Consider the following 57,671-nt stretch of genomic DNA (forward strand, 5'->3'; position numbering starts at 1 on the left):
CAACGTATCCGTGAAGCAGAGCGCGGTCTGATCTACAATGCATTCATCGATAAAGAAGAAGACATTGTGAACGGGATCGTTCAGCGTCAAGACGTACGCAACCTGTTCATCGACCTTGGTAAAGTAGAAGCGGTTCTGCCGCTGACTGAACTTATGCCAACTGACAAGTTCAAACACGGTGATCGTGTGAAATCGTTCATTACCAAGGTTGAGAATACGACGAAGGGCCCGCAAATTTTCCTTTCCCGTACGCATCCAGGCTTGCTTAAACGTCTGTTTGAGCTCGAAGTGCCTGAAATTTACGATGGCGTCGTTGAGATTCGTTCCGTCGCGCGTGAAGCGGGCTTCCGTTCGAAGATCGCCGTACATTCCCGCAATCCTGAAGTAGATCCGGTTGGATCCTGCGTCGGCCAGAAGGGGATGCGTGTACAAACGATCGTTACTGAGCTCAAAGGCGAGAAGATCGACATCGTACGCTGGTCCGAGAGTGTTGAGGAATATGTGGCGAATGCGCTTAGCCCTTCGAAAGTAATCGAAGTTATCGTATACGAGCAAGAGAAGATGGCGCGCGTTATCGTGCCGGATTATCAATTGTCGCTTGCGATCGGCATCAAAGGCCAGAACGCTCGCCTCGCTGCGAAGCTGACAGGCTGGAAGATTGATATCAAGAGCGAGACACAGGCGGAGCAAGAATTTGGCCGTCCAAAATCGCAGGTGGGCACGATGCACCAGGATTCCGTTTCCATCGACTAATTTTGGGATAGCCGTGTTCAGGGGGGATGCAGGGTGAGACCGAGAAAAATACCACTGCGCAAATGTGTGGCCTGCCAGGAGATGAAGCCGAAGAAGGAATTGATTCGTGTCGTTCGAACGCCGGACGAAGCGGTATTGATTGACTTGACTGGCAAAAAAGCCGGCCGTGGCGCATATATGTGCGGCAAAGTGTCCTGCTTCAAGCTTGCAAAGAAGAGCAAAGCGCTGGACCGTGCACTGAAACAGTCCGTCGGCACCGAAATCTATGATCAGCTGGAACAAGATTTTATAGCAGTCGAGGATGAATTTAACGCGAATAAGGATGCGATGGATGACGATGACGAAGAAGCATAAAGCACTTTCCTTACTCGGCATGGCGATGCGGGCAGGCAAGCTCGTAACCGGGGACGAAACCGTACTGAAGGCGGTTCGGCAAGGAAAAGCTAAAATCGTCATAGTTGCCGCGGATGCATCAGATAATACAAAGAAGAAGTTTCGGGACAAATGCGCCACCTATAATGTCAAGCTAATTGAAGCATTTGACCGGATTACGATCGGGGAAGCGATTGGCAAGTCGGAGCGAGTGCTGCTCGGCGTAACCGATGCAGGCTTCTCGAAGAGCATCGCACAGAGCTTAACTGAACCTTCGGAGGTGGAGTATATTGACTAAACAGAATGAGAGCAAGGACAATAAAGATAAAACACGCGTCTATGAATACGCCAAGTCGCTCAATATGAGCAGTAAAGAAATCATTACCATTCTCAAGCGGCTCAATCTTCCTGTAAATAATCATATGAGCGTTATGGAGAATGAAATGGTCTCGAAAGTGGAAGGATTCTTCCGTGACATTAAAGCCAATGCAGCTGCGAAACGTGCGCAGGAGAGCGCAACGGTATCAGGAGCGGCAGGAGCTTCAAATAATAATAATCGTTCTTCTCAGCAAGGACAGCCAGAACGGAAGCCGCAGCAGTCTCATCATACGAATGCATCGCAGCAATCTGGACAGGTTAACAAAAATACACAAGAAGCGCAGGGGAATATGAACACAACAAATACACAACCACCAGCAGCGAATAACGCTGCCAAACCAGCCGCAAGTCCATCATCCAATTCAGATTTAGCTGCTAATGCAGCACCAACTTCTACTACGAACACTCAACCTTCGGCGGATGCATCCAATCATTCATCTCATCAGCAGCGCCAGCAAGGTCAAGGCCAAGGCCAAGGCCAAGGCGGCGGCTATCAAGGCAACCGTCAAGGCGGTCAAGGTGGCGGTCAGCGTCAAGGCGGCTACCAAGGCAATCGTCCGCAAGGTCAAGGCGGCGGCTACCAAGGTAACCGTCCGCAAGGTCAAGGCGGTCAAGGCGGCGGCTATCAAGGCAACCGTCCGCAAGGCCAAGGCGGTCAAGGCGGCGGCTACCAAGGAAACCGTCCGCAAGGTCAAGGCGGTCAAGGCGGCGGCTATCAAGGCAACCGTCCACAAGGTCAAGGCGGTCAAGGCGGAGGCGGCTATCAAGGTAACCGTCCACAAGGTCAAGGCGGCCAAGGCGGAGGCGGCTATCAAGGCAACCGTCCGCAAGGTCAAGGCGGCGGCTATCAAGGCAATCGTCCGCAAGGTCAAGGCGGCCAAGGCGGCAGTCAAGGTGGAGGCGGCGGTTTCAATCGCAGCTCAGCGCCACGCCAAGATCAATCGTCGGCACCAAGAAGCAGCGGCGGCAGCAGTGCACCTGCACCACGTACGTTCGATTCAAGACCGTCCGAGGACAGACGCAGAAGCAATCCGAAAGCTGCGAACAATTCGTTCAATAGCGTAAACAAACGTTTTGACGATAACCGTACGGGCAGCAACTTCAAAAACAATCGCGGCGGCAGGAATAATAAAGGCGGCAGAGGCCAACAGCAAGAGCGCAGAGAGAAAATCGACAACACGCCGAAGAAAATTATTGTACGCGGTACAATGACGGTTGGCGATTTGGCGAAACTGCTGCATAAGGACGCTTCCGAAGTCATTAAGAAGCTCATTATGCTTGGCGTTATGGCGACAATTAACCAAGAGGTCGATCTCGATACGGTTCAACTGATCGCATCCGAATATGGTGTTGAAGTTGAAGTGAAGATCCCGGTTGAAGAGGATGCATTCGAGACGTTCGAGGAGAAGGACGAAGATGAAGAGCTCGAAGCTCGTCCGCCAGTTGTTACGATCATGGGTCACGTTGACCACGGTAAAACAACGCTTCTTGATGCGATCCGCCATACGAGTGTAACAAGCGGCGAAGCCGGCGGCATTACGCAGCATATCGGTGCGTACCAAGTTGAGATTAACCATAAGAAGATTACATTCCTTGATACACCAGGTCACGAAGCGTTTACGCTCATGCGTGCACGTGGTGCACAAGTTACGGATATTACGATTATCGTAGTTGCAGCGGACGACGGCGTTATGCCACAGACGGTTGAAGCCATCAACCATGCGAAAGCAGCTGGCGTGCCAATCATCGTAGCTGTGAACAAAATCGATAAGCCGGATGCAGATCCAGACCGTATCAAGCAAAGCTTGACCGAGTATGAGCTGGTACCTGAAGAGTGGGGCGGCGATACGATCTTCGTGAACGTGTCTGCGAAGCAGCGTATCAACCTCGAAGAGCTTCTCGAGATGATTCTTCTCGTTGCTGAAGTGAACGACTACAAAGCGAACCCGAACAAACGTGCTCGCGGTACGGTCATTGAAGCCGAGCTCGACAAAGGTAAAGGTCCGGTTGCGCGCGTTCTCGTGCAGCACGGTACGCTTAAGATCGGCGACGCATTCGTTGCAGGTAACTGCTTCGGCCGTGTTCGTGCGATGGTCAACGACAAGGGCCGCAGGCTGAAAGAAGCGGGTCCAAGCACGCCAATCGAGATCACCGGTCTGACTGAGGTGCCTCAAGCGGGCGATCCGTTCCTCGTGTTCGAAGATGAGCGCAAAGCGCGTGCAATTGCTGAGCGTCGTGCAATCAAGCAGCGTCAAGCTGATCTTGGCGCGAACACGCGAGTAACGCTCGAAGATTTGTACAATCATATTAAAGAAGGCGAGATCAAAGATCTCAACGTTATCATCAAGGCGGACGTTCAAGGCTCCACTGAGGCGCTCAAAGGATCGCTTGCCAAGATTGATGTTGAAGGCGTACGCGTGAAGATCATTCACAGCGGTGCTGGTGCGATCACGGAGTCCGACATCAACCTTGCTGCTGCATCAAGCGCAATCGTTATCGGCTTCAACGTTCGTCCTGAGCCGCAAGCACTCGCAACGGCTGAGCAAGAGAAAGTCGATATCCGTCTGCACAGCATCATTTACAACGTCATTGACGAGATCGAGCACGCAATGAAAGGCATGCTGGATCCTGTGTTCAAAGAAGTTGTTATTGGTCAAGCAGAAGTGCGGAACTTGTTCAAAGTTACGAAGGTCGGCGTTATCGCAGGCTGTATGGTAACATCCGGCAAAATTACACGTTCGGCAAAAGCTCGCTTGATCCGCGGCGGAGTTGTGACGTTCGAAGGCGAGATCGAGTCGCTCAAACGCTACAAGGACGATGCGAAAGAAGTGGCACAAGGCTACGAGTGCGGTATCACGCTGGATAAGTTCAATGACCTCAAAGAAGGCGACATCATCGAAGCCTACATCTTGGAGTCAGTAGAGAGGTGATTAACCTATGGCGAAAGTCCGCGTAGGACGTGTAGGTGAACAAATTAAGAAAGAATTGAGCCAGATTATCCAGACGGAGCTTAAAGATCCGCGGATTGGCTTTATTACCGTAACTGGCGTCGACTTGACGAACGATATGTCTCAGGCTCGGATTTACCTGAGCGTCCTCGGAAGCGACGAGCAGAAGGAGGAGACGCTGAAAGCACTTGCCCGCGGCAAAGGCTTCCTGCGCTCCGAGCTCGGCAAACGGATTCGGTTCCGTCACACACCTGACCTGCTGTTCAAGTTTGACAGCAGCATCGAGTACGGCAGCCGAATTGAATCGCTGCTTACCGACATTAACGGCGGGAGTGTTCAGCAATGACCGCCGGTAATGGTGCGGCGTTCTCAGCTGCGTACCTGGAACAGTTACAAGGGGCTTTGGAGTTCATTCGAGGCGGCAATCGGTTTCTTGTCGTCTCGCATGTTCAGCCTGATGGCGATGCCATCAGCTCCACAATCGTTGTTGGCTGGCTGCTTGAACAGCTTGGCAAACAAGCGGTGTTGATGAATGAAGGCAAAGTACCTGTGCGGCTTCAGTTTATGGACAGGTCGGCTTCCATCATCAATTACAGCACGATGCAGCCAACTGAAAAGTTCGACCGCATTATCGCGATCGATTGCGCCGATTTTCGCCGGATAGGGCTTGTGAGCTCGTTATTCACCGAGGATGCACAGCTTCTTAATATCGATCATCATCCTACTAATGATGCGTTCGGAGCGGCAAATCTGATTCGAGTCGATGCGGCAGCAACGGTTGAGATTTTATATGATCTGATTGAGTACGGCGCGGTACCGCTCGATAAAGAAGTGGCAACCGCGATCTATACCGGTTTATTAACGGATACAGGCGGTTTCCGCTATTCCAACACAACGCCGCGAGTGATGCATATCGCTTCACGGATGTTGGAACAAGGCGCGCCGGCTCATTTTATAGCGAACCTTCTGCTGGAGATGATGACGAAGGCACAGCTGCTTATTTTGCAGCGGGGCCTCAGCCGTCTCTTGTTCTCGGAAGATAACAAAATCGCTTCACTCTACGTGACGCACGCAGATATGGCGGAAACAGGCGCTGTCGGCGATGATCTCGAAGGTCTCGTCAATTACGCGCTTAATGTGGAAGGCGTAGAAGTGGGCATTTTGCTCAAAGAAACCGAGAATGGCGAAGTGAAAGTGAGCATGCGTTCCGCCGGCAAGGTGGACGTTTCCGCAATTGCGCAATCATTCGGAGGTGGAGGGCATGTACGTGCGGCAGGCTGCAGAGTCGTGCACGGCATTCCTGAAACCGCCACATTAGTTGTAAATGCAGTAAGAGAGGCGCTGGATAAATGATGGATGGCATCTTGGCGGTCTGGAAGCCAGCTGGCTGGACCTCTCATGACGTCGTTGCGAAGGTAAGACGATTAATAAAGGTGAAGCGGATTGGTCATACCGGTACGCTTGATCCAGAAGTGACGGGCGTGCTTCCGCTCTGCATCGGCAGAGCGACACGTGTCGTCGAATATGTGCAAGAGCGGCCAAAGAGCTACGAAGCGGAAATGAAATTCGGTATCGCTACGGATACGGAAGATATGTCAGGCACTGTACTGACGGAACTTCCTTCTGTAAGCCTAACGGAAGAAGAAATCCGCCGCGTGCTCGAGGCCTTCATTGGCGAGATCGAACAGGTACCGCCGATGTATTCCGCAGTAAAGGTCGATGGCAAGAGGCTTTATGAGCTTGCGCGAGAAGGACAAGTCGTTGAACGGAAGTCGAGAGTGGTTACCATCCACAAGCTCGAGCTTCTGGAGATGAAGCTGGATCAGCCTCATCCGACGATTCGTTTCTCCGTAGAATGCTCGAAAGGTACATACATTCGCACACTTTGCGTCGATATCGGACAAGCGCTTCATGTTCCAGCGGTAATGGTGAAATTGACGCGAACGATGTCAGGCGGCTTCACAGAAGCAGACTGCTACACGCTCGAAGACATTGCCAAGCTGATGGAGTCAGGAGAGCTCTCATCCAAGCTGACACCGGCCGATCAGGCGATTGATCACTTCCCGCGCGCGACGGTCAGCGATCATAATGTGCAGCGTGCTTTTCAAGGCAAACGGATCGGATTAAGCTATTTGCTTGAGAATGAGCCGTTCGAAGCTGATTCAATCATTCGCGTATATGGGGAAGACGGCACGTTCGCCGGCTTGTTCGAGCAAGATCAAGAAACAGCTTCGCTCAAAGGTGTGAAAGTTTTCACGCCCACCGCGTAAGCTTGATAGTGAACATCATAAAGCAGGTGTGACTGCAGATGGAAATCATCTCATTACAATACCCGATTGATCAGGCGCGTGCAACACAGCATTCTGTGCCGAAAGCACTGGCGATCGGTCATTTCGACGGCGTGCATCGCGGGCATCAGAACGTCATCCGCCGCGCGGTGGAATCGGCGAAGGCAAGCGGTCTTCAAAGCGCCGTTATGACTTTTCACCCACATCCGAAGGAAGTGCTCGGCCAGAGCGGTCAGTACGCAGTCTGCTTGACGCCGCTTGAAGACAAGGTCGAGCGTTTCCGCAGGCTGGGGGTCAATGTGGTCTATATCGTTACGTTCGATTTAACCTTTGCAGGCGTATCTCCGGAAGACTTCGTGAACGAAGTGCTTCGCCCGCTCCGTGTGAAGAAAGCCATCGTTGGCTTTGATTTTACATTCGGTGCGAAGGGCGCAGGGAAGCCGGAAACGTTATGGGCTCTTGGAGAGCCGGACATCGAGGTGGATATTGTGGATCCTTATATGCAAAATGGCGATAAAGTAAGCAGCACGCTCATTCGAGAGGCGCTGCAGGATGGCCGTCCGGAAGCAGCGGAGCAGCTGCTCGGCGAGCCTTATCAAGTTCGCGGTACTGTCATTCATGGGGAAGGCAGAGGGCGGACAATCGGATTCCCGACTGCCAATGTACAGCCGGAAGCAGGATTCCTCGTTCCAAGGCAAGGCGTTTACGCGATCATGGTTCACGTCGATGGCAAATGGATGCCAGGCGTGCTCAATATCGGCGTGAAGCCGACATTCCATGAGAAGCTGCCGGAGCCGGTCATGGAAGCGCATTTGTTTGATTACAGCGGAGATCTGTACGGCAAGACGATCACGATCGAATTCATCGCATTTCTGCGTACCGAGAAGAAATTCGGTTCGATCGATGAGCTCATTAGCCAGATCAAGGCAGATTCAGATAAAGCACGGTCTGTACTGACAGCCTATAATAAGTAAACAAGATCGGCATTTACTTTTGGTAGGCGGTTATGCTATACTCTTAATGGTTGCGTACTGATACTCGTTATGGTACGGTACAACCAATAGAACCTTAGCTTGGCCAGCTCGAGTTTCACCGACGGCGGCGAGGCTAATGGCGATTATGATAGAAGGAGGTGAATACGGATGGCAATTTCTCAAGAGGTTAAACACCAATTGATCGACGAGCACAAAACCCACGCGAACGATACTGGTTCTCCAGAAGTTCAAATCGCTATCCTGACGAAAAACATCGTCAACTTGACAGATCACCTACGGACGCACAAGAAAGATCACCACTCGCGCCGCGGTCTGCTTAAGATGGTTGGTCAACGTCGTAAACTGTTGGCTTACCTGAAAAACAAAGATGTTAAACGTTACAGCGCATTGATCGAAAAACTCGGCCTTCGCCGTTAATAGATGCGGGGATAAAAGCAACCTGGTTGTCAAGCCGCCTGGGATTCCGGGCCGGCTGCACTGGGTTGCTTTTTATAAATGCTTGATACATAACGATTTATGAACTGCTCCATCTTGAAAGAGGGGCTTTTCTTATAGATTTTTTTACAGCAAGAAATGGCAAGTAAGTTCACGAATGGAAACCTAAGAAGACTGACAACCGGGTACCTTGAGTGAGGTATAGCGGTTGCGGTGAGGAGGATAATTATGCTGCAGCGTGTAGAAACAACTTTGGGCGGCCGCCCGCTCGTTCTGGAGACAGGCCGTCTCGCCAAGCAAGCTAATGCAGCGGTTACCGTGAAATACGGTGAGACTGTTGTACTTTGTACGGTCGTTGCATCAAACGAACCGAAGAACCTAGACTTTTTCCCGCTGACGGTTAACTACGAAGAGCGTCTGTACGCGGTTGGTAAAATTCCAGGCGGTTTCATTAAACGTGAAGGTCGTCCGAGCGAGAAAGCGATTCTTGCAAGCCGTTTGACAGACCGTCCGATTCGTCCTTTGTTCCCGGAAGGCTTCCGGAACGAAGTGCAAATCGCGAACATCGTCATGAGCGTAGACCAAGATTGCACGCCGGAAATCGCTGCGATGATCGGTACTTCCGCAGCATTGAGCATTTCTGATCTTCCGTTTAACGGTCCGATCGGTGGTGTTATTGTTGGCCGTATCGACGGTCAATTCATCATCAATCCGACGGTTGAGCAAGGGGCGAAGAGCGACATTTATGTTGTAGTTTCCGGGACGAAGGACGCCATTATGATGGTGGAAGCGGAAGCAAACGAAGTGTCGGAAGACGTGATGCTTGAAGCGATTATGTTCGGCCATGACGAAATCAAGCGTATCGTGGCTACGATTGAAGAACTGCAAGGTCTTGCTGCTAAGCCGAAGCTTCAAGTGAATCTGCATGCGGTTGACGCTGCGGTTAACGAAGCGGTTCGTGCTTTCGCGCAAGGACGCCTTGTTGAAGCCGTTCGTGTCGTTGAGAAACATGCAAGGCAAGAAGCGATTGACGCAGTTAATGCAGATGCCGTTGTTCACTTCGAAGCGGAGTATGCTGAAACACCTGAGCTTCTCGGCGACGTAAAAGAAGTGCTTTACGATATCGTCAAAGAAGAAGTTCGCCGCTTGATCACGCATGATAAAGTTCGTCCAGATGGACGGGCATTGTCCGAAATTCGTCCAATCGAATGTGACGTTGCTTTGCTGCCGAGAACGCACGGCACTGGCTTGTTCACGCGTGGACAAACCCAAGCACTCAGCATTTGTACGCTTGGCGCATTGGGCGACGTGCAAATTCTGGACGGTATCGACCTGACAGAAACGAAACGCTTCATGCACCACTACAACTTCCCGCCGTTCAGCGTAGGCGAAGCGAGACCGCTTCGTCCTCCAGGCCGTCGTGAGATCGGTCACGGTGCCCTTGGCGAGCGCGCGTTGTCGAAGGTTATCCCAAGTGAAACTGAATTCCCTTACACAATCCGTCTCGTATCGGAGGTTCTTGAATCGAACGGTTCGACGAGCCAAGCAAGTATTTGCGCAAGCACACTTGCGATGATGGATGCAGGCGTTCCAATTAAAGCGCCGGTTGCTGGTATCGCAATGGGTCTGATCAAAGACGGCGATCACTTCTCCATCCTGTCCGATATTCAAGGCATGGAAGATCACCTTGGCGATATGGACTTTAAAGTTGCAGGTACTCCAGCAGGTGTAACTGCAATCCAAATGGACATCAAGATCAATGGTATCGATCGTGCGATTCTTTCGCAAGCGCTGGAGCAAGCGCGCGAAGGCCGTATGCACATTCTGGGCAAAATGAATGAAGTGATGCAAACTCCGCGTGCAAGCTTGTCGCAATACGCGCCGAAGATTGTGATCATGAAGATCCATCCGGACAAAATCCGTGACGTTATCGGCTCCGGCGGTAAGATCATCAACAAAATCATTGATGAGACCGGCGTGAAAATCGATATCGAGCAAGACGGTACCGTGTTCATCGCGTCCTCCAACGCGGAGGCGAATGAACGCGCGAAGCAAATTATCGAAGGCATCGTCCGCGAGGTCATTGTCGGAGAGGTTTACCTCGGTACAGTTAAGCGGATCGAGAAATTCGGCTGCTTCGTTGAGATTCTGCCGGGCAAAGACGGGTTGGTTCACATCTCGCAGCTGTCGACTGAGCGCGTAGCGAAGGTCGAAGACGTGGTGAAGATCGGCGATCAAATTACAGTTAAAGTTACTGAAATTGATGCTCAAGGCCGTGTCAACCTTTCCCGCAAAGCCGTCTTGACACCTGAAGTGCCAGCACAACAATCTTAAGCCGTACACATATAGCTCGAGAGGAGACAGATGCGAATCTGTCTCTTTTTTTTGTGTTTTTTGCTTACTCATAATGTTGTCCGAGCCATAATAAGATGTAGGAGAAAGGTGGGACAACATATGAAGCTGAAAAAAACACTAGCGATGGCACTCGTCATGTGTGCGCTGCTGTTTACGGTGCGGTTCAACGAGCCGCTTTCCTTATATGTCGCGGCGATGAAGCATGGTGGAAGCACTTCGAACATCGAGGCGTTCGATTCAGCATCCGGACAAACGTCACTGCTCGAAACGATTAAATCCGAAGCGCAGAAGAAGCGGGTTGCGCCGATCGACGCGACGGTAGACCGGGTATGGGAAGCCATTCCGGGCTATAACGGCCTTGAGGTTGATGTGGAGAAGACGTATCTTCTCATGAAGAATGCACCGGAAAATGTACCGATCCGCTATGTGTATAAGGAAATTGAACCGAAGGTAAGCCTGGATTCACTCGGACGTCATCCGATCTACAAGGGCAACCCGAGCAAGCCGATGGTCGCGCTGATGATTAACGTGGCATGGGGCAATGAGTACATCCCATCGATGCTCGCGACGCTGAAGAAAGAGAATGTGAAGGCGACATTTTTTCTTGACGGATCATGGCTGAAGAAGAATACGGATATTGCCAAGCTTATACAGGCGGATGGCCACGAAATGTCCAATCACGCGTATACACATCCAAATATGAGTCAGTTAGACCGTCGTTCTGCATATAATCAAATTGCAAAGACTGAAGCGTTGTTGCAATCCACTTTACATGTGCAAAACAAATGGTTCGCGCCGCCTTCCGGTGATTTCAACCAGATGACCGTGGATGTTGCGGCAGAGCAGGGATTGAAGACGGTTCTGTGGACGCTCGATACGGTTGATTGGAAGCATCCGCCAGCCTATTCCATCATCCGTAAAGTGCGGTCGCGCGTGGAGCCGGGCTCGCTAATCCTTATGCATCCGACAGACTCCTCAAGCAGCGCACTCGAGGGCATTATTGCAGCGATCAAACAGAGAGGATTGAGACTCGGGACGGTTAGCGAGACGCTTTCCTCCAAAAGAGTCGCTTTAGTTGAGGCAGCACCATAATTTTGATATAGTGGAGACATTGTATTTCTGCTTCTGGGCAGCACCAAAAAACAACAACTGCTCGAACGATCAAGTGGACAGCAGAAACGTGTAGGAGGAATTGCACTTGAATACTTATAAATTAAGCAACGGACTGCGCGTTGTTGTGGAATATATCCCGACTTGCCGCTCCGTTTCGTTCGGCATTTGGGTAAAGACCGGTTCCCGCAACGAAACACCGGAGAATAACGGAGTATCCCATTTCATCGAGCATATGCTGTTCAAAGGAACAGAGCGTCACAGCGCCAAGGATATTGCGGATCTGTTTGACGGCATCGGCGGTAACGTAAACGCTTTTACTGCGAAAGAGTACACTTGTTATTTTGCCAAAGTGCTTGACCAGCACTTGCCGATCGCAGTGGATGCGCTTGCCGACATGTTCTTCAATTCACAGATGGATGCTGGCGAACTCGCAAAAGAAAAAAATGTCATTCTCGAAGAAATTTCGATGTACGAGGATACGCCGGATGATAAGGTGCATGATGAGGCATCGCGTGCTGCTTATGGCGATCATCCGCTTGCTTACTCGATTCTTGGTCTGGAAGAGCGCCTGAGCGCAATGGATGGCGATTCGCTTCGTGCTTACATGAAGAGCAACTACCGCATTGATAATACAGTGATCGCAGTTGCGGGCAATGTGGAAGAGTCTTCGCTGATTGAGCTGCTGGAGAAACATTTTGGGGCATTCCGCAACACTGGCAGCGAAATTGAAGTGACGACACCGACTTTCAGCGGGCAGTACCTATTCCATAAGAAGAAAACGGAACAAAATCATATATGTATCTCCTTCCCAGGCTGTTCGATCGCTGATCCGCAGCTGTATGCGATGATTCTGCTCAACAACGCTGTCGGCGGAGGCATGAGCTCGAGATTGTTCCAAGAAATCCGCGAGAAGCGGGGACTTGCTTACTCTGTTTATTCGTACCATACTTCCTATGCAGACAGCGGCCTGTTCACGGTTTATGCGGGTACGGCGCCGAAGCAGACGAAAGAAGTGCTTGATCTGACGCTTGAACAAATGCATGATCTAGCTGTAAAAGGCTTGACTGATGCTGAGCTTCACCGCGGAAAGGAGCAGCTCAAGGGAAGCCTTATCCTTAGCTTGGAAAGCACAAGCAGCCGGATGAACCGCCTTGGCAAGAACGAGCTGATGCTTGGCCGTCATTACACGCTGGATGAAATGCTGGAGCGTATCGATTCTGTGCAGATGGGCGATATTCAAGCCGTTACGAAGAGAATGCTGTCCGTTCCTTTCGCAGTCGCTATGGTTGGCAGCAACGATAAAGCAGCAGCAGCACTCGGGAGGGACTCACTTGTTTCAAGTATCATTTAAGCGGTTGCCTGGCAACGAAGATTTGAAATTGCCACGCAAAATGTCAGAGCTTGCAGCCGGATTCGATCTGCAAGCAGCTGTAACCGAATCAGTTACATTGCAGCCTGGCGAGCGACAGCTTATTCCGACAGGCTTCTCCATGGCGATGCCGGGCGAATTGGAAGCACAAATTCGCCCGCGGAGCGGGCTTGCATTCAAGCATGGCATCACATGCTTAAATTCACCAGGCACCATCGACGCCGATTATCGCGGCGAGGTGAAGGTGCTGCTCATCAATCACGGGCAAGAGCCATTCGTAATCGAACGCGGCGAGCGCATCGCGCAGATGGTGATCCAGCTCGTCCCGGCGGTTGAAATCATCGAAGTCGACGAACTTCCGGATACCGTCCGCGGCGCAGGCGGTTTTGGTCATACAGGCGTTTAAGCAGCAATGATGAGATGAATAGGTCTTTATGAAAACGAAAGCGGAACAGAGGTTACACTCTGTTCCGCTTTTTTTGTTCTACCTATCGTTAAACCAGAGGCGGAGCAGGTTGAATGAATCTGGAGGAGCGAAAGCGTTCGCCTTTGTACTTGGATTCCCACCTTGGTGGATTGTTCATGGAATCCAAGTACAACAGCGACCGAAAGATCATTCAACATGCGCAGCGATCACGGTTTAACGCATAATTCCTTTCACCCTGCTCTGGGCGCATGCATAAGATGGTCTATAACCAAGAGCGCATGCTGACAATCAAGCCAGTGCGCTTACTAGCGCCATCGGCTGCAGCTCGCTGTGGGCCGGGACGCTGCTTAAGTCTGCGCCAAACGGTAGCAGTGGAAAGGAAGTGATACCCTATGCTGACAGGAGTTCAGGTCTTACTTCTCGGAGGTGACGCCCGGGGACTGGAGGTCATCCGGAAGCTGACCGAGCTCGACGCGCTCGTTACCGTAGCCGGCTTTGATCAGCTGCATTCCTCACTCGATGGTGCGGTCCGGGCTGAGATGAGCGATGATTTGTTTACAAGTGCGGATGCGCTTGTACTGCCTGCGGTTGGTACAGATGATGACGGCAAGATCGTGGCCGTGTTCAGCGACAAGGAGCTTGTGCTGGCCGACGACCATGTGGCGAAGCTGCCGAAGCATTGTACCGTGTATACAGGAATGGCGAAGCCTTACTTGCGCAATTTATGCGCGAAGCATGGCATCCGTCTCGTGGAATTGTTCGACCGGGATGATGTGGCGATTTATAACTCGATTCCGACAGCTGAAGGAGCCGTCATGATGGCGATCCAGAACACGGACATCACGATTCATGGGTCTTCATGTATGGTGCTCGGCATCGGCAGAACCGGGTTTACGCTGGCAAGAACACTGCAAGGATTAGGGGCGAAAGTGAAGGTCGGCGTACGCCGCGAGGAGCATTTTGCAAGGGCATATGAGATGGGCTTCGAGCCCTTTTATCTCAAGGATCTGTTACATCATGTAAGCAATATTGACTTGCTTTTTAATACAATTCCGACTATGATAGTCACAGCGCAAATTATAGCAAATTTGCCATCGCGAGTGGTCATTATCGACCTCGCTTCCAAGCCTGGCGGAACGGATTTTCGCTTTGCTGAGAAGCGTGGAATTAAAGCCTTGCTCGCCCCCGGTCTACCTGGCATCGTCGCACCTAAAACCGCTGGACGTATCATCGCGGATTGTTTAAGTCGATTGATTATGGAAGATTCTTTGCAACGGGGGAATGGGCAATGAAATGGCAAGGCAAAACCGTGGGCTACGCGCTCTCCGGTTCACATTGTACGTTTGCAGAAGTAATGCCAGTTATCCAGCGTTTTGTCGATGAAGGCGCGAATGTCGTACCAATCGTGTCGCAGACGCTCATCACGACAGATACGCGTTTCGGAACAGCAGCGGAATGGCAGCGTCAATTGAGGTCGATTACAGGCAACGAAATTATATCCACGATCGTCGATGCGGAGCCCCTGGGGCCATCTAAGCTGCTCGACGTCCTTGTTATAGCGCCTTGCACAGGCAATACAACAAGCAAACTTGCTAACGCGATGACAGACGGTCCGGTTCTGATGGCAGCGAAATCGCAGATGCGTAATCAGCGTCCGCTCGTGCTGGCAATCTCGACGAATGACGGTCTGGGCTTGAATGCCGCGAATATTGCGAAATTACTAGTAACGAAGAATGTATATTTTGTACCATTTGGCCAAGACAATCCGATTCAGAAGCCGAACTCGCTTGTCGCGAAGATGGAGCTCGTTCCTGAAGCTTGTGAAGCGGCGCTGCAAGGCAAGCAGCTGCAGCCACTCCTTATAGAGCGTACTTAACGTCTAAAGAACAAAGTGCGCGCTTATGCTAGATGAAATTGTTTGAATTCATATGCAATTGGAGCAATCCTTGACATAAGATTTCTAAGGAGGAAACAGCAGCCAGTGTCGCAGAAATTGTTTAACGTCGCCGTAGTTGGGGCGACAGGCGCAGTAGGAGAACAAGTTATTGGCCTGCTCGAGAAACGGAACTTTCCGATCAATGAGCTAAAGTTGCTTTCTTCCTCACGTTCGGCCGGTACAAAAATCATGTTTAAAGGTAAAGAGCATACAGTCGAAGAAGCTACGCCAGACAGTTTCAAAGGGATCGAAATCGCCTTATTCAGTGCGGGCGGCGAGGTGTCGAAGGCACTTGCCCCCCACGCTGTCCGGCATGGGGCGGTATGCATCGATAACACGAATGCGTTCCGCATGGATCCCGAAACTCCGCTTGTCGTACCAGAAGTCAATATCGATAAAGTCTCTGAGCATAACGGGATCATCGCGAACCCGAACTGCTCGACGATCCAGATGGTAGCAGCGCTTAAGCCGCTTCAGGATCGGTATGGCATCTCCCGTATCATCGTTTCTACGTATCAAGCGGTTTCCGGAGCCGGTACTCGTGCAATCGACGAGATGCTGCGCCAAACTCGCGAAGCGCTTGATGGCGATGTCGTGAAACCTGACATTTTGCCCGTTGGCTCCTTGCCTGTGAAGCATCAAATTGCATTCAATGCGATCCCGCAAATTGATAAGTTCCAGGATAATGGCTACACGCTCGAAGAAATGAAGATGGTTCGCGAGACGAAGAAGATTTTGGGTGATGATTCCATTGAAGTGACAGCGACTTGCGTGCGAATCCCGGTCGTTTACGGTCACTCGGAATCGGTATACGTAGAGCTTAAGAATGATTATGAATTAGAAGATGTGAAGAAGCTCATTGCAGAAGCGCCAGGCGTTGTGCTCGTCGACGACCCGATTAATCAGCAGTACCCGCTTGCTATTGATGCAGCAGGTAAACCTGATGTGTTCGTCGGACGCGTGCGCCGCGATTTGGGCCATGCAAGGGGTCTCAACCTTTGGATCGTTTCCGATAATCTGCTTAAAGGTGCAGCATGGAATGCAGTACAGATCGCAGAATATATCGCAATTGAGATGGAATAAAGGTTCATAGCTAGAGCAGGTTGTCATCCGACGGCGATTCATTCGGTAAAATCCGATCGAATACGGAGGTTTGACAATGCGAATCCTTGTGCAAAAGTTCGGAGGCACTTCACTGTCTTCGAATGAGGCAAGAGAGCTCGTCATCGGACATATTCAGCGGGAGCGGCAACGACAGGTTGGACTAGTCGTTGTCGTCTCTGCAATGGGGAGAAAAGGCGATCCGTATGCAACGGACACGCTGCTCTCTCTCATTAGCGCACATGGCGATTCACTGCCGCCCAAAGAGCAAGACATGCTGCAAGCATGCGGCGAGATCATCTCTGCCGCTGTGATGTGCAGCTTGCTCCGCGCGGCGAACATTCCCGCGGTTGCGCTTACAGGAGGCGGCGCCGGCATTATTACGGACAGCCAATTCGGCCGCGCCCGCATCTTGGAGATCCGTACGGACGCCATCCATAAGGCGCTGAAGGACGGCAATGTCGTTATCGTTACCGGGTTCCAAGGGGTAACAGAAGCAGGGGAAATGACGACGCTCGGCAGAGGCGGCAGCGACACGTCGGCGACGGCGCTGGGAGCTGCGCTGCATGCGGAGCGGGTTGATATTTATACAGACGTAAACGGCATTCTAACAGCCGATCCACGGATCGTGAAGGATGCTCGTCCATTATCCGTCATTAGTTACGCTGAGATTGGCAATATGGCTAGACAAGGGGCGAAGGTCATTCATCCGCGAGCAGTCGAAATCGCGCAGCAGGCGCGCATTCCGCTTCGCGTTCGTTCGACGTTCTCTCAGGAAGAAGGAACGCTTGTCACCGATACGTTCGATCCGGCGAGAACTGCAGTGCGTGATCGTCACGTTACTGGCGTCGCGCATGTGAGCGGAGTAACCCAAATTACGGTGCAAGCCCAGGATGGCCCATCCGACGTGCAGCTGCAAGTGTTTCAAGCGATGGCACGTCATCAAATTAGCGTTGACTTTATTAATGTAAATCCAGGCGGTGCCGTCTACACGGTATTCGATCACGACGCAGACAAAGCGGTATCGGTGCTGCGTGAGATCGGTTATTCGCCTAAAGCGGTGAACGGGTGCGCCAAGATTTCAGTCATTGGCGGGGGAATGAACGGTGTTCCCGGCATTATGGCACGGATCGTTGAAGCGTTGACAGAGCAAGGCATTCCAATCTTGCAATCGGCAGACTCCAACACCACGATTTGGGTGCTAGTCAGCGAAAGTTACATGGCAAGCGCGCTTCAAGCGCTGCATGCCAAGTTTTCATTGCACGAGTAATAGTACAGCAAGCTTACGATGCCAAAGATGATGCTTACGATTGCTTTACTTGCTTTCGTAATTTTATAGGAGGAGTCATAATGGATTTCGGAAGAATAGTTACTGCAATGGTTACCCCGTTCCACGCTGACGGGTCGATTGACTGGGAAACAACCGGTCGGTTAATGGACTATCTGATTGAGGAACAACAAACGGACAGTATCGTCGTATCCGGTACGACTGGAGAGTCTCCAACGCTTACCGACGATGAGAAGATCGCTTTGTTTAAGTTCGCTGTAAAACACGCGGCTGGCCGCAGCAAGATCATTGCTGGCTCCGGCAGCAACGAGACGGCGCATTCGATCCATTTGACGAAAGTTGCCGAACAATGCGGCGTCGATGGCGCACTTATTGTCGTTCCTTACTATAATAAACCGACGCAAGAAGGCATTTATCAGCATTTTAAAGTCATTGCGGAAGCGACCAACCTGCCGATTATGGCGTATAATGTTCCGGGACGTACAATCGTCAGCATGTCTGCCGAGACGACGCTTCGGATCGCACAGATTCCGAACATCGTAGCGACCAAAGAATGCGCATCGCTTGAGCAAGTGACGATGATCGCGACAGATGCACCTGCTGATTTCCGCGTATACAGCGGGGACGACAGCAGCGCATTGCCAGCTGTTGCAGTTGGCGCACACGGTATTGTCAGCGTAGCGAGCCATATTATTGGTAAAGAAATTCGCGAAATGATCACTTGCTACTTGGATGGCCAAGTACAGCAAGCGCAGAAGCTTCATGCGAAGTCCCTGCCGATCTTCCGCGGTTTGTTCGATCTGCCGAATCCAGTGCTCGTGAAAGCGGCATTGAAGGAGAAGGGGCTGCCAGTCGGCGGCGTTCGCCTCCCGCTTGTTGACGCGACGGAATCGGAAGTTGCGGCGCTGCGCAAAATATTGAACTAATTTGTGTTTTCATTCATAGTTGCTGCATTCGCGAAAAACCGGTGCATTTGCATCGGTTTTTTGTTTGGACTTTAGTTGTGACCGGTTACTTGTTTTTCGTATTTTCAATCATGTATAATGGAGGCAAGTGACGGTGTGCGGCAAAATTTTGAAAATGGGTAACGCCAAGGGCGGCGTTCAACAGCACTAGTTATTAATTGCATGTGTTCTTGCTCCTGCGGGGGGAGTCTCAAGATACGATGCGATTTCATGCGCGACAATGATTATTAATTATATGATGCGGACAAGCTTGCCTCGGGTTGCAGCGATCGGCTGGAACTTGGGTTTGATTTGTCTCGTAAATCGATTAGGAGGTACGGATACACTTGTCTAAGAAAAACATCCAGGATAAGCTGCTTGTCTTTGCACTAGGCGGCGTTGGCGAAATCGGTAAAAACATGTACGTAATCCAGTATGGAAACGATATCGTCGTAGTTGATGCAGGTTTGAAGTTTCCGGAAGAAGATATGCTCGGAATTGATATCGTCATCCCTGACATAACGTATTTGACAGAGAATCGCGATAAAGTAAGAGGTATTCTGATTACGCACGGACACGAAGACCACATCGGCGGCTTGCCATACGTGCTGAAGCATTTGAATGTGCCAATTTACGGCACGAAATTAACACTTGGTCTGATTGAAGGCAAATTGAAGGAAGCGGGCTTGCTCGGCGAGACGAAGCGCATCCTGATCAATGCGGATACAGAGATCCAATTGGGCTCCATTCGCGCGTCCTTCTTCAAGACAAACCACAGTATTCCAGATTCGGTTGGCGTATGCTTGGATACACCGGAAGGCTTGGTCGTACATACGGGCGACTTTAAGTTTGACCACACGCCGGTTAACAACCAATATGCAGACTTGCAGCGCATGGCTGGCATCGGTGCTCGCGGCGTACTTGCGCTTCTGTCGGATTCCACGAATGCAGAGCGCGCGGGCTTCACGCCTTCGGAGAGCATGATTGGCCATGAGCTTGAAGATATTTTCCGTAAAGCAACACAACGTGTTATCGTGGCGACTTTCGCGTCGAACGTTCACCGGATTCAGCAAGTCGTAAACGCAGCAATTGCTACGAAGCGGAAGATCGCAGTCGTTGGCCGCAGTATGGTCAATGTTGTATCGGTTGCTTCCGAGCTTGGCTACCTGAACATTCCAGAAGGCATGATCATCGAGCCGGAAGAAGTAAACAAAATGGCAGCAGACCGCGTTGCTGTCCTCTCGACAGGCAGCCAAGGCGAGCCAATGTCCGCATTGACAAGAATGGCGCGTTCGACGCACCGAAAAGTGGACATCCTGCCAGGCGACACGGTTATTATCGCGGCTACGCCGATCCCAGGCAACGAGCGTTATGTCGGCCGTACGGTGGACGAGCTGTTCCGTCTCGGCGCAAACGTTATCTATGGACCAGGCTCCGTATCCGGCGTTCACGTATCCGGTCACGGCAGCCAAGAAGAGTTGAAGCTGATGCTTAACCTCATCAGACCGAAGTACTTCATTCCAATTCACGGCGAGTACCGTATGCTGCGTCAGCATGCACTGCTTGGTGAAGCAGTTGGTATCGAGCGCGAAAACATCTTCGTTCTTGATAACGGCGACACAGTTGAATTCCAAGGCGGACAAGCACGCAAAGGCAGCAAGGTGCCAGCAGGCAACGTCTTGATCGACGGTCTTGGCGTTGGCGATGTTGGTAATATCGTTCTTCGCGATCGTAAGCTGCTTTCGCAAGACGGCATTCTTGTAGTCGTTGTCACGCTGAGCAAGCAAGACGGCGCAATTCTGTCCGGTCCAGACATCATCTCCCGCGGCTTCGTCTATGTACGTGAGTCCGAAGGATTGCTGGAAGAAGCGAACCGCATCGTAACCTCGACATTGCATAAGCTGATGAATGACAAAGTCAATGAGTGGGCTTCGCTGAAGACGAACGTGAAGGATGCGCTTGGCCGCTTCCTGTATGAGCAAACACGCCGTCGCCCAATGATTTTGCCAATCATTATGGAAGTATAAATTAGCAACTCATTCATAACGGTCTTCTCCAGAGGCTCACTAGCCGCCTCGAAGAGAAGGCCGTTTTTGCGTTTGCGCAGGCGGGGCTTGAATAAAACTGAGGGCAAATTCCATACTATGCAGAGCCGACCATAGGCATATTGAGCAATCATTAGGAGGAGGAAAACGCGATGTGGATCGAAGAGAATCAGTACATATCGGAGCAGCCGCAGCCACAGCCAGAACCGCCAGGAGGTGATCGGAAGCCGCCAAGCGCGAATCCTGTCGTAGATGCAATCAACCAGCTTGGGCAGACATCGACACCGTCATCTTCAGAATCGAATATTTTCTGTATGACGATTATTGGACAAGTGGAAGGGCATCTCGTACTGCCGCCGCAAAATAAAACGACGAAGTATGAGCATTTGATCCCTCAGCTTGTAGCAGCGGAGCAAAATTCGAAAATCGAAGGGATTATGATCGTGCTCAACACGGTTGGCGGCGATGTGGAAGCGGGGCTTGCGATCGCGGAGATGATCTCGTCGCTCACGAAGCCGACCGTTACGCTTGTTCTTGGCGGCGGTCACTCGATCGGCGTACCGATTGCGGTTGCGGGGAACAAATCTTTTATCGCGGAGAGTGCCACCATGACGATTCACCCGATCCGATTGAACGGACTCGTTATCGGTGTGCCGCAAACGTTTGAGTATTTGGACAAAATGCAGGAACGCGTCGTAAGGTTCGTCACCTCCCACTCGAATATAACCGAAGAAAAGTTCAAGGAGCTTATGTTCAAGACCGGCGAGCTGACTCGCGATATCGGAACGACTGTCATTGGCACCGATGCGGTGAAGCATGGTCTCATCGACGAGGTCGGAGGGATAGGCCAAGCACTGCGGCATCTCAATCTGTTTATTGACGAGCGCAAGCAAGCTGCGGTACCAGGAGGACTCACGCAATGACGATATACTCGATCATGCCGCCTGAGCTTGTGTTCGATGGAATCAACACTGAGCCAGGACCCTATGTTTCCCTTATTGTTGGCGATGTGACATTACAGATTGAGGCTGTCTCACCAGGCGTCGGACGCATCGTTAGACTGCTTGAAGCGCCGCTTGATGCCTATTTGCGACCGGAGCTTTCACCAGGAACTCTTATCCCGTACGGGCAGCCAACAACGTAGCAATTGATACAGATTGGATAAATGTAGAACAAATGGTCGGTCGCCTATGGTATAATAAGGACCAGAGGTGACGCTTTTGGCTAAGAAAAAGAAGAAACGTAAAAGCTCGATCAAGACGAGCCTCAAATATGAAGTGTACGGTATTTTGCTGATCACAGTATCCGTAATCGCACTTTCAGGAGAGGCAACGGTAGGTCGGTCGTTAACCAAGCTGTTTGGCCTCATTTTGGGCAATTTTTATTTTGTCCTTGCACTAGTTGGCATTTATGTGGGCCTTGTTGTGATGGTGAAACGAGCATGGCCTTCCGGCTGGTCGAGTCGAAAAACAGGGATATTGCTGTTCGTTCTGGCATTCACGCTGTGGAGCTCCATTACGGTCATGGATCAGAAAACCGAGCCGACTGGCGGGCTAACCGCTCCATACATACTTGCACAGCTCGGAAGCGACGTGCGCGGCGCACTATTAGGTGCACCGTCAGGCGACCAAGGAGCCGTTCCTTCGATGAGCGGCGGTTATACAGGTGCGATTGAGTACACGCTGCTCTACTGGCTATTTGGCTATTTTGGCGCAAAGTTCATTATGATTGTCATGTTCGCAATCTCGATTATGCTCATGACGGGCAAATCCTACGTGGAACTGTTGCGTGCAGCTCGTGTGCGCGGCGGACGATTGTTTTCTTTACTTTGGATGAAGATATCTGCTAGACGCAAGCCGATGGCTGCTATAAGTGCGAAGGGAGCTTCGGCTGCAGGCGGCGTTGTCATGTCGGATGATCTTGATGATGATGACGACGAAGATTACGAACAGCTTCCAAAAGCAGTGAAACCAAAGCGCAGATCGTCTTTCTTCTCGTGGTTCAATGACGTTCCGAACGCTTCGAATGCCGATGCGCATGATACAGAATGGCAGATGGAAGATGACCATTCCTCTGCAGCGTTGAAAGGCGGCAATCGTTCAGCACAGTGGCATAATGATGAAGACGATCAGGATGAGAATGGCTGGCAAGCTGGTGTGGTTGAACAGTTTAAGGAGCCTGAGGCACGAATGGGAGCTGGGGCTGGAGCGCAATCACATCTACGTTCACAGTCAGCTGCTGCTGAACCGGAATGGGAGAAAATTGCCGATACAGATGAGGATGCTGCTGTACTCGGTGATTATGTGCCGGATGATGGGCAAGAGCCGCCTTTTATGGATGAGGAGGATAATGACGACCTGGAAGATGGTTTCGATGTCGAACCGACTGTATCGAATATACCGACAAGCCCGGCTATAACGCCGGATGAAGCCGATAGCCTGGAGCGCCCGGGCAGCATCGTGAAGCCGCCATCCGAGAAACCGTACGTGCTTCCATCGCTAACGCTGCTGACGAAGCCGAGCGGAAGCGGGAAGTCCGGCGATTCCGCGGATTCGATCGAGTCGCGTCGGAAGCTGGAAGCGACGCTGGAGAGCTTCGGCGTGCGTGCCAAGGTGCTTGATGTCGTAAGAGGTCCGGCGGTTACGCGCTATGAGGTACAGCCTGCGACAGGCGTCAAAGTAAGCCGGATCGTCAGCCTTACGGATGATATCGCGCTCGCATTGGCAGCGAAGGATATTCGGATGGAAGCACCGATTCCAGGCAAGTCTGCGATCGGTATCGAGGTACCGAACACGGAGGTATCCGTCGTCACTATGCGTGAAGTGATGGAGACGCCTTCATTCCAGAACGCCAGCTCCAAGCTGTCGATTGCGTTCGGTAGGGATATCTCCGGCCAACCGATTGTCGGTAATTTGGCGAAGATGCCCCATTTGCTGGTGGCAGGCGCGACAGGCTCTGGTAAGTCGGTTTGTATCAACGGTATCATTACGAGCATTTTGTACAAAGCGCGCCCGGATGAAGTGAAGCTGCTTATGATCGATCCGAAGATGGTCGAGCTCAATATGTACAACGGGATACCACATCTACTAGCTCCCGTAGTAACCGATCCGAGACGGGCTTCGCTTGCACTGAAGAAGATCGTCGTCGAGATGGAGAAGCGGTATGAGCTCTTCTCCAAGTCAGCCACGCGGAACATTGAAGGCTACAATACACTAATGGCAGATAATCCTGCCGCAGTGCTTCCGTATATCGTCGTAATCGTGGACGAGCTTGCCGACCTGATGATGGTCGCAGCGAATGACGTAGAGGATTCGATCTGCCGCCTCGCGCAGATGGCGCGTGCATCAGGCATTCACTTGATCATCGCGACGCAGCGTCCTTCGGTCGACGTTATTACGGGCGTTATCAAAGCGAATATTCCATCGCGGATCGCTTTCGGCGTATCTTCTCAGGTGGACTCGCGTACAATTCTCGACTCGGTCGGCGCTGAGAAGCTGCTTGGTCGAGGAGACATGCTGTTCCTGCCGGTAGGGATGTCGAAGCCGATTCGTGTACAAGGTGCATTCCTATCCGACCAGGAAGCTGAAGCTGTCGTTGCTTACGCGCGCGGTCAAGCTGAGGCGGAATATAAAGAAGATCTCGTTCCGGAGATCGACGATAGCGTAACCGAGAACGAGGAAGTTCTTGATGAACTGTACGATCAAGCCGTTCGGATCGTTCTGGAAGCGAAGCAAGCGTCCGTGTCGCTGCTGCAGCGGCGGATGCGGATTGGATACACTCGTGCAGCAAGACTTATCGATCAGATGGAAGCACGCAGTGTTGTCGGTCCTTACGAGGGCAGCAAGCCGCGTGAAGTGCTGCTGTCGCTGGATCAGTACGACACAGGAAAGATTAGCTCCTGATCCAGATTCATGCATAATCATTCCCTTGATTTCTCATACTAGCCATATGCTTCGCTTGCTTTGCGAAACCACTTGCAAGAGAAAGGCAGATACTAGTGATGAGAAATCGTTTAATAACGGTGACCATCGTCATCGTCCTTCTGTTGTTTGGCGCATTTACGATTAAGCATGCTTCCTTCGGCAAGACAACCCAGACGTTCAGCAGTGCAATCCTCAAGGTTGGCTCTTCCGGCAGTGATGTGAGGGAGCTGCAAGGACGTCTGAAGGCGCTTGGCTTCTTCGATGGAAAAGTGGATGGCGTGTTCGGAACGAAGACGAAAAATGCAGTGACCTGGTTTCAGTGGAAGTTCGGCATGAAATCCGACGGTGTCGTTGGCGCCAAAACGAAGGTGAAGCTGTGGGAGGCTACGAAGAATTGGAAGCCGACAGCCGAGGATCTCGGCGTTAACACAGGCAGCAGCGGTGCAGGGACTCCGCCGCCTGCAAGCTCAGGTTCCACCGATCTTAGCAAGTCGAACAATCTGGGATTAAGCGCGAATGATTTGAAGCTGATGGCGAATGCCGTGTACGGCGAATCGCGCGGTGAGCCTTATATCGGTCAGGTTGCGGTAGCAGCCGTCATCCTGAACCGGGTGAAGTCGCCGAGCTTCCCGAACACAGTGTCCGGCGTTATTTTTCAACCAGGTGCATTCACGGCTGTAGCAGACGGCCAAATTTGGCTGACGCCGAATGAGAATGCGAAGAAGGCCGTACAGGATGCGATCAACGGTATGGATCCGACCGGCGGCTGTATCTACTATTTCAATCCGGAGACAGCGACTTCGAAGTGGATTTGGTCGCGTCCGCAGGTGAAAACAATCGGCAAACATATTTTCTGCATGTAGCAAATCCAGAAGCAGCCTGCATTTGACCGCAGGTTGCTTCTTCCATTTCCGATCGGGTAGAATGGAATAGAAGCTAGGAAATTGGAATATCTTGACTTTATAAACTTGAGCGGAAGGGGACAAACACAAACGTGAGTAACTCTCCATTTCAACGCGGTCAGTTGAATCGAATTCGTCTGCATGTACTGCCGACACAACGTTTTAAAACCTTCTCGATTTCTTTATACGCGGGTGTGCCATTAAAGGAAGAGACCGTTACTTCGGTGGCATTAACTCCGTTTATTCTGCGCAGAGGTACGGCATCCACACCGGAAACGATCGAGTTTCGCGAGCGGCTGGATGATCTGTACGGAGCGGGCTTTGGGTTTGATGTGTATAAGCGCGGCGACTCCCAAATTGTGCAATTCCGGATGGATGTCATTAATGACCGGTTTGTCTCGTCGAATCAGCCGCTGCTTGCACAATCATTGAAGCTTCTAGGCGAAGTATTGACAGAACCGACATTAGAGAACGGCAATTTGCGTTCGAAATATGTCGAGGCGGAGAAAGATACGTTGCGCAAGCGATTGGAAGCGATCATTAATGACAAAATCCGATATGCGGCAGAGCGTTGTCTAGAGGTGATGTGCGAAGATGAACCTTATCGCCTGCATCCGCTTGGCAAACTTGAAGATATCGATGGCATCACACCGGAGTCCATAACGGCTGCATACCGTGATTGGCTGTCCAAAGCCGCATTCGACCTTTATGTCGTAGGCGATACGTCGCTGGAAGAAGTGAAAGCGCTCGTCGCCGAAGCGTTCCATCATAATGAGGGTCAACCGGCGGAATATGCACTCCCAGTCGTACGCAAGATTGTCCCTCAAGTGCGCAACGTTATCGAGCGGATGGACGTGACCCAAGGCAAGCTCAATCTGGGCCTACGGATCAATACCTCTTACGGCGATGACGATTATCCTGCAGCGCTGATGTATAACGGCATTCTCGGCGGCTACCCGCACTCGAAGCTGTTCCTGAACGTGCGGGAGAAAGCGAGTCTCGCCTATTACGCGGCATCGAGACTTGACGGACATAAAGGGATTTGCACGATTCAATCGGGGATCGAATTCGCGAATTACGAGAAAGCGACGACAATCATTCAAGAACAGCTTGAGAGCATGCGCAGCGGTTCGTACAGTGACCTCGAGATGAATCAGACGAAAGCGATGATCGCGAACCACTTACGCGAGCTGCAGGATTCCGCGAATGAAATGATCGGCTTCGATTTCAACGCGATTCTGTCGAAGCGGGAGCGTTCGGCACAGCAGCTGCTTGAGGAGATTCAAGCGGTAACGGCGGAGCAGATTGCGGCGATTGCGAAGAAGACCGAGCTGGATACGATCTATTTCTTGCGTGATCGGAAGGAGGGCTAAAGGGTGGAAACGTTAGCTTACCCAGGCGTTCAAGAGACGCTGTATCGTGAAGTCATGCCGAATGGTCTCGAAGTCGTCGTTTTGCCGAAGCAAGGCTTCAGCAAAACCTATGCGACGTTTGCGACCAAATACGGCTCGATAGATAATCGTTTCGCAGTAGGCAATCAAGATCCGATTTCCGTACCTGACGGCATTGCCCACTTCCTGGAGCACAAAATGTTCGAGGAGCCGACAGGCGATATTTTCGCGACATTTGCCTCACAAGGCGCGTCAGCGAATGCATTCACAAGCTTCGACCGGACTGTCTATCTATTCTCGGCAACGGAACAAATCGATGCAAACCTGCGGACACTGATCGATTTTGTGCAGAACCCATACTTCACCGATGAAAATGTCGAGAAAGAGAAGGGCATCATTGAGCAAGAAATCAATATGTACCGGGACAATGCCGACTGGAGAGTCTATTTCGGCTTGATCGATGCGCTGTACCATAAGCATCCGATTCATATTGACATTGCGGGGACAGTCGAGTCTATCTATAAAATCGACAAAGAAACGTTATACCGCTGTTACGAAACGTTCTACCATCCGTCGAACATGTTCCTCTTCGTTGTCGGCGGCGTTGAACCGGAAGCGGTCATGAAGCTGGTTCGTGAGAATCAAGCCGCGAAGAACTTTGAGCCTCAAGGGGAAATCTCCAGATTCTTCGATCCAGAACCGGCAGCCGTGAAGACTCCGCGCAAAACAATGGAGCTTCCTGTATCAATGCCGAAGTGCATGATCGGCTTCAAGGAGGACCGCGGATCCAGTAATCCCGACGAGCTGCTTCGTACAGAACTTACGACGAAGTTGATGCTTGAAGCGCTGCTTGGCTCCAGCTCCCCGATCTATCACGCGCTGTATGATGATAATCTCATCTCCGATTCGTTCGGCCATGAATTCAACAGCAGCGAGGACTACGCGTTCTCCGTTGTCGGCGGCGAAACACGGGATCCGGATGAACTGATCCGCAGACTGCGTGAGGCGATTGAGAATGCGAAGTCGAACGGTCTCGATCAGGCTACATTTGAACGGACGAAGCGAAAAAAAATCGGCGGATATTTGCGCATGCTCAACTCCCCTGAAGCAATAGCCGGCGAATTTACACGCTATCGGTTCCGCGGTGCGGACTTGTTTAAGCTCGTGCCTGTCTATGAGGATATTACGCTGGATGAAGCGAATGCGCGGCTGCGCAGCCATTTCGATTGGAACCGTATGGCAGTATCCATTGTAGCGAAAGAAGCGAAGTGAAGACTTTAAAGGAAATGACCGTTCTTGTTACTGGGGGAAGCCGGGGGATCGGCGCAGCAATTGCGCGCCGATTCGCTTCGGAGAACATGAACGTGGTCATTCATTATAATCAAGCGCATGAAGCGGCGAACGAAACAGCCCGCAACTGTATGCGTCTTGGCGCGGCGAACGTATTGACCGTAAATGCGGATATTCGTTCCCGCGAGCAATTGATCCGGATGCGTGAGAAACTGGATCAGCGAGGCATGATGCCGGACATTGTGGTGAACAATGCCGGCATTGCTCATTACAGCATGCTTGCCGATGTGACGGATGAAGCATGGGATGAAGTAATGGATGTAAACTTGAAGGGCATGTTCCTCTGTACGCAGTTGTTCATGCCGGGCATGATAACGCAGCGTTTCGGCCGCATCATTAACGTCTCGTCCATTTGGGGGATGTCCGGTGCCTCTTGCGAAGTGCTTTATTCCACCAGTAAAGGCGGAATGAACGCATTCACGAAAGCGTTGGCGAAGGAGCTTGCGCCATCCGGCGTCACGGTCAATGCCGTTGCACCGGGCGCGGTCGATACGGTTATGCTGGACAACCTTAACGCGGAAGAGAAGAGTGCGCTCGAGTCGGAAATTCCGCTTGGCCGCTTCGCGCAGCCGGAGGAAATTGCATCGCTCGTGTATTTCTTGTCGCTTCCCGAATCCGCTTATATTACAGGCCAGATCATCAGTCCGAACGGCGGCTGGCTGACCTGACGGGCGGTTGTTGTATAAGAAGGGGGCTTTGCGCGCAAAATACGATTGTTGCCGAGTAACGGCTAACGCGCAAAGGAGGAGAACATTAAATGTCAACTGTCCTTTCTAATTACGACACATGGAAAAACTTCTTGAACGATCGTGTTTCACAAGCTAAGGGTATGGGCTTGAATGAAGATGCGATTGCGAATCTTGCTTATGAAATCGGCTCTTTCCTCGGTGAAAAAGTCGATCCGAAGAATGAGCAGGAACGCGCGATTAAAGAGCTATGGGATGTCGGCGATGAGTCAGAGCGCAAAACGATTGCTGGCCTTATGGTCAAGCTTGTCCAACAATCGTAAACGTTCATTCAGAAATTCAAGCCATGAAACGTATAATTTCTGAATGATTCGGAAAAGCCTCCCTATAGTGGAGGCTTTTCTGTAATGTTTTGATGAAGTTGCAGGATTTTGACGAATATTGTAGAATAAACTTTTTAGAACCGCATTTTCCTTCTTATTCTTAAATTGAGGTGTCGTATGGAGTTCAAACAGTGGTACATGGAATATAAAATACATAAGAATCGCCCTGGTCTGCTTGGCGACATCGCTTCGCTGCTCGGGATGCTTGAAGTCAATATCTTAACGATCAACGGTGTAGAGAACCGCACGCGAGGGATGCTTCTCCAGACGAATGATGATGAGAAGATCGAAATTCTCGGCCGAATGCTGCAGAAGGTAGATAATATTACGGTATTGAAGCTGCGGGAGCCGCGGCTTGTTGATATTCTTGCCGTGCGCCACGGCCGCTATATTGAGCGTGATTCCGACGATCGCAAGACATTCCGCTTCACGCGCGATGAGCTTGGGATGCTCGTGGATTTCCTTGGCGAAGTCTTCAAACGGGAAGGCAATCAGATTATCGGACTTCGCGGAATGCCGCGTGTAGGGAAGACGGAATCGATTATCGCGGGCAGTGTATGCTCCAATAAACGATGGACGTTCGTTTCATCGACGCTTCTTCGCCAAACCGTCCGCAGTCAGCTGTCGGAAGAGGAAATGACGCCGAACAATATTTTTATCATCGACGGTATTGTAAGCACGATAAGATCTAACGAGAAGCATCATGCACTTCTACAAGAAATTATGGCGATGCCTTCGACGAAGGTCATCGAGCATCCAGATATTTTCGTTAAAGAATCTGCCTTCGAATACAGCGATTTCGATTATATTATCGAGCTTCGCAATACGCCGGATGAAGAAATCTCATACGAGAAGTTTACGATGGGGTACGACGATTTTTAACCTAAGGAGGTGTGGTCTTGTCGGATTTAGGCGCTTTGCTGCGGAAAGCCAGGGAGCAGCGTAATTTGTCACTGGATGATATCCAAGAATTAACGAAAATTCGTAAACGCTATCTAGAAGCGATTGAGGACGGCAATTATAAGGTGCTGCCTGGCTCTTTCTACGTACGCGCATTTGTAAAGAACTACTCAGAAGCAGTCGGCTTGGATGCTGAAGAGGTGCTTCGCTTATATACGAATGAAATCCCTGCTAGCGTTCCGGAACAAGTGATAGAACCCGTTCAGCGACCGCGCCGCAGGGCACAATCTCATACATCCGATCGACTTAGCCGGTGGGGCTTCCGCGCCTTGATGTGGTCATTCCTTCTTCTAATTGCAGTGCTAGTCTACATCTATGCCATTAAGCAGCCTAGCAAGGATAATGCGAATGCGGCCGATCAGACGAAGATGACGGATCAGACGCAGCAGCCCCCGGTAACACCTGACAAGGACACCGTTAAGAACGGTACGAACACGAATAATTCCGGCTCGAATCAGACGACGACAGATAACTCGACTGGTGATCAAGCGAGCAATGTACCGCCTGCGACGACGGATGAGCAGACGCCTCCGGTCGAACAGACACCGCCTCCGCCAACGACTACGATGGTATTGGACCGCTCAAGCGGAACGGTTGATTTCTACACCGTATCCCCGGCAGGTAAGCATACCGTTACCTTCACTGCAACTGGCCGTGTTTGGGTCGGCATAAAGAGCAAGAACCGCAGCGGTAAATATATTTACCAGAAGCAATTCGATACAACGGGCGGAACGGAAAACGTAGATATTGACGGCCCTGCTTATGTGAACGTAGGACGTGCCGATTTGGTTGAGGTGACACTCGACGGCGTCGCAATCAGTGATGGCAATAAAGCGAATCCGCGCAGGATGCAGCTGAATATGGATGAGTCCGCTGGGACGCCTGCAGGTACGCAAACTAAGACGCAGACGACGGAAACGCCGGCAACAACGCAATAGTGAAAGGCATTCTTCCTGGAAATCGCAGGGATGAATGCCTTTTCTTACGCATGAAGATGCGTTATAATACTGTGCATGAAAAAGTTGTAAAGGAGCTGCAATGAAGAATGGCAGAGAACTCGTTTGATATTGTATCGAAAGTCGATATGCAAGAGCTGAACAACGCGATCACACAAGCAGAGCGTGAGATCGAGACGCGCTTTGATTTCAAGAACAGCAAGAGCAGCATTACGCTCGAGAAGGACGATATTGTTGTCGTTTCTGATGATGAGTACAAGCTGAAGAGCGTTATTGATATTTTGCAATCCAAAATGATCAAACGCGGCGTTCCGATCAAGAACATGGAGTTCGGCAAGCTGGAGGGCGCTTCCGCAGGTACGGTTAGACAGAAAATCAAGCTGAAGCAGGGCATCGAGCAGGATATTTCGAAGAAGATCAACACGCTCATCCGGGATTCCAAGCTGAAGGTGAAGAGCCAGATTCAAGGCGATTCCATTCGTGTAACAGGCAAGAGCTTGGATGATTTGCAAGCTGTCATGGCGATGTTAAGAGGTGCAGATTTACAGATCGACCTGCAATTTACGAACTATCGTTAATGATAAATATGGTACACTAAAGTCCCGAAATGCCGTGTTATGTGCTGGCACAAGGGGCTTTTTCCTATTTTGACACTGCATATGCCTTGTATTATACTTGTTAGGATAGCTTTTCGGAGGGGTTTGGGGGATATAATGACAGAACGAGTTAAAGTAGTAACGTTAGGCTGCGAGAAAAATCTCGTGGATTCGGAGATTATGTCCGGATTAATCGATGCGCGCGGTTACCAGCTGGTAGATCAGGCGGACGACGCTACGGTTATTATTGTAAACACTTGCGGCTTTATTGATGCAGCGAAAGAGGAATCGGTCAATACGATTCTCGATATGGCTGAATTCAAACAAACGGGCCGTTTGAAGGCTCTTATTGTATCCGGCTGTTTGACGCAGCGCTACAAGAAGCAGCTTATGGAAGAAATGCCTGAGATCGACGGTATTGTTGGAACCGGCGATTTCCACCACATTACTGATATTGTGGATGAGGCGCTTAACGGCAAACGTCCGGTCAAGGTTGGCAACCCGGCATTCGACTATGATCAGAAGCTTCCTCGTCTCGTTACAACGCCGCGTTACACAGCCTACGTGAAGATTGCTGAAGGCTGCGATAATGCATGTACATTCTGTTCGATTCCGATTATGCGCGGCAAGTTCCGCAGCCGTTCGATCGAGTCGATTGTTGCCGAAGTGCAGCAGCTTGCGGATCAAGGCGTGAAGGAAGTCAGTCTGATTGCACAGGATTCGACGAATTACGGAACGGACCTGTATGACAAATTCATGCTGCCGGAGCTGCTTAATCGCGTTAGCGAAGTGGAAGGCATTGCATGGGTGCGTCTGCACTATGCTTACCCTGGCTTCTTCTCGGACGAGTTGATTGAGACAATCGCGAACAACCCTAAGGTGTGTAATTACATCGATATGCCGTTGCAGCACAGCGAGGACTCCATCCTCAAACGGATGCGCCGTCCTGGTCGTCAGACAGATACGCGTGCGCTCGTACAGCGCATTCGTTCACGTATTCCGGATGTTGCGCTTCGTACATCGATTATTGTCGGCTTCCCTGGTGAGACCGAAGAGGATTTCGAGCGTCTGTGCGATTTTGTACGTGAGATGAAGTTTGACCGCCTTGGTGTGTTCACTTACTCGCCGGAAGAAGATACGCCTGCAGTTCGCTTGCCGAACGAGGTGCCGGAGGACGTGAAGGAATGGCGTTCCAACACACTGATGGAAATTCAGCGTCAAGTGTCCAAGGAGCTGAACGGCAAACATATCGGCAAAGAGATCGATGTGCTTGTTGAGCGCTATGACGGACGCAGCGATGTATATGTAGGCCGCTCGGCTTACGATGCGCCGGAGATTGACGGTGAAGTGTTCATCTCGAAGTGCAAAGCCGCTATCGGTGAAATTCAAAGAGTGCGCATTACGCACGCTTATGAGTTTGATATGTCCGGGGAGGGACTATCGTGAATTTAGCCAATCGTATTACACTTGCCCGCATCTTTTTGGTTCCGATCATAATGGTGCTGCTCTTAATTAATGTGGATTTGAAGCCGCTCACGATTTCCGGCTCCGATTTCTCCATTACATGGAATCAAATTTTGGCTGCGCTCGTCTTCATCATCGCAGCAAGTACAGATGGTTTAGATGGCTACATTGCACGTAAGAATAAGATTGTAACGAATCTCGGCAAGCTGCTTGATCCGCTCGCGGACAAGCTGCTTGTTGCTGCAGTTCTTATTTCGCTTGTTGAGATGTCCAAGCTTGACGCTTGGATTGCAATTGTCATCATTAGCCGCGAGTTCGCTGTTACCGGGCTGCGTCAAATTGCGCTGCTTGAAGGCACTGTTATGGCGGCGAGCAAATGGGGCAAGTGGAAAACGGCTGTGCAAATTACGATGATTATCGCTCTACTATTGAACAATTTTCCGTTTGCATTCCTGGACATCCCGTTTGACGTGATTGCCAGCTATGCTGGGGCTCTGATCACCATTTATTCCGGAATCGATTATTTCGTCAAGAATAAGAATCTGATTCCAATTAATCAATAGTCCTCCATTTTCCCATTGCATACAGCATCACTTCTTCTGAATAATAGAAGAGGTGGTGCTTTATTTGCCTTATTGCTGCTATTAGCGGGATAGACGATTATCTACATAGGAATGGAGATGTTGAGATGCGTGCTGAAATTATCGCGGTCGGGACGGAGCTGCTGCTTGGCCAGACTGTGAACACGAATGCGACTTATCTGTCGCAAGGGCTTGCAGAGCTTGGAATTGATGTCTACTTTCAGACGGTTGTCGGTGATAATGCCGCCCGAATTCGCCAAGCGATCGAACTCGCTCGTACAAGAGCTGATCTGATTATCTTCACAGGCGGGCTTGGCCCGACGCAGGACGATCTCACGAAGGATGCGCTTGCCGACTATTTGAACCGCAGCATTGAACTCCATCAGCCTTCGATGGACAAAATCGAAGAGCTCTTCAGCTCGCGCGGCATTCACATGGTGGAAAGCAATCGCAGACAGGCGCATCTTATTGAAGGAAGCGAGCCGCTGATGAATGATGCGGGGCTGGCAGTAGGTAATGCGCTAACGGAAGATGGCACGCATTATGTGCTGCTGCCAGGCCCGCCTCGCGAGATGAAAGTGATGTTCGAAGGTCCAGCTAAAGCATGGATCCGATCAATCATGGGCGAGGAACGTAAATTGTTCTCGCGTCAGCTGATGTTCGCTGGCATTGGCGAATCCAGCTTGGAAGAGGCGCTGATTGATCTCATCGATGCGCAGACCGATCCTTCGATTGCACCGTATGCGAAGGATGGGGAAGTCGCGATCCGCATCTCAACGAAAGCGCTGGAACAAGCGGAAGCAGACTCGCGGCTAGAGGCGACCGAGCAGCAGATCAAGTCGCGTGTCGGGAAGCATCTCTATGCGCGTGAGGATATTCCGCTCGAAGAGGCGGTTATTCGGCTCCTGCGTGCGTCTAAGCGGACGCTGGCGAGCGCTGAGAGCCTTACTGGCGGTTTGTTCGCACAGCTGCTCACGCAAATTCCTGGCAGCAGCGGAGAGTTTGCCGGCGGCGTCGTGACATACACGAACATGATGAAGCATAAGCTGCTGAGTATCCCGATGTCGCAGCTGGAGGGAACGGACGCGCCTGGGGCGGTCAGCGAATCGACCGCTGCGCTTATGGCGGAACGCGTGCGCGAGCATGCGGACAGCGACTTCGGCGTGTCGCTGACCGGTGTTGCAGGTCCGGCGGAGTCCGAAGGGAAGCCGGTCGGCCTCGTCTATTTCGGGCTTGCGGAGCGGGGCAAGCCTACGCGGGTGTTCACCGCGCATCTGAGCGGCAATCGCGGCATTATCCGCCTGCGCGCGGCGAAGTCGATCATGTATCGGCTTTGGCAGGCGCTCTCTGGTGCAGAGATTGAGTAACGCTGCAGTTTGCTAAAATATAGCTTGCCAGCTTAATTGTGATCGACTATAATCGACACTAGACGGAAGAACCGTGGCGAAGATTACTTTGCTGCGGTTCTTTTTTTCTTCTTTTTGGCCAAAAGAGAAAATAAGAATATATGTTCGTAAAAACTCTTGTCAAAGCGAATGAAACAAGGTATCATACAAGTATAAATAATGAAGGATGTGAGTTCGTTGGCAGATCGTAAAGCCGCACTCGAAATGGCGCTTCGTCAAATAGAGAAGCAATTTGGTAAGGGCTCTATTATGAAGCTCGGTGAATCTACTCATATGCAAGTTGAAACTGTATCCAGCGGCTCGCTGGCGTTAGATATTGCACTTGGAATTGGCGGTTTCCCACGGGGCCGTATTATCGAAGTATATGGTCCGGAATCTTCCGGTAAAACAACGGTTGCGCTGCATGCAATCGCAGAAGTTCAACGCGCAGGTGGACAAGCTGCGTTTATCGATGCCGAGCACGCGCTCGACCCATCGTACGCAAGCAAGCTTGGCGTTAACATTGACGAGTTGCTGCTATCCCAGCCGGATACAGGTGAACAAGGTCTCGAGATCGCTGAAGCGCTCGTGCGCAGCGGCGCTGTTGATATCGTAGTCGTTGACTCCGTTGCGGCACTCGTTCCGAAGGCGGAGATCGAGGGCGATATGGGTGACTCCCACGTAGGTCTGCAAGCTCGTCTAATGTCGCAAGCGCTTCGTAAGCTGTCCGGTGCGATCAGCAAATCGAAGACGATTACAATCTTCATCAACCAGCTTCGTGAGAAAGTCGGCGTTATGTTCGGTAACCCTGAGACGACGCCAGGCGGTCGTGCACTGAAGTTCTACTCCACGGTTCGTCTTGATGTGCGCCGTATTGAGTCCGTGAAGCAAGGCAATGATATTGTCGGTAACCGGACTCGTATTAAAGTCGTAAAGAACAAAGTAGCTCCTCCTTTCAAGCAAGCGGAAATCGATATTATGTACGGTGAGGGCATCTCGAGAGAGGGCAGCCTAGTTGATATCGGCGTTGAGATGGAGATTATCCAGAAGAGCGGCGCTTGGTTCTCTTACAACGGCGAGCGTCTCGGCCAAGGCCGTGAGAATGCGAAGCAGTTCTTGAAGGATCACAAGGATATTGCAGCCGTGATCGATAAGCAAATTCGTGAAGCAAGCAACGTTGCAGCTGCTGCGGCAGGAAATCTGCCAGTAAGCCAAGACGACGATGACGACTTCGAGGATGAATTGGACTTGGAGCTTGAATAAACCGATGTTGGCGTATGCCATCGATTGGTGGGATAAGAGAAGCACCTGCTAACAGGTGCTTCTCTATTTTTGTAGGCTCGAATGGTGAGAGGGAGGGAAGGCAGTGCTAGTTATTACTGGTGTGGAACAAGATCGGAAAGCAAAGCAGCGTTACCATTTGTTTGTCAATGATTCGAAGGAACCGTATATCGATGTGCACGAGGACTTGCTCATTAAGTTCCGATTGCTCAAGGGACGCGAGATCTATGCCGATGAGCTGAAGGAGATCGTGGAAGAGGACAGCAGGCACCGCGCCTACATCACGGCGCTTGCATACCTTGGGGCGAGGCAGCGGACGGAGAAGGAGATACTGCGTTACCTCGCAAAGAAAGAGATCGATGCCGATGCGGCAGCGAGAGCGATTGAGCGACTGACGCAGGAAGGTTTGGTAAACGATAATCTTTACGCGAACATGTACGCGTCAGAGAAGATGAGAACGCAGCTGAAGGGCAGACGCCTGCTTCAGCAGGAGCTGCGGCAGCGCGGGATCTCCAAGGATATGGCGAAGCAAGCTTCGCAGGAGCTGAGCTCGGAGTCGGAGACGGAAGTCGCGGTTCGGGCGGCCCGCAAAAAGTGGCCGTTTATAAAAGGAGAGCCGCGCGAGAGGAAGCAGAAGCTTGCTGCGTTTCTTCTGCGCCGTGGTTTTCCGATGAGTGTTGTGCGTGAAGCGGTCAAGGCTGCGGCGCAGCGAATGGAAGATGATGATGATGGGCACATGCTTGACAATTGATTTTCACAAAAGATACAATAAGTTTGTATTATTCATTTCTAGAATCGATTTTCCTTCCAAAAATTGATTCGAACCGATTATTTTCGTCAATTAGTATGTACGTATCGGGTTAAAAACCGGCTGTAAAAAAAACCAAATACTATTCCCAAGCGTTTGCTTAGGTGAGCAACGAGGAGGTGAGAAAGATGCAAACAGTGGTTTGGATCCTGATCGTTCTCGTTGTTGGTGTAATTTTCTTTGGTGTCGGTTATTTTATTCGCAAATCGATCGCCGAGGCCAAAATTTCAAGCGCCGAGCAGGCTGCTAGTCAGATTATTGACAATGCAAGGAAAGAAGCCGAAGCGCTTAAGAAAGAAACGGTTCTCGAGGCGAAAGATGAAGTCCACAAGCTCCGTACCGAAGCTGAAAGAGACATTCGCGAACGTCGCAATGAGGTACAGCGTCTTGAAAGACGACTGATTCAGAAAGAAGAGTCGTTGGATAAAAAAATAGAAGCGCTGGAACGCAAAGAAGAACAAGTAGCCAACAAAGAGAAGCGGATCGAGGAAACGCAAGAACAAATCGATACCCTTTACAAGCAGCAGCTTAGTGAGCTTGAACGTATCTCGAACTTGACGATGGAGGATGCGAAGCAAATCATTCTGACGAACGTTGAGCAAGAGGTTCGCCACGAAACTGCACAAATGATTAAAGAGATCGAGCAGCAAGCGAAGGAAGAAGCAGATAAGAAGGCACGTGATATTATCTCGCTTGCGATCCAACGTTGTGCCGCAGATCATGTGGCTGAGACTACAGTATCTGTAGTTGCATTGCCAAATGAAGAGATGAAAGGCCGTATCATCGGACGTGAGGGCCGCAACATTCGCGCACTAGAAACGTTGACCGGTATCGATCTCATTATCGACGATACACCGGAAGCGGTCATCTTGTCTGGTTTCGATCCAATTCGTCGTGAAATCGCTCGGACATCCCTTGAGAAGCTTGTTGCAGATGGTCGTATCCATCCTGCACGTATCGAGGAAATGGTTGAGAAGTCGCGTAAAGAAGTGGACGAACGTATCCGTGAATACGGAGAGCAGGCGACGTATGAAGTTGGCGTGCATGGCTTGCATCCAGATCTCATTAAAATTTTAGGCCGTCTCAAATATCGTACAAGCTATGGTCAGAACGTGCTCAAGCACTCCATGGAAGTCGCTTATTTGTCGGGCCTCATGGCAGCAGAGCTGGGTGAAGACATTACGCTTGCAAGACGTGCAGGATTGCTTCACGATATCGGTAAAGCGCTCGATCATGAAGTGGAAGGCTCACATGTCGAGATCGGCGTAGAGCTGGCTAAGAAGTACAAAGAGCATCCTGTTGTTATCAACAGTATCGCTTCTCACCACGGCGATTGCGAAGCAACTTCGGTTATCGCAATGCTCGTCGGCGCAGCTGATGCGTTGTCGGCGGCACGTCCAGGTGCGAGAAGAGAGACGCTCGAAACGTATATTAAACGTCTAGAGAAGCTTGAAGGCATTTCCGAATCGTTCGAAGGTGTTGAGAAATCGTACGCGATCCAAGCAGGCCGCGAGGTTCGTGTCATGGTACAACCGGAGAAGATCGACGATACCGAAGCATTCCGTCTGGCGCGTGATATTACGAAGAAGATCGAGAGTGAACTCGATTATCCGGGGCATATTAAAGTTACAGTTATCCGCGAGACGCGGGCTGTCGAATATGCGAAATAACTTTCATAGCAATAAACCTAGAAAAGTGGCTGCTTGCGGCCACTTTTCTAGTCTTAAAATATAAGGAAAGTATAGGTTGCCTATACTTTCCTTATATTTCTACGCGAAGCAGAGATCGGCGACAGCCGTTCATGCTCGGATTAGAGAGGTATGGTTCGAATGAATGTATTGTTTATTGGAGATATAGTCGGCAGTGTCGGCCGCGCTGCGGTGAAGAAGGTGCTGCCTGCGCTGCAGTCCAAGTACAACCCGCATATCATTATTGCGAACGGTGAGAATGCTGCTGCAGGTCGAGGCATTACAGCGGCGATTGTGAAAGAGCTGCTTGATGCTGGCGTACACGGCATTACGATGGGCAACCACACGTGGGACAATAAAGATATTTTTGAATGGATTGACGATCAGCACCGTATCGTTAGACCGGCGAACTATGCCGAGGGCTTGCCAGGTCAAGGCGCGACGATCATTAAGGCGAACGGCAAGGAGCTTGCCATTATGAACCTGCAAGGCCGGACGTTCCTGCCGCCAATCGATTGTCCATTCCGCAAAGCGGATGAGCTGATTACGGAGCTCCAGCAGAAGACGAAAAACATCCTCGTTGATTTTCACGCAGAAGCGACTTCGGAGAAGATTGCGATGGGCTGGTATTTGGATGGGCGCGCATCGATTGTTCTTGGCACGCATACGCATGTCCAGACGAATGATGATACTGTTCTGCCAGGCGGTACAGCGTACATAACGGACGTTGGTATGGTCGGTCCGAAGAATGGTGTTCTAGGTATGGAGCGCGAAGCGGTGCTTCATAAGTTTCTGACACAGCTGCCTACGCGGTTCGTCGTGGACGAGGGCGATTGGCATTTCCACGCAATTGTGGTGGAGATCGACGATGCAACTGGCAAAGCGAAGAAAATCCAGAAAGTACGGCTTACCGAAACAGATTGGCTGCTCATGTAGCAGCCATTTTTTTATGCACGGATGCTTATTTTGCGTTCATTCGTCAACAGTCGCATTGCTATTCTATTAAAATTCTCGCAATTCAGAAGATTTTGCTAATGATAACGGAAATAAGAAGGAATTTTTTCCCCTCTATCGAATACTATCTAAATAGTGGTATTCATCCATCATTCCCGAGGAGGTATACTTTCCATGGACGTCTTAAAAGTTTCAGCAAAGTCCAATCCAAATTCTGTTGCAGGGGCGCTTGCAGGCGTATTACGCGAACGCGGCGCGGCTGAATTACAAGCAATCGGGGCTGGTGCGTTGAATCAAGCGGTTAAGGCGGTTGCGATTGCAAGAGGATTCGTCGCCCCGAGCGGTGTGGATCTCATCTGTATCCCTGCATTCACAGACATCATGATTGACGGCGAAGACCGGACGGCTATAAAGCTGATTGTCGAACCGAGATAGAACAATAGAAGCTTAAATATGGGAGCAATCCAATCGACCTGTTTACAACGTAGGCAGGTTTTTTTGCGTTAATCTATTCTTTCTGCTAACCAAAAGGAGGCGTAGTGAAAATGGCTGAGCTGTATAGTGCTGATTTTCATTGTGATGTGCTATGGAAGCTGTTGGAGAATCCATCGCTCTCGTTCGAACAGGATGTCACGAATGCGCTAGACGTGACATTGCCGAGACTGCGGCAGGCAGGCGCTGTTCTGCAGACGTTCGCCATCTATGTATCAGAGCGGATGGAGAAGTCTATGCTGCCCATTCTGAGAAGCATTGATCTGTTCCAGCGCAAGGTGCTGACGGTGCCGGAGATTACCCTCGTGCGAACTTCAGACGAGGCTGCAAAGCTGCAGGGCAGCGGCAAGATCGGGGCGATGCTGTCGCTTGAAGGGGCGGACGGGCTTAACGGCGATCTCGCAATGCTGCGCATTCTGTTTGCGCTTGGCGTCCGGGCTGTCGGACTTACCTGGAACCATGCGAACTGGGCAGCAGACGGTGTTATGGAGCCAAGAGGAGGCGGTCTGACAAAAAAAGGCCGCGCCCTAGTAGAAGAATGTAATAGATTGGGTATACTGGTTGATGTGTCTCATTTGAGCGACCGCGCATTTTGGGATGTGCTCCATCTCTCATCGAAGCCAGTCATTGCATCACATTCCAATTGCCGCGCGATTTGCCCGCATCCGCGCAACTTAGCTGATGATCAGCTGACAGCGCTGCTTGCCGCAGGAGGAATGGTTGGGGTTACTTTCGTGCCGCAATTTGTCGCCTCTCATCATCCCGTACAAATTGCTGACGTGCTGCGTCACATAGAGCGCATCTGCGAGCTAGGCGGGGCGGAGCAGCTCATGTTCGGCTCGGACTTTGACGGCATTGAAACGTACGTGGATGGACTAGCGCATCCTGGAGAGGTGGAACAGCTGCAAAAGGCGCTGTTATCGCATTATTCCGAGTCTACAGTAGCGGGCTTCTGTTCAGGAAATATGCTGCGATTTCTTGCAATGCATCTGCCTGACTGAACGATCATCCGATTCCATTCTGTTTGTGATATGGATATAATCGAAAAGAACTATGCGAGAAATCCGAGATTCCTTCTTGCTTTTTACTACTTTGAGACATAAAATTTATGTGACTGTTAATAATTTTTAATATTTTATTGTAAAGCGATGTCGAATGTCGAAAATATTGCAGGTTCATCAAAAGAGGAGATGGGCATTTTGATTAGTCAATTGTCTTGGAAAATCGGTGGGCAACAAGGGGAAGGCGTAGAGAGTACCGACCGTATTTTCTCGACAGCACTTAACCGTTTGGGTTACTACTTGTATGGTTACCGCCATTTCTCGTCACGTATTAAAGGCGGTCATACGAATAATAAAATTCGGATTAGCACGAAGCCGATGCTGGCGATTTCGGATGATTTGGACATCCTCGTTGCGTTCGACCAAGAAAGTATTGATCTGAATGCACATGAGCTGCGTCCAGGCGGCGTAGTCGTTGCGGATGCGAAGTTCAATCCAACATTGCCTGAGGGCATTAACGCTCGTCTATTCCCGGTACCAATCACTTCGATCGCAGAAGAGCTTGGCACATCCCTGATGAAGAACATGGTGGCATCCGGCGCGTCTTGGGCGCTGCTCGGCCTGCCTATCGATGTATTTAATAAAGCAGTAGAAGAAGAGTTCGGCCGTAAAGGTCCGGCAATCGTAGAGAAGAACATCGAAGCGGTTAAACGCGGCTCCGATTTCGTCCTTGAGCTTGCTGGCGGTCCGCTGGAAGAATTCCGTCTGGAGCCGGCTGACGGCAAACAGAAGCTGTTCATGATCGGTAACGAAGCGATCGGCCTAGGCGCTGTCGCTGGCGGCTGCCGACTGATGAGCGCATATCCAATTACTCCAGCTTCGGAGATCATGGAATACCTGATCAAGAAGCTTCCTAAATTCGGCGGCACAGTCGTTCAAACGGAAGACGAAATCGCAGCCGTAACGATGGCAATCGGTGCAAACTATGCAGGTGTTCGTACGATGACAGCTTCTGCAGGCCCTGGTCTGTCGCTCATGATGGAAGCGATCGGTCTTGCAGGTATGACAGAAACGCCGCTCGTTATCGTAGATACGCAGCGCGGCGGTCCTTCGACAGGCTTGCCGACGAAGCAAGAGCAATCCGACTTGAACGCAATGGTATACGGTACGCACGGTGAAATTCCGAAGATCGTCATCGCGCCAGCATCGCTCGAAGATTGCTTCTACGACACGATTGAATCTTTCAACCTATCGGAGCAATACCAAGTTCCGGTTATTCTCATGACAGACCTTCAGCTCTCGCTCGGTAAGCAATCCTGCGAGCCGCTGGATCTCAATAGAGTGCCGATCAACCGCGGTAAAATCGTTCGTGACCTGCCAGAGCTCGAAGCGAATGAGTTGTTCAAGCGTTACGAGTTAACAGCAGACGGCATCTCGCCGCGTGTTATCCCTGGCGACAAGCACGGCTTGCACCACGTTACAGGCGTTGAGCATGACGAAACTGGGCGCCCATCGGAGAGCGCGATCAATCGCAAGAAGATGATGGATAAGCGTCTTAACAAGATGAACGGCATGCTCATCCGTGATGCGGTTCGTGCAGACGCACCTCATGCGGAAGCGGACTTGCTTATCATCGGTATGGGATCGACTGGCGGTACAATCGACGAAGCGCGTCTTCGTCTTACAGATGACGGCTTGAAGACGAACCACATTACAATCCGTCAAATTCACCCATTCCCGGCAGACCTTGTGAAGTCTTACTTGGCTGGCGCGAAGAATGTCGTCGTTCTCGAGAACAATGCGACCGGACAGCTGGCTGACCAAGTGAAGCTGCACACAGGCTACGGCGACAAAATCAAGAGCATTTTGAAATACGACGGCAATCCGTTCCTGCCTTCCGAAGTGCACAAAGCATGCAAGGAGTTGGTCTAAGATGGCAACATTTAAAGAGTTTCGTAACAACGTAAAACCGAACTGGTGCCCAGGCTGCGGAGACTTCTCCGTACAGGCTGCAATTCAGCGTGCTGCTGCAAACGTCGGTCTTGAGCCGGAAGGATTGGCTGTTATCTCGGGTATCGGCTGCTCTGGACGTATCTCCGGTTATGTAAATGCGTACGGCTTGCACGGTATTCACGGCCGCGCGCTTCCAATCGCGCAAGGCGTGAAGCTGGCGAACCGCGAGCTGACGGTTATCGCTTCCGGCGGTGACGGCGACGGCTTCGCAATCGGTATGGGCCACACGGTTCATGCGATTCGCCGTAACATCGACCTGACTTACATCGTTATGGATAACCAAATTTACGGTCTGACTAAAGGTCAAACATCGCCGCGTTCCGCTGAAGGCTTCAAAACGAAGTCGACGCCGGAAGGCTCGATCGAGTCCACATTGTCGCCGCTTGAAATTGCAATGTCCGCTGGCGCAACATTCATCGCGCAATCGTTCTCCAGCGATCTGAAGCAGCTGACTTCGCTTATCGAAGCAGGTCTGAATCACAAAGGCTTCTCGCTCATCAACGTATTCAGCCCATGCGTAACGTTCAACAAAGTGAACACATACGACTGGTTCAAAGAGAACATCGTGAATCTGGATCAATTCCCGGATTACGATCCATCGAACCGCGTTGCGGCGATGAACAAGATTATGGAAACAAACGGCATGCTTACTGGCCTTATCTACCAGAACAAAGAGCGTCAATCGTACGAGTCCATGATCAGCGGCTTCAAGCCGGAAGGTCTTGCTAACCAAGACTTGTCGCTGTCTCAAGACCAGTTCGACAAGCTGCTTACAGAATTTAAATAAGAAGCATAATAGTGAAGGCATATCGTCGCTCCATGCGAACGGTATGCCTTTCTTAACGACATGACAGAAAGGTGTTATTACATATGAAAATGGTTCCGGTTGGCGTATCTGCTAGACATATTCATCTATCGAAGGAGCACGTAGAAGCGTTGTTCGGTCAAGGCGCGGAGCTAACGGTGTTCAAGGATCTATCGCAGCCTGGGCAATTCGCGGCGAATGAGACAGTCGAAGTCGTTGGACCGAAGGGAAACTTCGCGAAGGTGCGGATTCTCGGTCCAGCTAGAAAGCGGACGCAGCTCGAAGTGTCGCGTACCGACGCTTTCCAGTTGGGTATTAACCCGCCAGTACGTGAGTCTGGCGATATTGCCGGCTCCGCAGGCATTACGATTAAAGGACCTGCAGGCGAAGTAACGATCGACGAAGGCGTTATTGTCGCTGCTCGTCACATTCACTTCCACACGAGTGACGCTGAACGCTGGGGCATCGCTGACAAGCAGCGGCTGACAGTGAGATTGCAAGGGGAGCGCGGCCTTGTGTTCGAGAATGTCGTTGCAAGGGTGTCGCCTGATTTTGCACTGGATATGCATATGGATACGGATGAAGCGAATGCAGCCGGCGCCAAGACTGGTGATCAAGCGGAGATTATCGGTTCATAGCAGTTCAAGAGAGGCAATTTCGCTCATATGGCGAATTGTCTCTTTTTTGTTACAATATTCGTCTCCTTCTGTCAGAAGCATTCTCATTCTCTTTATTATGTGATGTCGGTTTGCTATAATATTGGAATGTACACGTAGGTTGAGGGGGCGTGAATAGTCGTGAAGAAAGAATCCGCAGGCAATGGGAAGGATTTCTCCAAGTACTTTGACTTCTCAGGCGCCAAAGTGCTGAAGGAAGCCGATGGCAAAACAACTTACCGGATTAACGGTCGAGATATAACGGTGAATGCTGCCCCTAATCACAAAGAAGAGAAACGCAGAGGCAAGGAAGAGATTCAAGTTCACTATGAATCTTCAATCCCTGCGGAGCTGAAGCAGCTTGGCCATGGCAAGCTCTATCACATCACGACATATGGCTGCCAAATGAACGAGCATGATACGGAAGTTATGAAAGGCATGTTCGAAGAAATGGGCTATCGGGCTACCGCAGACCGTAACCAAGCGGATGTCATTCTTCTGAACACATGTGCGATTCGCGAGAATGCGGAAGATAAGGTGTTTGGCGAGCTTGGCCATTTGAAGCATCTGAAACTCGAGAAGCCGAATCTCATACTCGGCGTTTGCGGCTGTATGTCCCAGGAAGAGACAGTCGTGAGCCGCATTATGCAGCGTCATAGCTTCGTTGACTTGATCTTCGGTACGCACAACATTCACAGGCTGCCCTACCTGCTGCAGGACGCGCTGTTCAGCAAAGAGATGGTCGTTGAAGTGTGGTCCAAGGAAGGCGACATTATCGAGAACTTGCCGAAGAAGCGGGAAGGCATGCGCGGCTGGGTCAACATTATGTACGGCTGCGACAAGTTCTGTACGTACTGCATCGTACCATATACACGCGGTAAAGAGCGGAGCAGACGTCCAGAGGACGTGATCGCAGAGGTCCGTGAGCTGGCGCGTCAAGGCTTCAAGGAAATTACGCTGCTCGGTCAGAACGTGAATGCATATGGCAAGGATTTTGAAGATATCACGTATCGGTTCGGTGATTTGATGGCGGATATGTCCAAGATCGACATTCCGCGCATTCGGTTCATGACGAGCCACCCGCGTGACTTCGACGATCATCTGATCGAGGTGCTAGGTACGAGAGGCAATCTGGTGGAGCATATCCATCTTCCTGTACAGTCTGGCAGCACGGAAGTGCTCAAGCGGATGAGCCGCAAGTATACGCGCGAGATGTTCCTCGAGCTTGTCCGCAAAATCAAGCGGGCGATTCCGGACGTCGTGTTGACGTCGGACATTATCGTCGGTTTCCCAGGGGAGACGGACGAGCAGTTCGAAGAGACGCTGTCGCTCGTACGCGAAGTGGGCTTCTCATTGGCTTACACGTTCATCTACTCGCCTCGCGAAGGAACGCCAGCCGCGGATATGGAAGATAACATTCCGCTGGACGTGAAGAAAGCGAGACTGGCTCGTCTGAACGAGCTTATCGGCGAATTGAGCCGCGAGAGCAACGAGCTGCTCCTGGGACAAGTGATCGAAGTGCTGGTCGAGGGCCAGAGCAAGAATAACGCGAACGTGCTGTCCGGACGGACACGTACGAACAAGCTTGTGCACATGGAAGGTCCAGCAGAATGGATCGGTCAATTCATTGATGCGCAAGTGACAGAAGCGACAACCTGGTATGTGAAGGCAGAGCCTTTAACATCCATCATGAATGAAGAAGCAGTATCTTAACGACATAGAGGAGCTGGAACCATTGGCAAACCACGAACATAAGCATGACCACGATCACGATCACGGTACGAGCTGCGCAGTACCGAAATTCAATACAGAAGATATCATCGTTCGCGCCGACATTATGGCGAAGACGAAAGAATTGGCAAGCATGATCTTCACATCGGAAGAGGTTCAACAGTTCCAGCGTGCCGAGAAACAGATTAATGGCAATGAGCGCGTGCAAGGTCTGATCGCGCAAATCAAGAAGAAGCAGAAGGAAGTTGTCGCATTCGAGACTACGTTCAAGAACGCAGATATGGTTGCGAAGATTGAGCAAGAAATCGAAGTGCTGCAGGATGAGCTGGACGGTATCCCGATCGTATCGGACTTCCAACAAAGCCAAGCAGACATCAACTACCTGCTGCAAACAATCGTATCGGTTATTCGCGATACGGTAGCGGAGAAAATCAATGTGGAAGACGCATCGGTTGAAGATCCGGAAGAATGCATGTAACTATATGTGTGAAAATAAAACACCTGCCGATCGAAGGATGCGGCAGGTGTTTTTGCATTAGAGATGAGCGTTGGCGCGGCGCCAGCTTAGTGCCAGGATCAATGCGATAACGGCGAAGCAGCCGCCGAGCCAGAAGCCATAGTCGCGGCCGAAGGCATCATTGATGAAGCCGGCGAGGAACGGGCCCGCGAACATGCCGACGGAGTAGATCGCCTGGTAGAAGCCCATTGCTGTCGCGCGCTTCGAAGAGGCGAAGGGCTGAATGGCGAGTCCCAGCAGCAGCGGCAGGTGCATGCCCTGCGCAAGTCCATTCAGCGCCTGCGTCGCGGCGAGCCATCCGAGCGATGGCGAGTACGCAATCGCGACGGTGAAGATGGCGCTGAGCGCATAGCCGACGGCGATGACGTTCATGCTGCCGAAGCGAGGTGCGAGCCATCTGCCCGAGATGAGCGAGGTAAAGGCATGCGGCACCATGAAGGCAATGACAATGAGCGTCAGCTGCGTGTTAGAAGCGCCGAGCGATGTCGCTTTCAGCGGCGTGAAGCCGAACATCGTGATGAACAGCACGCAGTGCGCGAGAATCGAGAGCGTAGACACTTGCACAAGGGTTCGCGTCTTGAACACTTCCCGCAGATGCTGCATCGAAATCGGAGGTCGGCTGACGCCTTCGCGCGGCTCCTTCACGGCGAAAGCGAGCACGAGTCCGGCAAGCCCGAGGAAGATGCCCGTGGTGAAGGCAGCATTATAGCTGAATTCGCCTGCGAGCCAGCCGCTTAGCGTCATACCGATCAGTTGACCGGACACGGTCATGAAGCTGATGTTGCTCATCGCCTTCGTGGCTTCTGACGATGCGAAGTAGGCAGCATAGAGCACGGTAAATGCAACCCATGCCGAGGCGCATACGCCGGACATCATCCGGCCTGCGAGCGGCCACAGCCAGGAGCCGGGTATTGTAAATAGCAAGCAGCTTAGTGCGCCGCTGATCATGCCTAGCATGAGGAACGGTTTGCGCTTATGCAGCTTATCGGAATACAAGCCGAGCGGGAAGCGCACAAGCATCTGGATAAAGCCGTAGCTGCCAAGCACGACACCAATCAGCACGTCGGCGTATCCTCTGCTTGTCATGAAAGGGGATAGGATCGGCACGTACACATATAGCGTCGACCAGTAGAGCAGCGTAACGACGATGAAGATGAGGTGATCCGTCCGGTTCGCGGCAATTAGCGGTTTCTCGGACGTCACAGCTGCAGTAGACAAGGAAGGGTCACTCCTTTTACGATAAAATGAGAACAATCCTCCTAACTGTATCGCATGGGACGAGGCACGGCAATATTTTTTACCGGGCAGGGGATTGTGAGGAAACTATTGCGCAGCTTCAGTCGTATAAAGGGAAGTGCGTGCAGAAGGTTGATTGAGAAGGATGTAAACCGGGAAGGAGAGCTTGGATGGAGACGAGTAAAATACCGAATCAGAGCGTGAAGAGGTCTTGGGTGCGAGAGCTGAGGGATTGGTTCGTCTCGCTCGCGGTGGCGATAGTCGTAGCACTGCTCGTGCAGAACTACGCGTTTGCACAAACGGAGGTCAAGAATATATCGATGCAGAAGACGCTCGTCGAAGGCCAGCGCCTCATTGAGGACAAGCTGAGCTATCATTTCGAGTCGCCGCACCGCGGAGATATTGTCATCATTAACGGGCCGGAGAGCGACAAACGGCTTATTAAGCGGGTCATTGGCTTGCCAGGCGACGTGATCGACTTTACGGATGACGGACAAGTGACGATCAACGGCAAGGCGTTGAATGAACCATACATAAAAGGACGTTCTTACTCCAATGGCTTGCCAGTGCCATATGCGGTGCCGGAGAAAACCGTGTTCGTCATGGGCGATAACCGCGAGAACAGCATGGACAGCCGTGCGATTGGACCGATCGCTTACTCGAGCGTCGAAGGTCGTGCCGTATTCAGGCTCTGGCCGCTCAATAAGTTCGGACAACTCAACTAATTGGAAGGTTATTGCATATTCATGCCTCGGATGGGGAATTCTACCTTCGCCTATATTCTGGAGGTGGAATTGAACGATGAGAGCAATATGGATGACAATGGTGCTGGTCGTGCTGATGCTAAGCACGTCGGCCGTTCAAGCTGGAGCCGAACCGACGTATGCCAAGTGGGGCAGGCTTGCGATGAAGGAAACGACTAAGAAATATCACGCCGATATCATCGACTATAAGCATGTCGGCCGGAAGGTGGAAGAAGGCGGGCTGATGTCCGAGACCTTCCGTCTGCAGCTGCGCAAAGGATCGAAGGAGTTCGAAGTGACGGTGCGCATCTGGTTCGAGCAGCAAAGCGAGCGAGTCGTGCGGATTCATTTTACGGAGGATGACAAAGCAGACGGGCTGCCGGCTGCGATGTATCAGATTTGATTTTGAATCCTTTTGCGAGGCTGCGCCGTATGTGAGCATATACCAATTGGGAGGGATAAGCATGATTTTATCAACGACACCAACGATTGAAGGACAACCGATTCAGCAATATTACGGCGTAGTAACCGGAGAAGCGATTATGGGCGCTAACATCGTACGCGATCTGTTCGCGTCGATTACGGATATCGTCGGCGGCCGCTCCGGCGCGTACGAGACGAAGCTGAAGGAAGCGCGGGACGTTGCGTTCAGCGAAATGTCCAGCCAAGCGTCGCGCCTCGGTGCTAATGCGATTGTCGGTATCGATATTGATTACGAAGTGGTGCGTGAAGGCATGCTGATGGTTGCCGTCAGCGGTACTGCGGTTCGCGTGTAATGGGATAAACAGCGTCCGGGTTCGCTCGGATGCTGTTTTTTAATTGCACCAGAGCCGGAATATGGTGGACATCGAGAGCTCATGAAGAGTAAAATGCTACTAGCACAAGTAACTTAAGCTTGAAGGAGCGGTAACAGCAATGGGAGAAATTACGGCAAGCGAGCTGGAAACCCGGCTGCGTGAAGGCGAGAAGCTGAGCGTCATTGACGTTCGCGAGCCTGACGAGTGGGAATCCGGCCATATCAAAGAAGCGATCAGCATCCCGATGTCGGTATTTATCGAGCGCCTTGGCGAGCTGAACGACATGGAAGAGCCGCTCTACCTGGTGTGCAGAAGCGGCAACCGCAGCGGCAGAGTGAGCGAATACTTAGCCACGCAAGGCTATGAAGTCGTGAATGTGCTTGGCGGCATGCTGAGCTGGCCGGGTCAAGTTGTAACTGGCGAATAAGCAGGTAGAAATGGAAAAAGCATTTTGTTCATCCGCCAAGGGTGAGCAAGATGCTTTTTTGTTTGTGATGGTCAGTCATAACCGCCTTCAGCAGCAGGCAGTGCTTTGTATTCTTCCCTGGCAGCGACGATCTTCATGATGTCAACGCGAAGCTGCTTCAGCTTCTCCGCATCATTGGAAACCGTGCAATGCCGATCCGTCCAAGTGAGTTCGCGCGTTGCGCCGTCTATCGTTATTTTCCACGTATCTTCCCCGTATGGCGTTTGCTCGCAAGTGCTGGCACCCGGCTTGTATGGCTCGATATCGATATTCATAATTTCGATCGCTTTCATTTTCGCATAGATGTTCGCCATCTCGTCCGCTGATAAGGCGAGGTTTGCCGTCGCGGTACCTTTTACAATCAAGTCCTTCGTGACCGTATCGGTATATGTGTTGACTTCGTTCTTATTCACCTCGCCATAGCCAAACTTGACCGAGAAGTCAAACTCGCTCGGCATCGTATCTGACATGACCCAGCGTTCCGTTTTATCATCCGCCCGCGGTTTCAGCTCCGAGCCCGCTCTCTCTCCGCAGCCTGTCAGCACCAGTATTACTGCAAGCAATGCGATCTGAATTTTCAACATGTGCTTTCTCATTCGCAACGGCATTCTCCCCCTTCTATTTACTCTCAGCTACCTATTATGACGGATTTTACCATCAATTGTTGCAGAAGTTATGCGATCGAATCATGAGGCAGGCAGCCTGACCATATAGTGAAGAGTAGGACAGCTTATTGCACCCCGTGTAATATGCTTGATTGAGCTCCTAAGCTAGGAGGAATCGATAACGATGCAGCAGCAAGAACTGAACGAAGGTGTCCTTGATTTGCGCATTCAAGGCATGAGCTGCACCGCGTGCGCGACCCGAATCGAACGGGCAGTCGGCAAGCTCGCCGGCGTGACGGCGGTGTCGGTTCATTATGCAGCCAAATCGGCCTATGTCGCTTATACACCAGGGAGTATTACGCCGTCCGCCATCATGGATCGCATCGAACAGATCGGATTCCATGCCCATCCACACGGCAAAGAAGGCGGCAACTCGGAGATCGATAAACTGCGCTTGCGGGTATTCACGGCAATTGTACTTACGCTGCCGCTTCTTTGGACGATGGCGCATCACTATAGCTGGACGCAGGGCATCCCTGTGCCGTTATTTCTGCAAGAACCACTGCTGCAATTTGTGCTTGCGGCGATTGTCCAATTCTTCATCGGCATGCCGTTCTATTTCGGCGCCTTCTATGCGCTCAGGGAACGGACGGCGAATATGGATGTGCTGGTTGCCATCGGGACAACAGCTGCTTTCGTGTACAGCTATATCTCGATGATGTCTGGAGGGGCGCTGTATTTCGAGACGTCGGCAGTCGTCATAACGGCAGTGCTGGGCGGCAAGCTGCTTGAAGCAACGGCATCGGAGCGGGTCATTCGCGAAAATGACAGCTTTGGCGCGCTGGAAGCGAAGGAAGCGGTCGTCATTCGAGCAGGGCGAAGAGAGCGAGTGCCGCTCGTGCGCGTCAGAGCGGAGGATCAGCTCATCGCAGCGGTGAATGAGCCGATTCCGGCGGACGGCATTATCGTGGAAGGACAATCCGCGATCGATGAATCGTTCCTCACCGGCGAGAGCGCGCTCGTGACGCGCACGGTCGGTGACCACGTCTACGCAGGGACGATCGTCCGTGGCTCGGAGCTGCGCATTCAAGTGACGGCCATTGGGCAGCAAACGATGCTGAGCCGAATCGCGGCGCTGACCAGACATGCGCAGTCGACCAAGTCGTCGATCGGCCGGCGAGTGGACCAGCTGGCCGCAATTTTTGTGCCCGTCATGATGCTGCTGTCGCTCGGGACGCTGCTGCTCTGGCTGCTTTGGCTGGAGCCGGGCGGCTGGGGAGCGGCTTCCATGCATGCGCTTGCCGTGCTGCTCGCCGCTTGTCCATGCGCGCTCGGACTTGCCTCGCCGATCTCGCTCGTCATCGCGACGGGGAAGCTAGCAAGGCGCGGCATCGTGCTCAAGGAAGCGGGCGCGCTGGAGCGGCTCGCGCAGCTGGATACGATCGTGCTCGATAAGACCGGCACGCTGACGGAAGGCAAGCCAGCGCTCACGGAAATCTATGCGTTGAGCGGTGAGCCGAACGCGCTGCTTCGTTTGGCAGCGTCGGCGGAAGCAAGCTCGCCGCATCCGTTCGCATCTGCGATACTAGCAGCGGCACGCCGGGCCGGACTCGTGTCGCCGGAATGCTCCGCGTTTCAAGCGTTCCCAGGAAAGGGAGTCGAGGCATATGTGGACGATAAACATATTGAAATCGGTAATGCTGCGTTCGCTGCCGAGCGGGCCTGGAAAATGAGCCGTGTCATGCAAAGCTTCGTGAATCGGAAGGAAGTCGCGGGGGAGTCTGTCATCTATGTAGCGATTGACGGGGATTGTGCGGGTGCTTTTGCTTTTGCCGATCAAGTGAAGCGATCTTCTTACGAGGCTGTTCACGCGCTCGCCGGAGAGAGGCTTAACGTGCTGCTCGCGACAGGCGACCATATCTCGGCTGCGAACAATGTTGCCGACCAGATCGGCATTGCCGGCGTCCATGCTTCGATGCTACCTGAGCATAAAGCAGCGCTGATCCGCGAGCTGCAAAATAACGGGCACGTCGTCGCCATGGCGGGAGACGGCTGGAACGATGCGCCTGCCCTCGCCGCTGCCGATGTCGGCATCGCCATGGGAAGCGGGACGGAAGCGGCGCTTCATGCCGGACATATGACGCTGCTGCGTGCCCGCCTTACCGGCATCTACGAAGCGCTCGTGATCAGCCGGCTTACCGTTCGCAACATCCGGCAAAATCTCGGCTTCGCGTTCGTTTACAACTCCATCATTATTCCATTTGCCGCTGTTGGCGGGATTGAGCCATGGATGGCTGGCACCGCGATGGCGCTAAGTTCTGTGTCGGTTGTCGGGAATGCGCTGCGCCTGAACGGACAGATGACACGCGCGCTCGGACGGAGGAAACATACGCTAGACAACCTATAGCCCAAGTGGTATATTTACACAAGCACAATTGCATAGAACACGTAAAACAGGTGCTTTGAGATAGAGCCTAAGCTCGATATCTCTTAGCTTAATAGGGAAGTCCGGTGAAAGACCGGCACGGACCCGCCACTGTAAGGAGCGCCAATTGCTTAGGCAATCGGCACTGGATCCATAGATGTCACTGAGCGGCCAATCGCCGCACGGGAAGACGTGGATGACAGATGCTCCAAGTCAGGAGACCTGCCTGTTTCGTAAACCATGCTGCCTACGAGGATTTAGGCAGGTGTTAGAGATTGGCCATATACGAACGTATTTCAACGCGCGCCTAAGCTTCTTTTCAGCTTGGAGTGATGTGAAAAGTCCGTCGGCCGCTGCTTAAGCGAAGCATGAGCATTTCTGACATCTGTCTGTCGGGAATGCTCTTTTTTGCATTCTCGGTAGACTCAAATTAGATTGACGAAAATGGGAGAGAACGGGGAATGAAAGTGAAACAAGCACAAGCAATTCGATCGAAACTACTATTTACGCTGATGGTGATGCTGCTCGTTCTGTTGACCGCGGCTTGCGGTTCCGCATCGAATTCGAATGCGAATACGAGCGGCAACAGCAGCAACGCGGCTTTCGGTAATCCTGCGCAAACGGAGCAGAATGCTTCAACCACGAACGCGGGCAATACGGGCTCGAACAATACGAATACGGCAGCTGACACTAATGCGCAAGCGACTGTTTACCCGCTGACTGTAAAGGATGTAACCGGAACTGAGCTTACGTTCCAAAAGGCGCCGGAGCGCATTGTAACGCTGCTGCCGAGCGAGACGGAGGTCGTCTACGCCATTGGCGCGGGCTCGTCGGTTGTCGGCGTGGACGACTTCTCCAACTATCCGAAGGAAGCGGCTTCGGTCACGAGGATCGGCGGCATGGATGCGGATATCGAGAAGATTGTATCGCTGAAGCCGGAGCTCGTATTGGCATCGTACACCATGGGGCAGGCCGTGGTCGACAAGCTGCGCTCGCTAGGTATTCAAGTGTACGCAACAGATCCGAAGACTTACGATGCGGTGATGGACAAAATCAAACAAATCGGCGCGATTCTGGATAAGTCGAGTGAAGCTGAAGCCGTCGCCAAGCATATGGCTGATGTTCGCGAGCAGGTTGCGAGCGCCGTCAAAGATGCGCCGAAGCCGAATGTCTACTTGGAGTTCTCTCCAGGCTGGACGGTAGGGAAAGGCGAGTTTCTGGATGAGCTCATCACGCTCGCCGGCGGTACGAACATCGCAACGAACCAAGGGTGGTACGAGATCGATCCGGAAGCCGTTGTGAAATCGAACCCGGAAGATATCATCTATGCTTCTATGACGCTTAAAGAAGGCGAGAAAAATCCGATCCTGACGGCAATCGAAACTCGTCCCGGCTGGAGCACCATTAATGCGATCAAAAATAAGCAAGTATTCGAAGTGGACCAAGATCCGCTCACTCGAGTCGGCCCGCGCCTCGCGGAAGGGCTGCTGGAAGTAGCGAAGAAGCTGCATCCGGATCTCATTCGCTAAGATGCGAGCCAAACTAGCTATTTATGGAGGAGCAGCGATGCTCCTCTTAGCTGGATCTATCGTCGTCAGTTTGTCAATCGGTTCCTCGGGCTTACCGCTCGCGGATGTATGGGGCATCCTCATTCATCAGCTGCCTTGGATGTCAGATCCGAGCAAGCAGTGGGATGCCAGTGAAATTGCTATCGTTACACAGCTGAGATTATCGCGCGTCTTGCTCGCTGTATTCGTGGGAGCATGCCTGGCGCTTGCGGGCAGCGGCTTTCAAGGCGTGCTGCGCAACCCGCTTGCCGACCCGTTCACACTCGGCGTTGCTTCCGGCTGCTCGGTAGGCGCTGCGTTCATGATCGTATTTGGCTACACCGCTTGGATTGGCCTATGGTCGGTACCAATTGTCGCGTTCGGCACGGGATTAGTGACACTTGTTATTGTCTTCGCGCTTTCTCGCGCTCGCGGGGCGATGAACGTAGAGTCGCTTATATTGTCCGGCGTCATCGTGCAAGCTTTCTTAGGGGCAATCGTTTCATTCATGGTCTCGATGTCGCAGGGCGTTATTAATGAAGTCATGTTCTGGCTGATGGGAAGTCTGAGCACGCGCAGCTGGGAGCATGTTCAGCTTATTATGCCTTTTGCGATTGTTGGCTCTCCGCTTATGTTTCGTTATGCGCAGCATTTGAACTTATTCGTCCTTGGCGAGCGGCATGCGGCACATCTGGGCGTAAACGTGGAGCGGACCAAGCTGATCGTGCTGCTTATTTCAACGCTGCTGACGGCGGTCGCCGTATCGATCGCAGGCGTGGTCGGCTTCGTTGGGCTTGTCGTACCGCATCTGATCCGCTTGCTGGTCGGTCCGGATTACCGGATCATTGTGCCGCTCTCCGCAATCGGCGGCGGCATCTATCTGTTGTGGGCGGACACGCTCGCACGCACGGTGCTGAGCCCGAAAGAGATTTCGCTTGGCGTCGTTACGGCAATTATCGGAGCGCCCTTCTTCGCCTATCTGCTCTACCGGCGCAAAGTGCAGCAAGGGGGAGGTGCGTCGGCATGATCGAAGCGAAGCAGGTAGTTAAACGGATCGGAAACCGCGATATTTTGCAGGAAATCAGCTTCTCCGTAGGGATAGGCCGTATGTATGGCATTATCGGTCCGAACGGTGCCGGCAAAACAACGCTTCTCCAGCTGCTTTCGGGCACAGATGCTCCGACCAGCGGCGAAGTTTTATTCCAAGGACAAGCGATTACGTCGATCAAGCGAAAAGACTTGGCGAAGCGGGTAGCCGTTCTCCAGCAAGGCGGAATTCCAGCGGCTGCGTTTACGGTGCGCGAAGTGGTCCAAATGGGGCGGTTTCCGTTCCAAAATTGGCTCGGCGAGGAGAGTGCGGACAGCGAGCAGCTTATCGACGATGCGATTGAAACGATGGGGCTGACCGCGCTTGCCAATCGACAGGTGGATCAGCTGAGCGGCGGCGAGCGGCAGCGTGTCGCGCTGGCGAAAGTGATGGTTCAGGAACCGGAGCTGCTGCTGTTGGATGAGCCGACTACGTATCTTGACATCGGCTATCAAGTACAGCTGCTGGATACCGTGAAGCGGTGGCAACAGGAAAGGCAGCTTACTGTCATCGCAGTGCTGCATGATTTGAACTTGGCGGCGCATTATTGCGATGAGCTGCTCGTGCTGCAGCATGGGCGAACGGCTGCGGATGGACCGCCTTCGGCGATTATGAAGCCGGAGCTGATATTGGACGTGTTCGGTGCAAGGGCAGTTATTCTGCCTCATCCGGAGACTGGTGTGCCGCAGCTGCTGCTTGCGCCATCCGTGCCGCCGAGTGAAAGAAGATCGTAGAGAGAGGGAGAGAATAATGAGCCAGCAAGAACTTGAACAACGGATTATAGAAATTACAGCCAGCATTTCACCGCTATTTAGCGAAAGTATAGAGGCAGCAGAGCAGCGCTTGAACAGCTTGACGAAACCTCCTGGCAGCTTGGGCAAGCTTGAAGAGATTGCACGTCAGGTAGCTGGCATTACCGGAGAGATTGCGCCGGATCTGGCGAAGCGTGCCGTCATCGTTATGGCTGGCGATCACGGCGTATGCGAAGAGGGGATCAGCGCCTTTCCGGCAGAAGTGACGCCGCAGATGGTGATGAACTTCTTGGCTGGCGGAGCAGCTGTTAATGTACTGGCGCGAGGAGCAGGTGCCGATGTGTTCTGCGTGGACATGGGCGTTAATGCGGATCTCGCACATGATTCGTTGATCAACTGCAAGACGCGCAAAGGAACGGCGAATATGACGCGGGAAGCGGCGATGGCTCGCGAAGAAGCGCTGGCAGCAATAATCGGCGGATATGAGCTGACCGAGAAGCTATCTCGCGAGCAAGGCTATCGGATGTTCGCGACAGGCGAGATGGGGATCGGCAATACGACGGCGAGCGCAGCGCTTTGCACGGTGCTTGGTTCCATGACTCCGGATGAGGCAGTTGGACTCGGCACGGGGATTAATGAAGAACGGCGCAAGCATAAAGTCGATGTGGTGTGCCGAGCGATCGCTTGCAATACGCCTGATGCGCGTGATCCTCTAGATGTGCTTGCGAAAGTCGGAGGTCTGG

The 57,671-nt window shown here is 51.8% G+C and carries 55 protein-coding genes and 1 riboswitch (2 of these 56 running past the window's edge); of the genes, 53 read left to right on the plus strand and 2 right to left on the minus strand.

Annotation, left to right across the window (positions count from 1 at the left end; translation table 11 throughout):
- The 44 genes from nusA to A8990_RS01420 all read left to right on the plus strand — a co-directional run.
- Window positions 1–753, plus strand: partial view of a transcription termination factor NusA gene (nusA, locus tag A8990_RS01205; RefSeq protein WP_116187182.1) — the 3' portion only. It extends 345 nt beyond the left edge of the window; the window shows 753 of its 1,098 coding nt (coding positions 346–1,098); its start codon lies beyond the left edge, outside the window; the stop codon is at window positions 751–753.
- Between the two features lie 33 nt (window positions 754–786).
- Window positions 787–1,107, plus strand: a complete 321-nt coding sequence (gene rnpM, locus A8990_RS01210) for an RNase P modulator RnpM (protein ID WP_116187183.1) — start codon at window positions 787–789, stop codon at window positions 1,105–1,107.
- Window positions 1,085–1,423 (plus strand): L7Ae/L30e/S12e/Gadd45 family ribosomal protein, encoded by a 339-nt coding sequence (locus tag A8990_RS01215; protein ID WP_425463871.1) that lies wholly within the window; start codon window positions 1,085–1,087, stop codon window positions 1,421–1,423. The genes rnpM and A8990_RS01215 overlap by 23 nt, the downstream gene beginning before the upstream one ends.
- Window positions 1,416–4,433 (plus strand): translation initiation factor IF-2, encoded by a 3,018-nt coding sequence (gene infB / locus A8990_RS01220; RefSeq protein ID WP_116187184.1) that lies wholly within the window; start codon window positions 1,416–1,418, stop codon window positions 4,431–4,433. The genes A8990_RS01215 and infB overlap by 8 nt, the downstream gene beginning before the upstream one ends.
- Before the next feature lie 7 nt (window positions 4,434–4,440).
- Complete coding sequence (rbfA, locus tag A8990_RS01225) at window positions 4,441–4,797, plus strand: 30S ribosome-binding factor RbfA (protein WP_116187185.1); 357 nt, start codon at window positions 4,441–4,443, stop codon at window positions 4,795–4,797.
- Complete coding sequence (locus tag A8990_RS01230) at window positions 4,794–5,804, plus strand: DHH family phosphoesterase (RefSeq protein WP_116187186.1); 1,011 nt, start codon at window positions 4,794–4,796, stop codon at window positions 5,802–5,804. The genes rbfA and A8990_RS01230 overlap by 4 nt, the downstream gene beginning before the upstream one ends.
- Complete coding sequence (gene truB / locus A8990_RS01235; protein WP_342772778.1) at window positions 5,801–6,721, plus strand: tRNA pseudouridine(55) synthase TruB; 921 nt, start codon at window positions 5,801–5,803, stop codon at window positions 6,719–6,721. Before A8990_RS01230 ends, truB begins: the two co-directional genes overlap by 4 nt.
- 38 nt (window positions 6,722–6,759) lie before the next feature.
- Complete coding sequence (locus A8990_RS01240) at window positions 6,760–7,713, plus strand: bifunctional riboflavin kinase/FAD synthetase (protein ID WP_116187187.1); 954 nt, start codon at window positions 6,760–6,762, stop codon at window positions 7,711–7,713.
- A gap of 168 nt (window positions 7,714–7,881) precedes the next feature.
- Complete coding sequence (gene rpsO, locus A8990_RS01245; RefSeq protein ID WP_116187188.1) at window positions 7,882–8,151, plus strand: 30S ribosomal protein S15; 270 nt, start codon at window positions 7,882–7,884, stop codon at window positions 8,149–8,151.
- A 246-nt stretch (window positions 8,152–8,397) separates the two neighbouring features.
- Complete coding sequence (pnp, locus tag A8990_RS01250) at window positions 8,398–10,503, plus strand: polyribonucleotide nucleotidyltransferase (protein WP_116187189.1); 2,106 nt, start codon at window positions 8,398–8,400, stop codon at window positions 10,501–10,503.
- A gap of 120 nt (window positions 10,504–10,623) precedes the next feature.
- On the plus strand, window positions 10,624–11,616 hold the full coding sequence (locus tag A8990_RS01255) for a polysaccharide deacetylase family protein (protein WP_116187190.1): 993 nt from the start codon (window positions 10,624–10,626) through the stop codon (window positions 11,614–11,616).
- A 106-nt stretch (window positions 11,617–11,722) separates the two neighbouring features.
- Window positions 11,723–12,988 (plus strand): M16 family metallopeptidase, encoded by a 1,266-nt coding sequence (locus tag A8990_RS01260; RefSeq protein WP_245995791.1) that lies wholly within the window; start codon window positions 11,723–11,725, stop codon window positions 12,986–12,988.
- Window positions 12,969–13,412, plus strand: coding sequence for a dUTP diphosphatase (dut, locus tag A8990_RS01265; RefSeq protein WP_281272473.1), 444 nt, complete (start codon window positions 12,969–12,971; stop codon window positions 13,410–13,412). Before A8990_RS01260 ends, dut begins: the two co-directional genes overlap by 20 nt.
- A 413-nt stretch (window positions 13,413–13,825) precedes the next feature.
- A complete protein-coding gene (gene dpsA, locus A8990_RS01270; protein WP_116187192.1) occupies window positions 13,826–14,725 on the plus strand; it encodes a dipicolinate synthase subunit DpsA in 900 nt (299 codons plus the stop codon).
- Entirely contained in the window at window positions 14,722–15,309 is a 588-nt protein-coding gene (locus A8990_RS01275; RefSeq protein ID WP_116187193.1) for a dipicolinate synthase subunit B, read from the plus strand. The genes dpsA and A8990_RS01275 overlap by 4 nt, the downstream gene beginning before the upstream one ends.
- A gap of 105 nt (window positions 15,310–15,414) precedes the next feature.
- Window positions 15,415–16,452: an aspartate-semialdehyde dehydrogenase gene (locus tag A8990_RS01280; RefSeq protein WP_116187194.1), complete on the plus strand. Its 1,038-nt coding sequence runs from the start codon at window positions 15,415–15,417 to the stop codon at window positions 16,450–16,452.
- A gap of 76 nt (window positions 16,453–16,528) precedes the next feature.
- Window positions 16,529–17,740 (plus strand): aspartate kinase, encoded by a 1,212-nt coding sequence (dapG, locus tag A8990_RS01285; protein ID WP_116187195.1) that lies wholly within the window; start codon window positions 16,529–16,531, stop codon window positions 17,738–17,740.
- 80 nt (window positions 17,741–17,820) lie between these two features.
- A complete protein-coding gene (dapA, locus tag A8990_RS01290; protein ID WP_116187196.1) occupies window positions 17,821–18,684 on the plus strand; it encodes a 4-hydroxy-tetrahydrodipicolinate synthase in 864 nt (287 codons plus the stop codon).
- Window positions 18,685–19,049: 365 nt separating this feature from the next.
- Entirely contained in the window at window positions 19,050–20,729 is a 1,680-nt protein-coding gene (locus A8990_RS01295; RefSeq protein ID WP_116187197.1) for a ribonuclease J, read from the plus strand.
- A 170-nt stretch (window positions 20,730–20,899) separates the two neighbouring features.
- Entirely contained in the window at window positions 20,900–21,670 is a 771-nt protein-coding gene (locus A8990_RS01300) for a ClpP family protease (RefSeq protein ID WP_116187198.1), read from the plus strand.
- A complete protein-coding gene (locus A8990_RS01305; protein WP_116187199.1) occupies window positions 21,667–21,891 on the plus strand; it encodes a YlzJ-like family protein in 225 nt (74 codons plus the stop codon). The genes A8990_RS01300 and A8990_RS01305 overlap by 4 nt, the downstream gene beginning before the upstream one ends.
- A gap of 76 nt (window positions 21,892–21,967) precedes the next feature.
- Entirely contained in the window at window positions 21,968–24,649 is a 2,682-nt protein-coding gene (locus A8990_RS01310) for an FtsK/SpoIIIE family DNA translocase (RefSeq protein WP_116187200.1), read from the plus strand.
- 98 nt (window positions 24,650–24,747) lie between these two features.
- On the plus strand, window positions 24,748–25,533 hold the full coding sequence (sleB, locus tag A8990_RS01315; RefSeq protein ID WP_116187201.1) for a spore cortex-lytic enzyme: 786 nt from the start codon (window positions 24,748–24,750) through the stop codon (window positions 25,531–25,533).
- Between the two features lie 131 nt (window positions 25,534–25,664).
- The gene (gene yfmF / locus A8990_RS01320) at window positions 25,665–26,945 is read left to right on the plus strand and encodes an EF-P 5-aminopentanol modification-associated protein YfmF (RefSeq protein WP_116187202.1); all 1,281 of its coding nucleotides are present in this window, start codon (window positions 25,665–25,667) and stop codon (window positions 26,943–26,945) included.
- A 3-nt stretch (window positions 26,946–26,948) separates the two neighbouring features.
- Window positions 26,949–28,235, plus strand: a complete 1,287-nt coding sequence (yfmH, locus tag A8990_RS01325) for an EF-P 5-aminopentanol modification-associated protein YfmH (protein WP_116187203.1) — start codon at window positions 26,949–26,951, stop codon at window positions 28,233–28,235.
- Between the two features lie 14 nt (window positions 28,236–28,249).
- Window positions 28,250–28,981: an elongation factor P 5-aminopentanone reductase gene (gene ymfI / locus A8990_RS01330; RefSeq protein ID WP_116187204.1), complete on the plus strand. Its 732-nt coding sequence runs from the start codon at window positions 28,250–28,252 to the stop codon at window positions 28,979–28,981.
- 89 nt (window positions 28,982–29,070) lie between these two features.
- A complete protein-coding gene (locus A8990_RS01335; RefSeq protein ID WP_116187205.1) occupies window positions 29,071–29,322 on the plus strand; it encodes a DUF3243 domain-containing protein in 252 nt (83 codons plus the stop codon).
- A gap of 177 nt (window positions 29,323–29,499) precedes the next feature.
- Window positions 29,500–30,264 carry a DUF3388 domain-containing protein gene (locus A8990_RS01340; RefSeq protein ID WP_116187206.1) on the plus strand — a complete coding sequence of 255 codons (765 nt, stop codon included), beginning with the start codon at window positions 29,500–29,502 and terminating at the stop codon, window positions 30,262–30,264.
- Between the two features lie 17 nt (window positions 30,265–30,281).
- Window positions 30,282–31,280: a RodZ domain-containing protein gene (locus A8990_RS01345; protein ID WP_181909346.1), complete on the plus strand. Its 999-nt coding sequence runs from the start codon at window positions 30,282–30,284 to the stop codon at window positions 31,278–31,280.
- Between the two features lie 107 nt (window positions 31,281–31,387).
- Window positions 31,388–31,876 carry a YajQ family cyclic di-GMP-binding protein gene (locus A8990_RS01350; RefSeq protein WP_116187208.1) on the plus strand — a complete coding sequence of 163 codons (489 nt, stop codon included), beginning with the start codon at window positions 31,388–31,390 and terminating at the stop codon, window positions 31,874–31,876.
- A 135-nt stretch (window positions 31,877–32,011) separates the two neighbouring features.
- The gene (rimO, locus tag A8990_RS01355; protein WP_116187209.1) at window positions 32,012–33,340 is read left to right on the plus strand and encodes a 30S ribosomal protein S12 methylthiotransferase RimO; all 1,329 of its coding nucleotides are present in this window, start codon (window positions 32,012–32,014) and stop codon (window positions 33,338–33,340) included.
- The gene (gene pgsA, locus A8990_RS01360; protein ID WP_116187210.1) at window positions 33,337–33,921 is read left to right on the plus strand and encodes a CDP-diacylglycerol--glycerol-3-phosphate 3-phosphatidyltransferase; all 585 of its coding nucleotides are present in this window, start codon (window positions 33,337–33,339) and stop codon (window positions 33,919–33,921) included. Before rimO ends, pgsA begins: the two co-directional genes overlap by 4 nt.
- 125 nt (window positions 33,922–34,046) lie before the next feature.
- Window positions 34,047–35,306 (plus strand): competence/damage-inducible protein A, encoded by a 1,260-nt coding sequence (locus tag A8990_RS01365; protein WP_116187211.1) that lies wholly within the window; start codon window positions 34,047–34,049, stop codon window positions 35,304–35,306.
- Window positions 35,307–35,522: 216 nt separating this feature from the next.
- Window positions 35,523–36,587 (plus strand): recombinase RecA, encoded by a 1,065-nt coding sequence (gene recA / locus A8990_RS01370; RefSeq protein WP_342772780.1) that lies wholly within the window; start codon window positions 35,523–35,525, stop codon window positions 36,585–36,587.
- 103 nt (window positions 36,588–36,690) lie between these two features.
- Window positions 36,691–37,356: a RecX family transcriptional regulator gene (locus tag A8990_RS01375; RefSeq protein WP_116187213.1), complete on the plus strand. Its 666-nt coding sequence runs from the start codon at window positions 36,691–36,693 to the stop codon at window positions 37,354–37,356.
- 185 nt (window positions 37,357–37,541) lie between these two features.
- Window positions 37,542–39,083: a ribonuclease Y gene (gene rny, locus A8990_RS01380; protein WP_116187214.1), complete on the plus strand. Its 1,542-nt coding sequence runs from the start codon at window positions 37,542–37,544 to the stop codon at window positions 39,081–39,083.
- Window positions 39,084–39,242: 159 nt separating this feature from the next.
- Window positions 39,243–40,037: a TIGR00282 family metallophosphoesterase gene (locus A8990_RS01385; protein WP_116187215.1), complete on the plus strand. Its 795-nt coding sequence runs from the start codon at window positions 39,243–39,245 to the stop codon at window positions 40,035–40,037.
- A gap of 192 nt (window positions 40,038–40,229) precedes the next feature.
- Window positions 40,230–40,490 (plus strand): stage V sporulation protein S, encoded by a 261-nt coding sequence (locus A8990_RS01390; RefSeq protein ID WP_116187216.1) that lies wholly within the window; start codon window positions 40,230–40,232, stop codon window positions 40,488–40,490.
- Window positions 40,491–40,600: 110 nt separating this feature from the next.
- Window positions 40,601–41,548: a dipeptidase gene (locus A8990_RS01395; protein ID WP_116187217.1), complete on the plus strand. Its 948-nt coding sequence runs from the start codon at window positions 40,601–40,603 to the stop codon at window positions 41,546–41,548.
- A gap of 198 nt (window positions 41,549–41,746) precedes the next feature.
- The gene (locus tag A8990_RS01400) at window positions 41,747–43,480 is read left to right on the plus strand and encodes a 2-oxoacid:acceptor oxidoreductase subunit alpha (RefSeq protein ID WP_116187218.1); all 1,734 of its coding nucleotides are present in this window, start codon (window positions 41,747–41,749) and stop codon (window positions 43,478–43,480) included.
- Between the two features lies 1 nt (window position 43,481).
- Window positions 43,482–44,348, plus strand: a complete 867-nt coding sequence (locus tag A8990_RS01405) for a 2-oxoacid:ferredoxin oxidoreductase subunit beta (protein ID WP_116187219.1) — start codon at window positions 43,482–43,484, stop codon at window positions 44,346–44,348.
- 83 nt (window positions 44,349–44,431) lie between these two features.
- Window positions 44,432–45,004 (plus strand): phosphate propanoyltransferase, encoded by a 573-nt coding sequence (gene pduL / locus A8990_RS01410; RefSeq protein ID WP_116187220.1) that lies wholly within the window; start codon window positions 44,432–44,434, stop codon window positions 45,002–45,004.
- Window positions 45,005–45,163: 159 nt separating this feature from the next.
- Window positions 45,164–46,735 (plus strand): tRNA (N6-isopentenyl adenosine(37)-C2)-methylthiotransferase MiaB, encoded by a 1,572-nt coding sequence (miaB, locus tag A8990_RS01415; RefSeq protein ID WP_116187221.1) that lies wholly within the window; start codon window positions 45,164–45,166, stop codon window positions 46,733–46,735.
- Window positions 46,736–46,757: 22 nt separating this feature from the next.
- Window positions 46,758–47,231: a YlbF/YmcA family competence regulator gene (locus A8990_RS01420; RefSeq protein ID WP_245995792.1), complete on the plus strand. Its 474-nt coding sequence runs from the start codon at window positions 46,758–46,760 to the stop codon at window positions 47,229–47,231.
- Between the two features lie 57 nt (window positions 47,232–47,288).
- Here A8990_RS01420 and A8990_RS01425 read toward each other — a convergent pair whose 3' ends face one another.
- Window positions 47,289–48,488: an MFS transporter gene (locus A8990_RS01425; protein ID WP_245995793.1), complete on the minus strand. Its 1,200-nt coding sequence runs from the start codon at window positions 48,486–48,488 to the stop codon at window positions 47,289–47,291.
- Window positions 48,489–48,676: 188 nt separating this feature from the next.
- Here A8990_RS01425 and lepB point away from each other — a divergent pair, with 188 nt between their 5' ends.
- The 4 genes from lepB to A8990_RS01445 all read left to right on the plus strand — a co-directional run bounded on the left by lepB (window position 48,677) and on the right by A8990_RS01445 (window position 50,473).
- Window positions 48,677–49,231 (plus strand): signal peptidase I, encoded by a 555-nt coding sequence (gene lepB / locus A8990_RS01430; RefSeq protein ID WP_116187224.1) that lies wholly within the window; start codon window positions 48,677–48,679, stop codon window positions 49,229–49,231.
- A gap of 76 nt (window positions 49,232–49,307) precedes the next feature.
- Window positions 49,308–49,652 (plus strand): DUF3889 domain-containing protein, encoded by a 345-nt coding sequence (locus A8990_RS01435; RefSeq protein WP_116187225.1) that lies wholly within the window; start codon window positions 49,308–49,310, stop codon window positions 49,650–49,652.
- 61 nt (window positions 49,653–49,713) lie between these two features.
- Window positions 49,714–50,025 carry a heavy metal-binding domain-containing protein gene (locus tag A8990_RS01440; protein WP_116187226.1) on the plus strand — a complete coding sequence of 104 codons (312 nt, stop codon included), beginning with the start codon at window positions 49,714–49,716 and terminating at the stop codon, window positions 50,023–50,025.
- Window positions 50,026–50,164: 139 nt separating this feature from the next.
- Complete coding sequence (locus tag A8990_RS01445) at window positions 50,165–50,473, plus strand: rhodanese-like domain-containing protein (RefSeq protein ID WP_116187227.1); 309 nt, start codon at window positions 50,165–50,167, stop codon at window positions 50,471–50,473.
- A 71-nt stretch (window positions 50,474–50,544) separates the two neighbouring features.
- On the opposite strand, the gene A8990_RS01450 is transcribed toward A8990_RS01445, so the two are convergent.
- Window positions 50,545–51,108 carry a hypothetical protein gene (locus tag A8990_RS01450; protein WP_245995794.1) on the minus strand — a complete coding sequence of 188 codons (564 nt, stop codon included), beginning with the start codon at window positions 51,106–51,108 and terminating at the stop codon, window positions 50,545–50,547.
- Window positions 51,109–51,301: 193 nt separating this feature from the next.
- Between A8990_RS01450 and A8990_RS01455 the strand changes: the two genes are divergently transcribed.
- The 5 genes from A8990_RS01455 to cobT form a co-directional block, all read left to right on the plus strand.
- Window positions 51,302–53,524 carry a heavy metal translocating P-type ATPase gene (locus A8990_RS01455; RefSeq protein ID WP_116187228.1) on the plus strand — a complete coding sequence of 741 codons (2,223 nt, stop codon included), beginning with the start codon at window positions 51,302–51,304 and terminating at the stop codon, window positions 53,522–53,524.
- A 31-nt stretch (window positions 53,525–53,555) separates the two neighbouring features.
- Window positions 53,556–53,786: riboswitch (cobalamin riboswitch) on the plus strand.
- A gap of 217 nt (window positions 53,787–54,003) precedes the next feature.
- A complete protein-coding gene (locus A8990_RS01460) occupies window positions 54,004–55,071 on the plus strand; it encodes an ABC transporter substrate-binding protein (protein ID WP_116187229.1) in 1,068 nt (355 codons plus the stop codon).
- 1 nt (window position 55,072) lies between these two features.
- The gene (locus tag A8990_RS01465; protein WP_116187230.1) at window positions 55,073–56,116 is read left to right on the plus strand and encodes a FecCD family ABC transporter permease; all 1,044 of its coding nucleotides are present in this window, start codon (window positions 55,073–55,075) and stop codon (window positions 56,114–56,116) included.
- Window positions 56,113–56,910 carry a heme ABC transporter ATP-binding protein gene (locus A8990_RS01470; protein WP_116187231.1) on the plus strand — a complete coding sequence of 266 codons (798 nt, stop codon included), beginning with the start codon at window positions 56,113–56,115 and terminating at the stop codon, window positions 56,908–56,910. The genes A8990_RS01465 and A8990_RS01470 overlap by 4 nt, the downstream gene beginning before the upstream one ends.
- A gap of 16 nt (window positions 56,911–56,926) precedes the next feature.
- Window positions 56,927–57,671, plus strand: partial view of a nicotinate-nucleotide--dimethylbenzimidazole phosphoribosyltransferase gene (gene cobT, locus A8990_RS01475; RefSeq protein ID WP_116187232.1) — the 5' portion only. Its footprint extends 326 nt past the window's final position; only the first 745 of its 1,071 coding nucleotides appear in the window; the start codon lies at window positions 56,927–56,929; its stop codon lies off the right edge, out of view.

It is taken from the genome of Paenibacillus taihuensis, from assembly GCF_003386535.1.
In the GTDB taxonomy this organism is placed as follows: Bacteria; Bacillota; Bacilli; order Paenibacillales; family Paenibacillaceae; genus Paenibacillus_Z; species Paenibacillus_Z taihuensis.

Excerpts from the sequence above, each read along its gene's own strand:
- A8990_RS01215 (WP_425463871.1), top strand. The coding sequence starts at position 1,085 with ATGACGATGACGAAGAAGCATAAAGCACTTTCCTTACTCGGCATGGCG.
- A8990_RS01305 (WP_116187199.1), top strand. The coding sequence starts at position 21,667 with ATGACGATATACTCGATCATGCCGCCTGAGCTTGTGTTCGATGGAATC.
- A8990_RS01450 (WP_245995794.1), bottom strand. The coding sequence starts at position 51,108 with ATGAGAAAGCACATGTTGAAAATTCAGATCGCATTGCTTGCAGTAATA.
- A8990_RS01440 (WP_116187226.1), top strand. The coding sequence starts at position 49,714 with ATGATTTTATCAACGACACCAACGATTGAAGGACAACCGATTCAGCAA.
- rny (WP_116187214.1), top strand. The coding sequence starts at position 37,542 with ATGCAAACAGTGGTTTGGATCCTGATCGTTCTCGTTGTTGGTGTAATT.
- A8990_RS01460 (WP_116187229.1), top strand. The coding sequence starts at position 54,004 with ATGAAAGTGAAACAAGCACAAGCAATTCGATCGAAACTACTATTTACG.
- A8990_RS01255 (WP_116187190.1), top strand. The coding sequence starts at position 10,624 with ATGAAGCTGAAAAAAACACTAGCGATGGCACTCGTCATGTGTGCGCTG.
- pnp (WP_116187189.1), top strand. The coding sequence starts at position 8,398 with ATGCTGCAGCGTGTAGAAACAACTTTGGGCGGCCGCCCGCTCGTTCTG.
- A8990_RS01230 (WP_116187186.1), top strand. The coding sequence starts at position 4,794 with ATGACCGCCGGTAATGGTGCGGCGTTCTCAGCTGCGTACCTGGAACAG.
- dpsA (WP_116187192.1), top strand. The coding sequence starts at position 13,826 with ATGCTGACAGGAGTTCAGGTCTTACTTCTCGGAGGTGACGCCCGGGGA.
- rbfA (WP_116187185.1), top strand. The coding sequence starts at position 4,441 with ATGGCGAAAGTCCGCGTAGGACGTGTAGGTGAACAAATTAAGAAAGAA.
- A8990_RS01465 (WP_116187230.1), top strand. The coding sequence starts at position 55,073 with ATGCGAGCCAAACTAGCTATTTATGGAGGAGCAGCGATGCTCCTCTTA.
- A8990_RS01395 (WP_116187217.1), top strand. The coding sequence starts at position 40,601 with ATGGCTGAGCTGTATAGTGCTGATTTTCATTGTGATGTGCTATGGAAG.
- A8990_RS01340 (WP_116187206.1), top strand. The coding sequence starts at position 29,500 with ATGGAGTTCAAACAGTGGTACATGGAATATAAAATACATAAGAATCGC.
- A8990_RS01445 (WP_116187227.1), top strand. The coding sequence starts at position 50,165 with ATGGGAGAAATTACGGCAAGCGAGCTGGAAACCCGGCTGCGTGAAGGC.
- dapA (WP_116187196.1), top strand. The coding sequence starts at position 17,821 with ATGGATTTCGGAAGAATAGTTACTGCAATGGTTACCCCGTTCCACGCT.
- A8990_RS01350 (WP_116187208.1), top strand. The coding sequence starts at position 31,388 with ATGGCAGAGAACTCGTTTGATATTGTATCGAAAGTCGATATGCAAGAG.
- A8990_RS01390 (WP_116187216.1), top strand. The coding sequence starts at position 40,230 with ATGGACGTCTTAAAAGTTTCAGCAAAGTCCAATCCAAATTCTGTTGCA.
- lepB (WP_116187224.1), top strand. The coding sequence starts at position 48,677 with ATGGAGACGAGTAAAATACCGAATCAGAGCGTGAAGAGGTCTTGGGTG.
- pduL (WP_116187220.1), top strand. The coding sequence starts at position 44,432 with ATGAAAATGGTTCCGGTTGGCGTATCTGCTAGACATATTCATCTATCG.
- A8990_RS01435 (WP_116187225.1), top strand. The coding sequence starts at position 49,308 with ATGAGAGCAATATGGATGACAATGGTGCTGGTCGTGCTGATGCTAAGC.
- ymfI (WP_116187204.1), top strand. The coding sequence starts at position 28,250 with ATGACCGTTCTTGTTACTGGGGGAAGCCGGGGGATCGGCGCAGCAATT.
- A8990_RS01335 (WP_116187205.1), top strand. The coding sequence starts at position 29,071 with ATGTCAACTGTCCTTTCTAATTACGACACATGGAAAAACTTCTTGAAC.
- dapG (WP_116187195.1), top strand. The coding sequence starts at position 16,529 with ATGCGAATCCTTGTGCAAAAGTTCGGAGGCACTTCACTGTCTTCGAAT.
- rpsO (WP_116187188.1), top strand. The coding sequence starts at position 7,882 with ATGGCAATTTCTCAAGAGGTTAAACACCAATTGATCGACGAGCACAAA.
- A8990_RS01240 (WP_116187187.1), top strand. The coding sequence starts at position 6,760 with ATGGAAATCATCTCATTACAATACCCGATTGATCAGGCGCGTGCAACA.
- A8990_RS01405 (WP_116187219.1), top strand. The coding sequence starts at position 43,482 with ATGGCAACATTTAAAGAGTTTCGTAACAACGTAAAACCGAACTGGTGC.
- A8990_RS01455 (WP_116187228.1), top strand. The coding sequence starts at position 51,302 with ATGCAGCAGCAAGAACTGAACGAAGGTGTCCTTGATTTGCGCATTCAA.
- A8990_RS01470 (WP_116187231.1), top strand. The coding sequence starts at position 56,113 with ATGATCGAAGCGAAGCAGGTAGTTAAACGGATCGGAAACCGCGATATT.
- A8990_RS01300 (WP_116187198.1), top strand. The coding sequence starts at position 20,900 with ATGTGGATCGAAGAGAATCAGTACATATCGGAGCAGCCGCAGCCACAG.
- sleB (WP_116187201.1), top strand. The coding sequence starts at position 24,748 with ATGAGAAATCGTTTAATAACGGTGACCATCGTCATCGTCCTTCTGTTG.
- A8990_RS01365 (WP_116187211.1), top strand. The coding sequence starts at position 34,047 with ATGCGTGCTGAAATTATCGCGGTCGGGACGGAGCTGCTGCTTGGCCAG.
- rimO (WP_116187209.1), top strand. The coding sequence starts at position 32,012 with ATGACAGAACGAGTTAAAGTAGTAACGTTAGGCTGCGAGAAAAATCTC.
- A8990_RS01275 (WP_116187193.1), top strand. The coding sequence starts at position 14,722 with ATGAAATGGCAAGGCAAAACCGTGGGCTACGCGCTCTCCGGTTCACAT.
- A8990_RS01385 (WP_116187215.1), top strand. The coding sequence starts at position 39,243 with ATGAATGTATTGTTTATTGGAGATATAGTCGGCAGTGTCGGCCGCGCT.
- truB (WP_342772778.1), top strand. The coding sequence starts at position 5,801 with ATGATGGATGGCATCTTGGCGGTCTGGAAGCCAGCTGGCTGGACCTCT.